52 protein-coding genes and 2 pseudogenes (1 of these 54 running past the window's edge) are annotated in these 57,671 nt (G+C 61.8%); 27 read left to right on the forward strand and 27 right to left on the reverse strand.

Annotation, left to right across the window (positions count from 1 at the left end):
* Together CT676_RS44845 and CT676_RS09410 are read left to right on the forward strand one after the other, a co-directional pair.
* Positions 1–188 (forward strand): hypothetical protein (locus tag CT676_RS44845; RefSeq protein ID WP_205124594.1); only part of this gene is annotated, 188 nt, incomplete at its 5' end.
* A 63-nt stretch (positions 189–251) separates the two neighbouring features.
* Positions 252–518, forward strand: coding sequence for a right-handed parallel beta-helix repeat-containing protein (locus tag CT676_RS09410; RefSeq protein ID WP_135214434.1), 267 nt, complete (start codon positions 252–254; stop codon positions 516–518).
* Positions 519–615: 97 nt separating this feature from the next.
* Here the strand turns inward: CT676_RS09410 and CT676_RS09415 are convergent.
* The 3 genes and pseudogenes from CT676_RS09415 to CT676_RS09425 all read right to left on the reverse strand — a co-directional run.
* A pseudogene (locus CT676_RS09415) lies at positions 616–804 on the reverse strand (CoA transferase); the annotation flags it as partial.
* A 186-nt stretch (positions 805–990) separates the two neighbouring features.
* Positions 991–1,992, reverse strand: coding sequence for a class I SAM-dependent methyltransferase (locus CT676_RS09420; protein WP_135214435.1), 1,002 nt, complete (start codon positions 1,990–1,992; stop codon positions 991–993).
* Entirely contained in the window at positions 1,989–2,960 is a 972-nt protein-coding gene (locus CT676_RS09425; RefSeq protein WP_135214436.1) for a fatty acid desaturase, read from the reverse strand. The genes CT676_RS09420 and CT676_RS09425 overlap by 4 nt, the downstream gene beginning before the upstream one ends.
* 239 nt (positions 2,961–3,199) lie before the next feature.
* Here CT676_RS09425 and CT676_RS09430 point away from each other — a divergent pair, with 239 nt between their 5' ends.
* Both CT676_RS09430 and CT676_RS09435 read left to right on the forward strand, forming a co-directional pair.
* Complete coding sequence (locus CT676_RS09430; RefSeq protein ID WP_135214437.1) at positions 3,200–3,379, forward strand: hypothetical protein; 180 nt, start codon at positions 3,200–3,202, stop codon at positions 3,377–3,379.
* Between the two features lie 150 nt (positions 3,380–3,529).
* Complete coding sequence (locus tag CT676_RS09435) at positions 3,530–3,781, forward strand: hypothetical protein (RefSeq protein WP_135214438.1); 252 nt, start codon at positions 3,530–3,532, stop codon at positions 3,779–3,781.
* A 7-nt stretch (positions 3,782–3,788) separates the two neighbouring features.
* On the opposite strand, the gene CT676_RS09440 is transcribed toward CT676_RS09435, so the two are convergent.
* Positions 3,789–4,472, reverse strand: a complete 684-nt coding sequence (locus tag CT676_RS09440) for a class I SAM-dependent methyltransferase (protein ID WP_135214439.1) — start codon at positions 4,470–4,472, stop codon at positions 3,789–3,791.
* Positions 4,473–4,481: 9 nt separating this feature from the next.
* A complete protein-coding gene (locus CT676_RS09445) occupies positions 4,482–5,480 on the reverse strand; it encodes a glycosyltransferase family 2 protein (protein WP_135214440.1) in 999 nt (332 codons plus the stop codon).
* 243 nt (positions 5,481–5,723) lie between these two features.
* Here CT676_RS09445 and CT676_RS09450 point away from each other — a divergent pair.
* Positions 5,724–5,918 (forward strand): annotated as a pseudogene (locus tag CT676_RS09450) (tripartite tricarboxylate transporter permease); the annotation flags it as partial.
* A gap of 46 nt (positions 5,919–5,964) precedes the next feature.
* On the opposite strand, the gene CT676_RS09455 reads toward CT676_RS09450, so the two are convergent.
* The 3 genes from CT676_RS09455 to CT676_RS09465 all read right to left on the reverse strand — a co-directional run bounded on the left by CT676_RS09455 (position 5,965) and on the right by CT676_RS09465 (position 9,736).
* The gene (locus tag CT676_RS09455) at positions 5,965–7,779 is read right to left on the reverse strand and encodes a chloride channel protein (protein ID WP_135214441.1); all 1,815 of its coding nucleotides are present in this window, start codon (positions 7,777–7,779) and stop codon (positions 5,965–5,967) included.
* Positions 7,780–8,172: 393 nt separating this feature from the next.
* On the reverse strand, positions 8,173–9,366 hold the full coding sequence (locus CT676_RS09460) for a CoA transferase (RefSeq protein ID WP_135214442.1): 1,194 nt from the start codon (positions 9,364–9,366) through the stop codon (positions 8,173–8,175).
* A gap of 145 nt (positions 9,367–9,511) precedes the next feature.
* Positions 9,512–9,736 carry a hypothetical protein gene (locus tag CT676_RS09465; protein ID WP_244623144.1) on the reverse strand — a complete coding sequence of 75 codons (225 nt, stop codon included), beginning with the start codon at positions 9,734–9,736 and terminating at the stop codon, positions 9,512–9,514.
* Positions 9,737–10,017: 281 nt separating this feature from the next.
* Here CT676_RS09465 and CT676_RS09470 point away from each other — a divergent pair, with 281 nt between their 5' ends.
* Both CT676_RS09470 and CT676_RS09475 read left to right on the forward strand, forming a co-directional pair.
* Entirely contained in the window at positions 10,018–12,624 is a 2,607-nt protein-coding gene (locus tag CT676_RS09470) for a M10 family metallopeptidase C-terminal domain-containing protein (protein WP_244623124.1), read from the forward strand.
* A 136-nt stretch (positions 12,625–12,760) separates the two neighbouring features.
* Positions 12,761–14,290 carry a hypothetical protein gene (locus CT676_RS09475; RefSeq protein WP_135214443.1) on the forward strand — a complete coding sequence of 510 codons (1,530 nt, stop codon included), beginning with the start codon at positions 12,761–12,763 and terminating at the stop codon, positions 14,288–14,290.
* A 45-nt stretch (positions 14,291–14,335) separates the two neighbouring features.
* Here CT676_RS09475 and CT676_RS09480 read toward each other — a convergent pair whose 3' ends face one another.
* The 6 genes from CT676_RS09480 to CT676_RS09505 all read right to left on the reverse strand — a co-directional run bounded on the left by CT676_RS09480 (position 14,336) and on the right by CT676_RS09505 (position 20,501).
* On the reverse strand, positions 14,336–15,547 hold the full coding sequence (locus tag CT676_RS09480; protein WP_135214444.1) for a glycosyltransferase: 1,212 nt from the start codon (positions 15,545–15,547) through the stop codon (positions 14,336–14,338).
* Positions 15,544–16,311: a class I SAM-dependent methyltransferase gene (locus CT676_RS09485; protein WP_135214445.1), complete on the reverse strand. Its 768-nt coding sequence runs from the start codon at positions 16,309–16,311 to the stop codon at positions 15,544–15,546. The genes CT676_RS09480 and CT676_RS09485 overlap by 4 nt, the downstream gene beginning before the upstream one ends.
* Complete coding sequence (locus tag CT676_RS09490) at positions 16,308–17,429, reverse strand: DegT/DnrJ/EryC1/StrS family aminotransferase (protein WP_135214446.1); 1,122 nt, start codon at positions 17,427–17,429, stop codon at positions 16,308–16,310. Before CT676_RS09490 ends, CT676_RS09485 begins: the two co-directional genes overlap by 4 nt.
* Positions 17,426–17,872: a hypothetical protein gene (locus CT676_RS09495; protein ID WP_135214447.1), complete on the reverse strand. Its 447-nt coding sequence runs from the start codon at positions 17,870–17,872 to the stop codon at positions 17,426–17,428. Before CT676_RS09495 ends, CT676_RS09490 begins: the two co-directional genes overlap by 4 nt.
* Positions 17,873–17,982: 110 nt before the next feature.
* A complete protein-coding gene (locus CT676_RS09500; protein ID WP_135214656.1) occupies positions 17,983–19,167 on the reverse strand; it encodes a glycosyltransferase in 1,185 nt (394 codons plus the stop codon).
* Between the two features lie 5 nt (positions 19,168–19,172).
* On the reverse strand, positions 19,173–20,501 hold the full coding sequence (locus CT676_RS09505; protein WP_244623125.1) for a hypothetical protein: 1,329 nt from the start codon (positions 20,499–20,501) through the stop codon (positions 19,173–19,175).
* Between the two features lie 348 nt (positions 20,502–20,849).
* On the opposite strand from CT676_RS09505, the gene CT676_RS46055 reads away from it, so the two are divergent.
* The 7 genes from CT676_RS46055 (at position 20,850) to CT676_RS09535 (ending at position 28,069) form a co-directional block, all read left to right on the forward strand.
* Positions 20,850–20,972: a hypothetical protein gene (locus tag CT676_RS46055; RefSeq protein ID WP_275552105.1), complete on the forward strand. Its 123-nt coding sequence runs from the start codon at positions 20,850–20,852 to the stop codon at positions 20,970–20,972.
* 41 nt (positions 20,973–21,013) lie between these two features.
* A complete protein-coding gene (locus tag CT676_RS45175; protein ID WP_244623126.1) occupies positions 21,014–21,289 on the forward strand; it encodes a DegT/DnrJ/EryC1/StrS family aminotransferase in 276 nt (91 codons plus the stop codon).
* Positions 21,290–21,496: 207 nt separating this feature from the next.
* Positions 21,497–22,495 (forward strand): NAD-dependent 4,6-dehydratase LegB, encoded by a 999-nt coding sequence (locus CT676_RS09515; RefSeq protein WP_193560875.1) that lies wholly within the window; start codon positions 21,497–21,499, stop codon positions 22,493–22,495.
* An 11-nt stretch (positions 22,496–22,506) separates the two neighbouring features.
* Positions 22,507–23,730 carry a LegC family aminotransferase gene (locus tag CT676_RS09520; RefSeq protein ID WP_135214449.1) on the forward strand — a complete coding sequence of 408 codons (1,224 nt, stop codon included), beginning with the start codon at positions 22,507–22,509 and terminating at the stop codon, positions 23,728–23,730.
* Positions 23,730–25,118, forward strand: a complete 1,389-nt coding sequence (locus CT676_RS09525; protein WP_135214450.1) for a hypothetical protein — start codon at positions 23,730–23,732, stop codon at positions 25,116–25,118. Before CT676_RS09520 ends, CT676_RS09525 begins: the two co-directional genes overlap by 1 nt.
* A gap of 59 nt (positions 25,119–25,177) precedes the next feature.
* Complete coding sequence (locus CT676_RS09530) at positions 25,178–26,503, forward strand: polysaccharide biosynthesis C-terminal domain-containing protein (protein ID WP_135214451.1); 1,326 nt, start codon at positions 25,178–25,180, stop codon at positions 26,501–26,503.
* 60 nt (positions 26,504–26,563) lie between these two features.
* Entirely contained in the window at positions 26,564–28,069 is a 1,506-nt protein-coding gene (locus tag CT676_RS09535; RefSeq protein ID WP_135214452.1) for a hypothetical protein, read from the forward strand.
* Between the two features lie 2 nt (positions 28,070–28,071).
* Here the strand turns inward: CT676_RS09535 and CT676_RS09540 are convergent, their stop codons facing one another.
* The 3 genes from CT676_RS09540 to CT676_RS09550 all read right to left on the reverse strand — a co-directional run bounded on the left by CT676_RS09540 (position 28,072) and on the right by CT676_RS09550 (position 31,508).
* Positions 28,072–29,031 carry an NAD(P)-dependent oxidoreductase gene (locus tag CT676_RS09540; protein ID WP_135214453.1) on the reverse strand — a complete coding sequence of 320 codons (960 nt, stop codon included), beginning with the start codon at positions 29,029–29,031 and terminating at the stop codon, positions 28,072–28,074.
* Positions 29,032–29,577: 546 nt separating this feature from the next.
* Positions 29,578–30,768 (reverse strand): UDP-N-acetylglucosamine 2-epimerase, encoded by a 1,191-nt coding sequence (neuC, locus tag CT676_RS09545; RefSeq protein WP_135214454.1) that lies wholly within the window; start codon positions 30,766–30,768, stop codon positions 29,578–29,580.
* Entirely contained in the window at positions 30,765–31,508 is a 744-nt protein-coding gene (locus tag CT676_RS09550; protein ID WP_135214455.1) for an acylneuraminate cytidylyltransferase family protein, read from the reverse strand. Before CT676_RS09550 ends, neuC begins: the two co-directional genes overlap by 4 nt.
* 186 nt (positions 31,509–31,694) lie before the next feature.
* On the opposite strand from CT676_RS09550, the gene neuB reads away from it, so the two are divergent.
* The 8 genes from neuB to CT676_RS09590 are packed head-to-tail and all read left to right on the forward strand — an operon-like array spanning position 31,695 to position 38,622.
* Positions 31,695–32,777, forward strand: coding sequence for an N-acetylneuraminate synthase (gene neuB, locus CT676_RS09555; protein WP_135214456.1), 1,083 nt, complete (start codon positions 31,695–31,697; stop codon positions 32,775–32,777).
* Positions 32,774–33,400 (forward strand): NeuD/PglB/VioB family sugar acetyltransferase, encoded by a 627-nt coding sequence (locus tag CT676_RS09560; RefSeq protein ID WP_135214457.1) that lies wholly within the window; start codon positions 32,774–32,776, stop codon positions 33,398–33,400. Before neuB ends, CT676_RS09560 begins: the two co-directional genes overlap by 4 nt.
* A 12-nt stretch (positions 33,401–33,412) precedes the next feature.
* Positions 33,413–34,453: a nucleotidyltransferase family protein gene (locus tag CT676_RS09565; RefSeq protein ID WP_135214458.1), complete on the forward strand. Its 1,041-nt coding sequence runs from the start codon at positions 33,413–33,415 to the stop codon at positions 34,451–34,453.
* Positions 34,450–35,262: an SDR family oxidoreductase gene (locus CT676_RS09570; RefSeq protein ID WP_135214459.1), complete on the forward strand. Its 813-nt coding sequence runs from the start codon at positions 34,450–34,452 to the stop codon at positions 35,260–35,262. Before CT676_RS09565 ends, CT676_RS09570 begins: the two co-directional genes overlap by 4 nt.
* 37 nt (positions 35,263–35,299) lie before the next feature.
* Positions 35,300–36,481: an N-acetyl sugar amidotransferase gene (locus tag CT676_RS09575; protein WP_135214460.1), complete on the forward strand. Its 1,182-nt coding sequence runs from the start codon at positions 35,300–35,302 to the stop codon at positions 36,479–36,481.
* A 45-nt stretch (positions 36,482–36,526) separates the two neighbouring features.
* Complete coding sequence (hisH, locus tag CT676_RS09580) at positions 36,527–37,165, forward strand: imidazole glycerol phosphate synthase subunit HisH (RefSeq protein WP_135214461.1); 639 nt, start codon at positions 36,527–36,529, stop codon at positions 37,163–37,165.
* A gap of 10 nt (positions 37,166–37,175) precedes the next feature.
* Positions 37,176–37,952, forward strand: a complete 777-nt coding sequence (locus CT676_RS09585) for an imidazole glycerol phosphate synthase cyclase subunit (RefSeq protein WP_135214462.1) — start codon at positions 37,176–37,178, stop codon at positions 37,950–37,952.
* A 4-nt stretch (positions 37,953–37,956) separates the two neighbouring features.
* Positions 37,957–38,622, forward strand: a complete 666-nt coding sequence (locus CT676_RS09590; RefSeq protein WP_135214463.1) for a serine acetyltransferase — start codon at positions 37,957–37,959, stop codon at positions 38,620–38,622.
* Here CT676_RS09590 and CT676_RS09595 read toward each other — a convergent pair whose 3' ends face one another.
* Complete coding sequence (locus CT676_RS09595) at positions 38,623–39,936, reverse strand: aminotransferase class III-fold pyridoxal phosphate-dependent enzyme (protein ID WP_135214464.1); 1,314 nt, start codon at positions 39,934–39,936, stop codon at positions 38,623–38,625.
* A gap of 198 nt (positions 39,937–40,134) precedes the next feature.
* Between CT676_RS09595 and CT676_RS09600 the strand changes: the two genes are divergently transcribed.
* From CT676_RS09600 to CT676_RS09615, 4 genes are all read left to right on the forward strand, one after another.
* Positions 40,135–41,139 (forward strand): glycosyltransferase family 2 protein, encoded by a 1,005-nt coding sequence (locus CT676_RS09600; RefSeq protein ID WP_244623128.1) that lies wholly within the window; start codon positions 40,135–40,137, stop codon positions 41,137–41,139.
* Position 41,140: 1 nt separating this feature from the next.
* Complete coding sequence (asnB, locus tag CT676_RS09605; protein ID WP_135214465.1) at positions 41,141–43,033, forward strand: asparagine synthase (glutamine-hydrolyzing); 1,893 nt, start codon at positions 41,141–41,143, stop codon at positions 43,031–43,033.
* Entirely contained in the window at positions 43,030–43,737 is a 708-nt protein-coding gene (locus tag CT676_RS09610; RefSeq protein ID WP_135214466.1) for a class I SAM-dependent methyltransferase, read from the forward strand. Before asnB (CT676_RS09605) ends, CT676_RS09610 begins: the two co-directional genes overlap by 4 nt.
* 201 nt (positions 43,738–43,938) lie before the next feature.
* Positions 43,939–45,747, forward strand: coding sequence for a hypothetical protein (locus CT676_RS09615; protein ID WP_135214467.1), 1,809 nt, complete (start codon positions 43,939–43,941; stop codon positions 45,745–45,747).
* On the opposite strand, the gene CT676_RS09620 is transcribed toward CT676_RS09615, so the two are convergent.
* The 6 genes from CT676_RS09620 to CT676_RS09645 all read right to left on the reverse strand — a co-directional run bounded on the left by CT676_RS09620 (position 45,729) and on the right by CT676_RS09645 (position 53,620).
* Positions 45,729–46,742 (reverse strand): lysylphosphatidylglycerol synthase transmembrane domain-containing protein, encoded by a 1,014-nt coding sequence (locus CT676_RS09620; protein WP_135214468.1) that lies wholly within the window; start codon positions 46,740–46,742, stop codon positions 45,729–45,731. The two genes, CT676_RS09615 and CT676_RS09620, sit on opposite strands and share 19 nt — an antisense overlap.
* Positions 46,739–47,659, reverse strand: coding sequence for a class I SAM-dependent methyltransferase (locus CT676_RS09625; RefSeq protein ID WP_135214469.1), 921 nt, complete (start codon positions 47,657–47,659; stop codon positions 46,739–46,741). The genes CT676_RS09620 and CT676_RS09625 overlap by 4 nt, the downstream gene beginning before the upstream one ends.
* Entirely contained in the window at positions 47,649–49,613 is a 1,965-nt protein-coding gene (gene asnB, locus CT676_RS09630) for an asparagine synthase (glutamine-hydrolyzing) (RefSeq protein WP_135214470.1), read from the reverse strand. Before asnB (CT676_RS09630) ends, CT676_RS09625 begins: the two co-directional genes overlap by 11 nt.
* Positions 49,568–50,722, reverse strand: a complete 1,155-nt coding sequence (locus tag CT676_RS09635; protein WP_167768001.1) for a polysaccharide pyruvyl transferase family protein — start codon at positions 50,720–50,722, stop codon at positions 49,568–49,570. Before CT676_RS09635 ends, asnB (CT676_RS09630) begins: the two co-directional genes overlap by 46 nt.
* 101 nt (positions 50,723–50,823) lie before the next feature.
* Positions 50,824–51,972 (reverse strand): glycosyltransferase family 4 protein, encoded by a 1,149-nt coding sequence (locus CT676_RS09640; protein WP_167768002.1) that lies wholly within the window; start codon positions 51,970–51,972, stop codon positions 50,824–50,826.
* 4 nt (positions 51,973–51,976) lie between these two features.
* On the reverse strand, positions 51,977–53,620 hold the full coding sequence (locus tag CT676_RS09645; RefSeq protein ID WP_167768003.1) for a glycosyltransferase family 39 protein: 1,644 nt from the start codon (positions 53,618–53,620) through the stop codon (positions 51,977–51,979).
* A 329-nt stretch (positions 53,621–53,949) separates the two neighbouring features.
* On the opposite strand from CT676_RS09645, the gene CT676_RS09650 reads away from it, so the two are divergent.
* On the forward strand, positions 53,950–54,909 hold the full coding sequence (locus tag CT676_RS09650) for a class I SAM-dependent methyltransferase (protein WP_135214474.1): 960 nt from the start codon (positions 53,950–53,952) through the stop codon (positions 54,907–54,909).
* 21 nt (positions 54,910–54,930) lie between these two features.
* On the opposite strand, the gene CT676_RS09655 is transcribed toward CT676_RS09650, so the two are convergent.
* The 3 genes in view from CT676_RS09655 to gmd are tightly spaced (at most 22 nt apart) and all read right to left on the reverse strand, a layout consistent with a single transcriptional unit that may run on beyond the window.
* Positions 54,931–56,133 carry a glycosyltransferase family 4 protein gene (locus tag CT676_RS09655; protein ID WP_135214475.1) on the reverse strand — a complete coding sequence of 401 codons (1,203 nt, stop codon included), beginning with the start codon at positions 56,131–56,133 and terminating at the stop codon, positions 54,931–54,933.
* A 22-nt stretch (positions 56,134–56,155) separates the two neighbouring features.
* The gene (locus CT676_RS09660) at positions 56,156–57,127 is read right to left on the reverse strand and encodes a GDP-L-fucose synthase (protein WP_135214476.1); all 972 of its coding nucleotides are present in this window, start codon (positions 57,125–57,127) and stop codon (positions 56,156–56,158) included.
* Positions 57,108–57,671: the 3' portion of a GDP-mannose 4,6-dehydratase gene (gene gmd, locus CT676_RS09665; RefSeq protein ID WP_135214477.1), read on the reverse strand. It continues 522 nt past the right edge of the window; 564 of the gene's 1,086 nt are visible here — the last part of the coding sequence; its start codon lies off the right edge, out of view — the gene reads right to left on this strand; its stop codon occupies positions 57,108–57,110. The genes CT676_RS09660 and gmd overlap by 20 nt, the downstream gene beginning before the upstream one ends.

Genomic DNA, 57,671 nt, shown 5'->3' on the forward strand with positions numbered 1-57,671 from the left:
CCGCGCGTATCGTGGCCCACGACGTGGAACGAGTTTTTGCCGATATCGATGCCGATCACGGCGATCGCGGTACTGGGTGTCTGGGACATGGCGTGCTCCCTGTCTTGGCGCCCCTGGCCAGCTTATCGCTGGCGGGGCAGGAGCACGGCCGGACCATCCCATTAGCGGATTGGAAACTGGAGCGCTGAACGTCGTGAACGCCACGGGATATGGGAGGCAGCGGCTTTACGATTGCTAGCGCGGCTGCGGGCTTGATCAAGGCGACGCTCAGCAACGTCAAGGTGATCTACGCGGCCAGCGGTATCGGCGTGGGCGCCGGCGCCGCCGTTCACCTCAGCAATTCGGTCGTGTCAAGCAACTCGGTTGCCGGCATTGCCATCTCGGGCGGCGGCATCAACATTGACGCCACAACGATCTCCTTCAACACGATCGGCGTCAAGCAAGTCGGCGGGTCGGTCGACCTGTCCAACAACGACCTTTCTCCGCTATGTCGGCTCGCGTTTCGACGGTTTGCGTAAGATCTAGATGGTTGCCTAAGCCGTCAATGCGCGGCCGATGGTGATCACCGCGGCGGCCCGGATCCGAAAGGCCGGCTGTCGCGACGCGGCCGTTCTTTCACACCACCTTGGCGTTCCGGAGCGTCGCGATCTCGTCTGCACTGAGGCCGAACTCCTTCAAGATCTCGTCGGTCTGCTCGCCGAATTCCGGCGGCCGCGCCACCATGTTGCTCGGCGTGCGCGACAGCGTGACGGGTTGGCCGACCAGTCGAATGTGGCGGTCCTCGTCGTTCGGCACGTCCTGAGCGCAGGTCTTTGCGTGGGGTAATGGCTGAGAGAGGTCGGAGAATTCTCGCCAAACGGATGATCTTGCACGCAGATCTCGCAGCTCTTCTAGGGAGCGTCGGGAGTCTTTTCAGCCATGGCATTCATATGGAGCCGGGATTCAGATTGCCGTCCGGCCCGCGCGCTGATTCCTATTGGAGCGACGTGATCACGCACCGCCAGAAATCCTGCTTGACCCCAACTTCGCCCTCGAAATCGGTGTTGCCGATGATGTCTCAGAAGTGGATGATTGGGCCGTGAGGATGCAATTCATCTGCGACGTCTTAGAGAAAGGCATCCTGACAAAATCGAACGCCGCAAAAAGCAGATGAAAAAAGGGAGTAAGGCTGTTCTGCAGCGATGGCCGTGCAGCTGACACCTCCGCGAGGCCAACGCGCTTTAATTCGTTAATGGCGCTTACGGTCCAGAACGGGGCACCTTGCGTATACGAGCAATTCAAAACATGAAGGCCCGCGGATTCACAGTGACGAATGAAGCTAGGTTTGGTGAAGAGAACAAAATGTCGAGGCGTGTGATATCCTCCCCAGGAACGATATCTAAAAATACGAGCGTCTAGCGAGTCGTAGTTGGGCGTTTTAATCCAAATGAGACCACCGGGAGAAAGCAGGCTCTTTGCCTTTTTCAGTATCTGGATCGGATCCGGAACGTGCTCGATCAGGTTTAGCATCAAGATCAAGTCAAACGTTTTTTCAGTCTCGAAGCCTTCAATAGGCGTGAGGTGAAAGTTGTGACCTTTGGCGCGGGCGACATCGGCCGCTCCAGCATCAATGTCTACGACGGTTGTATCAGCAATTCTGGAATCGGCTCTCTTCAGCCCGTCGAGGAGCCAACCGATTCCGCCTCCAATGTCTAATGCAGACAGGCGTTCTCCATTGAGTTGTTTGGTGATTGCTTGGAAAGCCCTGTCGTCAAGACGCTTCTTGAAGCGTAGTGCCAAGGTATCTGCTGCATTGGCGTGAAACGAATAATAGTTGGATGGATAGATTTCATTCAGCCGATCCAACAGCATCGGGTAAATGAACAGAATATCGCAGCTGTCACAGCGGTAGAAATCGAAGAGCCTGCCGGATGTAAAATACTCAACGTCGTTGGCTTTCGCGAAATGACGCACAGAACCATCGGCACAAATCGGGCACGTTATTTTGGTCATGTGAACCTGAAGAGACTGAGGAACGTTTTCAAATATGTGGAGCGACGCTGCTCGATAACCGATGCTAACTCTGTCTTGAGGAGATATGCCTCCATTTCATGCAAGTTGGTATAGGAAACCTGCGGCTCCCAGTGGTGCAGTAGGTGGCGATTGAATCCCGCGGCTCCGAATACCGAAGCGAATATGCCGGGTCCAAACACCCTCGTATAGGCGCCATGATCATGCTCATTGTAATCGACACATGAATCCGCAGAGGGGCCTCTATGTTCCAGCAACTGGCGAAGAGCGCCGAAGAGGGGGAAAAACATCACGGTCCCCAGGACCCACGCGACGCAAAAAAGTAGCTCGCGAGAAAAGAAGGAAATCGTGACGATTGCAATGTGCGCAAGGAGACCCATGGGCCTGACCCATGTGCCTCGATCGACCCTCTTGGCTTTAGCTTCAAGTTTTGTGCGCGACCGCAGCACTTCCATCACTCGGACGCCAAACAGAGCCTTGATCAGAAATGCCAGATTAAGCGAGGAGAAATAAGTCGATTCGCTGTCGTCGATTTTGCCGAGCGCGCGATGATGCTGAAAATGGGTGATGCGGTACTGCTGAACAGATGTGCCTATCATCCAAGCAACCAGAATGTTGCATAGAAAATCACTCTGTCCTCTATCAGGGGCGAAATTGAAGTGAGCGCCTTCATGAAGGAACAGTTGCAGGTAGGCGATCCAGAAGCCAATAGAGATTGCACCAGCAAACACAGTAAATAGCAGTCCATAGTCCATTTCCACGGGCACGGCGCGGACAAACGCAAAAGTAACAATCAGCGCAAAGTAGCCGAGCGCAATGTCCAGATAGAGCCTCGTATAGTTGGGCGTCAGCGTCTTGATGAAGTCCGCGTATCTGAGACCTTCGTCATTTACGAGAGATGGCCTTAGTTCCTGAAACCTTCGCGAATAGTCATCATTACCATCGATCATTTGCCGTCACCCCGGAGATGGTTCGGCGCCTGAGCGTGCGCCGGAGCGTCATTGGTTTCGCCCCCGTCTGGCTCAAGTTGAAGAGTTCAGGTTAATATTTCCATTCCCGGTCCATCCTCCGATAGACGTGTTGAGCGAGAACGGACAGCGAACGGCAACCGGGCGCAACAAACCGATGGATCATTAGATTCCCCCAGCGGGGCGACAATCTCAATTTGCAACCTATAATCGAGCAACTCATGACCGACCCTTCGCCGATACCAAGTTGCGCACCGTCTCACTTCTACAATTCGCCTGGTGGCGCTACGGCTGTCGCGCAGTTGCCGACTACCGGCGCGAGCGGTGGCGTTAACGGCGGGCTCGGCGACTCCGAGGCGCGGCCGCGCAATATCGCGCTGCTTGCGTGGATCAAATACTGAGAACTCGCTATGAAAATCTGGAACTACCGCTCAGAAGCCATTGAGGTCCTTACTGAGAGCGCCGCCGATCCCTGTCCCGTGCAGGAAGACGTTTGGTTAATCCCGGCTTTCGCGACGAATATCCTACTCGCGGACGGAGCTTGATTCGTCATGCTGGAAGCCGTTCTTCTGCTACTAGGAATTGGAGCGCTGGCTCTTGTATTGATTGCCTTCTGGGGCGCGTCTATTTGGCCCCATCAGGCGCGGCGCGATTTTCTCAAGCTGCTCGACGAATACAAGCTTGATGAGATACTGCTTGAGCTGGACACGCCGGGGGTGACGCTGCTCCACTGCCCGCCGAACTGGCAATGCATCTTCAGCGACAATGTGGCGGTCGCCCATCGGCGGTTGGATGTGTTGTAGAAATAGTTCAGGCGGTACCAAAGGCGGCGTATTGGGCGCCGAGCGGAATACGCCTCAAGGCGCCCTCGACGCGGCGTGCCGGCTCTGCCTCCCAGGGCAACAGTAGGAAATGATGCGCGCCGATCTTCTGCAAGCCGCTAGCCGCCATCAATCTCCGTGCCTTGCGAGCGCTGAGCAACACGGCGTCGCGATCGAATTCGCAGCGCGCAACGGCAAGGCGGGTAAGCGGATTGAGGGGATTGTGCTCGATGATGCAGATAAGGCCCCCCGGGCGCGCCACGCGCCGCATCTCATTGATGAAGTTGGTCCATTGGGCAGGCGCGACGTGGTGCAGCACGCAAATCGCAGTCACGATATCGAAACTGTCGTCGTCGAAGGGAAAGCTCCTGCCGTCGAAGGCGCGGTACTCGCCGCCGGGATTGTCGGCGCGCGCCTGCTCGATACTCTCCGATGAAACATCGATGCCGGTCAGGCTGCCGACCATGTCGCGCAGCAACGGATGAAAGCTACCGACGCCGCAACCGACGTCGAGCATCGCGGGTCTTGCCGATCCGAGACGCCGCGCGGTCAGGTCGCGCAGGAGGTCGGCTTTGGAGCGCATGAAGAAGCTGTGGGGCAGGCCCGAGAAGTCGATCGATGATTGGACGACGTCCCGGTAATTGCTGCGGTACTGGTCGAAGAGCTCGCTCATGTGGGCTCACTATTCGTGCATGGCGTGAGCTGCGGCGCTCGCCGGCGCAGCCTGGGCGCGATCGAAGCCCAACCGCTTCTGCACGACGTAGAGTGGACGGTGTTTCACCTCGGCATGAATGCGGCCGATGTAGAGCCCGACGATGCCCGTCATGAGCATGTTAAGTCCGCATAGGAGCGATATCACGACCATGGTCGAGGACCAGCCGGCAACCAGGTGGCTGTCCTTGCTCATCCACAGCACAAGCACCCAGCCGCCGTAGAGGAGGGCCAGGCTCGACACCACGAGCCCACACCAGATTGCCAGGCGTAAGGGCACATCGGAAAAGCCGAGCGCTGCAGCCAACGCAAGACGGGTCATCTTGAGCAGAGGATATTTTGTTTCGCCGGCCGCGCGCTCAAGGCGATGGAAGGTCACTTCAGTCTGCCGGAAGCCGAGCCAGGCGATCATGCCGCGCACGAAGCGGTCCCGCTCCGGCATCTGGCGCAGCGCGTCGAGCACCTTGCGATCGATCAGGCGGAAGTCACCGACGTCGGCCGGAATCCGAACCGAGGTCATGCGCCCGAGTATCCGGTAGAACAGATGGGCCGTCGAGCGCTTAAACCGGCTTTCGCCAGCGCGCGACAGGCGCCGCGCATAGACGACTTCGTAACCTTCTTCCCATTTGGCGATAAGTTGCTCCACGACCTCAGGGGGGTCCTGCAGATCGGCATCCATAACCACTATCGCTTGGCCCTGCGCCGCGTCCATGCCGGCGGTAATAGCGACTTGGTGGCCGAAATTGCGCGACAGGCCGATCAAGCGATAGCGCGGATCGCGTTTGACGAGTGCTTCCAGCACGATGGAGCCGGAATCGCTGCTGCCATCGTCGACGATAATGACCTCCGCCGCGCCGTTGAGCCGGGTCAGCAACAGGTCGAGCCGGCGTAGCAATATAGGGAGAACGGCCTCCTCATTGAAGACCGGGACAATGATGCTGTAGCTAACCGTCCGGGAATCGATCGCCATTGGGGTTCATTCCGCTTTGAATGAGCTGAAATCTAGAGCACCTGTGGTTAAAGCGGTCTTGCCTTAACAACGAGGAACGGCTCGAACGGAGGCTGTTTTTTCGTGAAAATCGGGATGGAGGCTCAATCCGGCTTATCCGGTCGGGTCGGGCGGCCCGAACGGGCAGGCATCCAACGTTTTACCCAATGCGAGACTGCCCCTATCGTGAGCGGACTCAGACGACGCCGGCCTCCCCTAGTCTTCGTGCTCGGCAACCGCGCCAAGGATGTCTTCCACCTGTCGATGATCGGGTCCGGCGGCAACCTCAAAGTGTTCTGGTTGAGCGGTCTGGTCGACCCGATCACGACGCAGGCCATCCTGTTGCTATTTTGGCCGGTGATCGACGGTCTTCTTGGGCGCGCCGGATGGACGGGGCGGGCGAAACCCGCGTCGAACTAGCAACGAGGGTCGTAGGCGCAGATCGTCGGCGAGGCGAATCCGCTGTCTAAAGCCGCGCGTCGTCAAGGGCGGTCACCTGTTCTGACGGGCTCCGGCGGCCAAGGCCGAAGAAGGCCGAGCGCTGCTTCTCGACGGATCTTGCGGTGGCGCGAATGCGCAGGAGATCCTTGCGGGCAACCAGGCCGACGAGATGCCCGCTCGCGCGTTCGACGATCGGCACGCGCCCGACGTCGGCCAGAACCATCCGATCCGCAAGATGTGACACCGGTTCGTCGGGATAGCCGAGTGTGAGCGAGCGGTCCGAGGCGCAGTCGAACAGGGTGTCGCGACCGTCAGCGCTTTCCGCTCGCCAGCGCAGGACGTCCGAGCGGCCGACGAGACCCGAGACCTGACCGTCCGCATCGATCAGCGGATAGCACTTGTGACGCCGCCCGTTCCCGGAGAAGAACGTCACCGCTTCGCCGACCGTCATCGTTGCCGGCAGCGTATCGACGTCCGTCACCATCACTTCGTTGACGCGGAGCAGTTCGAAGGGATCGATGCCGTATTCGCGCACCACGTGCTGGCCGCGCCTCGCGATTTTCTCCGTGAGGATCGAGCGCTTGAGCAGCAATACGGTGAGCGCATAGGAGGCGCTCGTGGCAATCAGAAGCGATCCGAGCAGCGGAAAGTCGCCGGTCAGTTCGACGGCGAACAGGATACCGGTCAGCGGCGAGCGCATGGTGCCACCCATCATCGCGGCCATGCCGACGAGCGCCCAGGCCCCATGAGACCCCGGCAGCAATTGTCCTTCGAGCCAGCCGACGCAGCCGCCGAAAATGAGAAGCGGCGCGAGGACGCCCCCGGATGTGCCCGACGCGAGAGCGACGATCCAGATCGCGGACTTTACCAGCAGGATTAGCACCGCGACTGATACTACAACGTTGTCGTTGAGCAGGTCGCCGATGATGTCGTAGCCGACACCGAGTGCCCGCGGTTCGATCAAGCCGCCGGCGCCGACGAACAGTCCGCCGATCGCCGGCCACCACATCCAGTGGATCGGCAGGTGATTGAAAAAATCCTCGGCCTTGTACAGCAGCGTGGTCAGCAATCCCGATTGCAATCCCGCGACCACGCCGACGCCGACGCAGGCAAGCGGCCCCCACCAAGGCAGATCGAGCTGGCCGGCGAACGGAAACAGTGCGCCGCTGCCGATCAGCCAGGGCCGCAGCGACGACGAGACCACGCAGGCGGCGATCACGGGAATCAGGCTGCGTGGCTTCAGCTCGAACAGGAGAAGCTCGACGGCGAGCATGACGGCCGCGATCGGTGTTCCGAAGATGGCCGTCATGCCTGCCGCGGCACCGGCCACCAGCAACGCCTTGCGTTCGGCCGCGCTGAGGTGGAAGCATTGCGCGAAGAGAGAGCCGACAGCACCGCCGGTCATGATGATCGGGCCCTCGGCGCCGAACGGGCCGCCAGTACCGATCGAGATGGCCGACGACAGCGGTTTGAGAACGGCGACTTTCGGCTGGAGACGGCTGCCGCCGATGAGGATGGCCTCGATCGCCTCGGGAATACCGTGGCCGCGAATTTTTTCGGAACCGAAGCGCGCCATCAGGCCGATGACGAGGCCGCCAAAGGCCGGGGCCGCAACCATCCAGGCGTCGGGTTTCAGATTGGCTGTCGAGAGGGTCTGCGTGCTCAACGTGTGCAGCCACACGGCATTGGTAACGAGCGCGATGGCACGCAGCAACAGCCACGCCGTACCGGCGCCACCCGCGCCGACGAAGATCGCCATGGCGACCAGCATGAGAACGCGGCGGTCTGTCGTGAAGTCGCCGAGGCGCGGCAGGGAATTGGCGGGGATGGGGCGGGGCATCTTGGTCCGATCGGGATAACGCGATTGTGAGGATGACGAAGTGGCGCCGATCACATCGGCCGGCGCCGGAAATATATCGTAGAACGATACAAATCAACGGATCATTGCTGGCTGGAAAGCCGGTTCGCAGACAGGGGGAGAAGGCAGCCTAGCGGGGCAGCTCGAGAATTCGGGTGAGGCGGGCATGGGCCGGCACCGCGTCAGATGCGCGCCTGAGAAAATCGCGAGGCAGGATTTGAGCAGGACGGCGACGATGACGCGCGGTTCTGCGCCCTGGAGCATGATATTCGTCGGTCCGAAATCGCCGTGGCAGATCGGTTCGGGCGGGCCGCGAGAGGATCCCCGAGCCATGCGCAGGCCCCAGCAGGCCGCGCGCGTTGGCGCTGGGCGGCGTCAAACGACCTTCGCTCGTCTCAGTTCGGCAATTTCGTCAGGGGCGAAGCCGAACTCGGCGAGCACTTCGCTCGTCTGCTCGCCGAATTCCGGCGGTCGCGCCACCATCTTGCTCGGCGTGCGCGACAGCGTGACGGGTTGGCCGACCAGTCGAATGTGGCGATCCTCGTCGTTCGGCACGTCCTGCGCGATGCCGAGATGTTTGACCTGCGCGTCTTCGAACATCTGGTCGATGCCGTAGATCGGTCCGCAGGGCACGCCGGCGTTGTTGAACTCGCGGACCCAGGTCTCGGTCGACTTCGTCACCGTGCGCTTTTCGATTTCGGCGTTGAGCGCGTCGCGGTTCTTGGAGCGGGCCGGGGCGGTCGCATAATCGGGATGGCTGTAGAGCTCCGGCGCACCGATCGCCTGCGCGCAACGCTCCCAGATCCGCCCGCCGGTGGTGGCGATGTTGATGTAGCCGTCCGAGGTCTTGAACACGCCGGTCGGGATGCTGGTCGGGTGGTTGTTGCCGGCCTGTTTGGCGACTTCCTTCTCCATCAGCCAGCGCGCGGCCTGGAAGTCGAGCATGAAAATCTGCGCTTGCAGCAGCGAGGTCTGCACCCACTGGCCCTTGCCCGACACCTCGCGCTCGAGCAGCGCGGTGAGGATGCCCATGGCACAGAACAGGCCGGCTGTGAGGTCGGCGACGGGAATGCCGACCCGCATCGGCCCTTCGCCCGGCGCGCCGGTAATCGACATCAGTCCGCCCATGCCCTGCGCGATCTGATCGAAGCCCGGCCGCTTGTGATAGGGGCCGTCCTGTCCGAAGCCGGAGATGCTGCCATAGACGATGCGCGGATTGATCTCGCGCAGGCTCTCATAGTCGATGCCGAGCTTCTTCTTCACGTCGGGACGGAAATTCTCGACCACGACGTCGGCCCTGGCTGCTATGCGCTTGAACACGGCGAGCCCGCGCTCGTCCTTCAGGTTCAGCGTCATCGCCCGCTTGTTGCGATGCAAATTCTGGAAATCGGACCCCCGTCGCGGCCCGCCCGGCTGCTCCCCCCCGGCATCCTCGGTCAGCGCGTCGATCTTGACGACATTGGCGCCCCAGTCCGCGAGTTGGCGCACGCAGGTGGGGCCAGACCGGACGCGGGTCAGATCAAGTACAGTGAAGCGCGACAGGGCTTCCGAGGCATGCGGGAGGGGCATCGTGATAGGCTCCGGGACAGATTGCGGCCTACCATAGTGCCGAAAGATCATGCGGCAAGTCTGGGCCGGCGCGGAGGCCGCCTGTCGAAATGCGGTGCCTGACGGGGTCTGCCCTGACGCGGTTTGCTGCGCTGCGTGAAAGGGATCAGCGCGACAAGCGCTTCAACTCGGCGCGCGCCTGCTCGGCCAGTGGGGCGTCGCCGTGGCGCGCAATGAAGAGCTCGAACGCCTCCCGCGTTCCCTTCCGGCGGGCGGCTTCGAACTCCTCCGCCACCGCGGCGGAAGGATCGCGGGCCATTGGCATCGAGGGGGCGCGTCCCGCCTTGCCGCTTTCCTTGCCGCTGTCGTCCGCATTGGCTTTCCCGACCATGGCGAGCTGTTCTCCGATGGACAGACGATCCGCCCCCGCGAGCACCGCAAGGAGGCTGATCAAACCTATTGAAAATGGGCCTGATTTCATGCTTCCCTTACCATACCTGCAAGCAGAACCTGCGGCCGGCCCCTGGCCCGTATAAATACAGAATTTGATGGCTAGCACGGCGTTTTGGAAGAGGGGCGTGCACGTCGGCCAAATTTAAACGAAACGTATAACTCTCAAGCTAGAATCACGTGCCCACGAATCGCGCGCGATGCGTTGCTCCGGAGAGTCCATTGGCTACCTCTGTTTACGTCAGTGCCACCAACAACGCCGACATCGACGGCCTGCTGTCCGGCTATAAATGGACCGGCACGATCGCGTATAGTTTCCCCGACTCGTCCAGCAACTACACCTACCCCTACAGCGGCGGCGGCAGCGAGCCGACCAGCTCGGGCTTTGCCTCGGCGCCAAGCCAGATGCAGGCGGCGATCAACTATGCGATCGGATTGATCCGCAGCTACACCAACGCTGATCTTCAGTACGCGGGCACGAACGGCGCCGATATCATGATCGCGCAGTCGCCGTCGGCCAATCCGACCTCCTACGCCTACTACCCCGGTAACTATGCGGCGGGCGGCGACGTGTGGTTCGGGTCCCAATACAATTACTCGCTGGCCAAGCTCGGCAATTATTATTTCACGACGGCGCTGCACGAACTCGGCCACGCCCTCGGGCTCAAACACAGCCAGGAGACTGGCGGACCCGCCAACGTCGCGGTGCCGAGCGTGCATGACGACAGCGAATATACCGTAATGAGCTATCGCAGCTATGTCGGCGCTTCGACCACGAGCGGCTACACCAACGAGGCGTATGGTTATCCGCAGACCTATATGGCGAACGATATTCTCGCGCTGCAAACGATGTACGGCGCGAACTACACGTCCCAGAGCGGCAGTACTATTTACACCTGGAATCCGACCACGGGGCAGGAGTTCATCAACGGCGTCGGACAGCTCGCGCCCGGCGGCGGCGGCGGCGGCTCGGCCAACCGCATCTACGAGACGGTCTGGGACGGCGGCGGCGCCGATACCTACGACCTGTCGAACTACACGACGAACCTGAACATCAATCTAAGTCCAGGCGCGTCGTCACTGTTCTCGTCGGCGCAACTGGCTAATCTCGGCAACGGCCATTACGCCTCAGGCAATGTCTACAACGCCTATCTCTACAATGGTGATGCGCGCTCCTACATCGATGATGCCATCGGTGGGGCCGGCAACGACACGATCGTGGGTAACGCCATTGCGAACGTGTTGAGCGGCGGCGCCGGCAACGATACGATCACCGGCGGCGGCGGCAACGATACCATTATCGGCGGCGCGGGCACCGATACGGCAGTGAATTCGGGCAATAGGGCGAACTACGCCGTTTCCTACAATTCGGCGACGCAGACCTTCACGATTGCCGATCAGCGATCCGGTTCACCGGACGGGACCGATACGGTCACGAACGTTGAGTATTTCCAGTTTGCCGACGGCATGGTTGCGAGTTCGACCTACAGCTCAGCGCCCACCATCATTGAATCATTCGGCGCAACCGAACTGGTGCAGTCTGTCAACAACTATGTTTTGGAGCTGATTTCCAGTGGCAACGGGCCAACTCTGAAGTCCGGCGGTGTGGCTATTGTGCTGGGACAATGTGGGCCTTATGTGCCGATCAGCGCCGAGCAGACCTCGTCCGGCTATGATGTGGTGTGGAAGAATGGCAATGCCGACCAGTACGTGGTGTGGAGCACCGACAGCAATGGCAACTACGTCTCCAGCCTGACACCGGTGGTCTCGGGCACGAGCGCGACGCTGGAGTCCTATGAGAACATTCTCCATCAAGACCTCAACGGGGATGGAACGATCGGTCCGGTCGGCCCTGTCACGCCTGTCGCCACCACGACGGTGATCGAATCCGCGGGATCTACGACGCTCGCTCAAGTCGACTCGAATTACTATCTCTACACCAATGGGACCGGTCCTTCGCTGAAGTCCGGCGGTGTGGCTATTGTGCTGGGACAATGTGGATCGTATGTGCCGATCGGCGCCGAGCAGATCTCGTCCGGCTATGACGTGGTGTGGAAGAATGGCAATGCCGACCAGTACGTAGTGTGGAGCACCGACAGCAATGGCAACTACGTCTCCAGCCTGACACCGGTGGTCTCGGGCACGAGCGCGACGCTGGAGTCCTATGAGAACATTCTCCATCAAGACCTCAACGGGGATGGAACGATCGGTCCGGTCGGCCCTGTCACGCCTGTCGCCACCACGACGGTGATCGAATCCGCGGGATCTACGACGCTCGCTCAAGTCGACTCGAATTACTATCTCTACACCAATGGGACCGGTCCTTCGCTGAAGTCCGGCGGTGTGGCTATTGTGCTGGGACAATGTGGATCGTATGTGCCGATCGGCGCCGAGCAGATCTCGTCCGGGTATGACGTGGTGTGGAAGAGTGGCAATGCCGACCAGTACGTAATGTGGAGCACCGACAGCAATGGCAACTACGTCTCCAGCCTGACACCGGTGGTCTCGGGCGCGAGCGCGACACTGAAATCATATGAGAGCATCCTCCATCAGGATCTGAATGGGGACGGGACGATTAGCGCAGCAAGCCAGGTAATGGCGTCAAACGACTCCTTCGTGTTTCGCCCGGTGGCACCTCACGGCAGAGCGCCCCTCAGCAGTGTTGAGTCAGCGCTCGGGAATGCCGCACCTGCATTCGACGGCGTGCACGGTTCGGCCGTCAACGATGCTCTGCAGCATGTCGTGAGCCTTGTCAGCAGCGTCGAAACCGCACATGGCGGCGCTCTAGACCACCTTATCTATGGCGTGGGACATTTCATTCTCGACTGAAACCAATGGATGGCCTTAAGGTGGGCCAGGGCGAGCGGAATTACGTCCATTTCGTCTCGGTGGGGTCAATTGGCTTCGTCTGGGTTAGGCGGTTGAGCCGTGCTCCTCATCACAGACATTGCAGCGTAGGAACCTCATGAATGGGACTGGCCGTCTACGCCGGCTGATTCACGGCTGGTCGGCAAATCTGGTTCAGATGTTGCTCGCCCTGACCCAGCAGATTCTCTTGATTCCGGCGTTCCTGCATTTCTGGACCGGTGAGACCCTGGCGGCCTGGCTCGCCATCTACGCGGCTGGCAACCTTGTCCTCGTCGCCGACGCGGGGCTGCAGCTTCGCGCGATCAACCGGTTTTTCGCCTTCAAGTCGTGCGTCGATTGCGACGGCCGCACTGCGAGCTTCTTCGCTGGCATAATGCACCTCTACATTCGAATCGTTGTGGTGCTGGGCCTAATGCTGGTTCTGAGCGTACAGCTTTTCCCGCCGGCCGCGGTGCTCGGGTTCCAGGGGACGCCGACCTTCGACTCCGCTATGCTGGTGATCACCCTCGGCACGCTCGTCGCGTTGCCCGCCAACCTGGTTTCGGGCCTCTATCGTGTGCACGGGAAATACGGTCGCGCCGTTTGGGCGCAGAATATAGCCATAGTGTTCGGCCAGATCGCGCAGTTGGTCGCGATCGCCTCAGTTGGCAATCTCCTCGCCGTCGCGTCAGCCTATGTGTTTGCGCAAATCCTGTCTGCCCTCTTTATGCTCGCCTACGACGCTCCGCGCCAGTTTCCGCTCCTGCGGCGCGAGCGAGTTCTCCGATCCCGGATCCAGTCATGGCGGTGGAGCTTGGGGCAATTCGTTCGCGCATCTCCCTTTGCCTTGGCCAATGTCACTGAGCTTGCGCTCGTCAACGCGCCCGTGCTGCTGGTCAGCGTGCTCGTTGCCGATCGTGTGGCTGTGGCACAATGGGGGCTGACCCGCGTGATCGCTAGCCTCGTGAGAGCGCTCTGTATTCAGGTGGCACTGCCGCTGGCGCCCGAACTTGGCCATGACTACGCGATCGGTGACAAGGAACGGCTGCGCCGGCTCTATGCCCATGGATCGGTGTTTGTGACGGCGCTCGCCTGCCTGATCGTGGCCGGCTTGCTGCCGTTCTGGCCGGACTTCTTCGTGCTGTGGACTCACGGCAGCATCCCCTACGATGCACCTCTGGCCGTCACGCTACTACTTGGCTCCGCTCTCGTTGCCCCTTCGCTACTTGCGCTCGTGTTCGCCAACCACAGCAATCGCCGCAATCTTCTGGTCCGGACCAAGGGTTTGCAACTGATGGCCTTCCTGATCCTGTCGGCCTTGCTGATCCCCCGGCTCGGGCCGCTTGGCGCCGCCATCGCGATCGTTGCGAGCGACGTCCTAACCCAGTTCGGAATCTTGACCCTCGTCATCGTTCGTCAGACGCTTGCGCACCCGGTTCGTCACATGCTGGTCCTGACCGCCGTCATGGTTACGATCGTGCTGGGCGGATGGGGGCTCGGACTCGCGATCCGCGCCCTTGTGCCGGGGGCGGGGCTGCTCCGCTTCCTGGCGGAATGCGCGATCTGGGTTGTCGTCGTTGCCGCCGCGGCGAGCCCGCTGCTGTCGGAGCGCGTGCGTAGGCGGGTGTTGGCGGCGGTGCCGAACTAGCCCATTCGGCCCGCGGCCGCTCCGGCCCCGGGGGTGCTGCGGATGTCAGTAGATCTGAGGGTAGCGGCGATATCGCAGTCGCATCAGGTGCCGCGCGAGTTGCCGATGCCCTTCGTCGATCCGTTCGGCGAAATAGGCGAGCCTTTGCTTGCCCGCGATGGCCAGTCGGGCACGCTCCTCAGTAGAGCCAATCTTGACGATGGCCTTGGCGAGCGATGCGGGATCGTCGTAGTCGAACAGGACAGCGGCGTCGCCCGCTTGAGCCTTGAAGGCTTCCGGATAGATCACCGCCGTGCCGACCGCCCACGCCTCCAACGGCGGCAGATTGGTGGGGCCGAAATAGGTGGCCATGACAAGCGCGTTGGCGCCGCGATAGAGGGCGCCGAGCTCAGCGGAGGGAACGAAGCCGAGCATGCGCACGGAATCGCCGAGGCCGTGCTGCGCGACCAGCGCCTCGAATGCCACGCGCGCGCCGGGATCGGAGCCGCACAGCACCAGCGTGTGCCGCTCGCCCTGGTTCCTGAGCAGGCGCATCGCGAGCAGGATGGTCGCGTGGTTCTTGTGCGACCAGAATTGCGCAGGATAGAACAGATAGCCGCGCTCGATGCCGTACTTTTTGAGGATCGCGGCGTCCTCGGCCTCGCCGGTGGCGCCTGACCGTGCCACGTAAAGCGACGGCGAGAACGGGATGCAGACGGCGTGGTCGCGCTCTATGGCGTAGCGCCGGCACAGCATGTCGATCAGCTCGTCCGCGTTGGTGATGACCACCGCGGCCTTGGTAACGGCGCTGCGCCATACGATGTCGCGCCGCTCGAACTGGGCGAATTCGCGCACCTCGTCGAACTCAGGGCTGTCGCGGAAGCATCCGTCGAAAATCGTGATAATGAACGGCAGCTTGTAGAGCACAAGGTTCCAATTCGACGTGGTGGTGAAGTAGACGATGTCGACGCCGGCCCTGCTCAGCTTTTTCTCGAACGGCGCGCAGACGCGCATCGCGTATTGCAGCAGGTCGAACGGTCCCAGATATTTGAGGAACAGGAACAGCCGGTCGAGCCAACCGAGCTTCAGATACACGCTGTTGATGCTGAGATCGGCAAGGATCGCGACGTTGTCGGGCAGCGTGGTGAACACGGTGACATCGATATCGACGGTCTTGGCCCAGTCGCGCATCCACACGATGTCGGTGAGCGACTGCTGGAAACCGCCGCCGACGTCGAGCGGCAGCTCGAGGAAAATGCCGACGTGATAGCGTTTCACGGCTGAGCAGCCTTTCTCGCGATCGAATAGGCGGCCCAGTCTTTCGTGTTAGGCGCAGCGTCGGACAGCCAGGCATGACTGCCCACCTGCTCAAACCCGCTGTTCCTGAGCGAGGCCTCAACCTCGAACGGGAACCAGTAGCGCATGCGATGGGTCTCGTCGACGCGCCGGATCGTTGAGCGCTCCGTGTCTTCACAGAACAGGGTGTAGTTCACGAGCACCGTTGCCTGCTGCTCGTCATGCTCCGATTGCGCGATCCGGGTCAGGCGTAATGGGGTCTGTTCGATGATCTTGACACGTGTCTCAACGCCCTGAGCCAGTACGGCACCGCCGTACCAGTAGTCGAAGAAGAACACACCCCCGGGCCTCAACGCCGCGTGGGCGGTGTGGAAAAGCGCTTCCAGCCGGTCGTGATCGTTCTGATAGCTCGCGACGTGAAACAGCGACACCACGGCGTCACAGTCGTGCTCCGGGCCGGCCTCGCAGGCATCACCCTGCCGGAAGGGAATCCTGAGCCCGGCCTGCGCGGCGCGCGCGTTCGCTCTGGCAATCATATCCGCGCTGAGATCGACGCCGGCGACGTTCCAGCCGCGGCGCGCGAATTCGATCGCATGCACGCCCGTACCGCAGCCGAGATCCAGGAGCTTGCCGGAGGGGATGCCGTGGTCGCACAGCCGCGCCTCGACGAAGGCGACCTCCGCGGCGTAATCCTTGTCCCGGTACAGAAGGTCGTACCAGGGCGCGTAGTCCGCAAACACGCTCACGTCAAAATCTCCTTCAGCGCCTGCGCGGACCGCGCGATCTCGTCATCGGTCAGCGCCAGCCCGCTCGGCAGATAGAAGCCGCGCCGCGCAATGCGCTCCGCGTTCGGATGCCGCTCGTTCAGCATGAAGCCCATGCGCCGCAGCACCGGCTGCTGGTGCATGCACCAGAAGAACGGTCGGGTGCCGATGCCCTTCTCCGCCAGGCGCCGCATCGCCTCTTTGGCATCGAACGGCACGTCGTCGTTCAATACGACGCCGTAAACCCAATAGATGTTGTCGGCATAGTTGGTGCGGGGGACGGGGCGGCGGATGCGTTCGACGTTCTCGAGATGGCCGTCGTAGAATCGGCCGATCCGGCGCTTGGTCTCGACGGTCTGCGGCAGGCGCTCGACCTGGGCAACGCCGAGCGCAGCCTGAAGGTTGGTCATGCGCGCGTTCCAGCCGAGCTCTTCATGGATGAAGCGCTGCTGCGGCTGAAAGCAGAGGTTGCGCAGGCTGGCGAGGCGATCGGCAAGCGCATCGTCGTCGGTGAGGATCATGCCGCCTTCGCCGGTCGTGACGTGCTTGTTGGGATAGAAGCTGAAGGTCGAGACGTCGCCGAAGCTTCCGCAGGGGGCGCCGCGATAGGTCTGGCCGTGCATCTCGGCGGCGTCTTCGATCACCCTGAAGTCGCGCTTGCGGGCGAGCTCGAGGATCGGGTTAAGATCGACTGGGAGGCCGTAGATGTGGACCAGCATGATGGCGCGTGTCCGCGGCGTGATCGCCGCCTCGACGCCTTCGATCGTCATATTCCATGTTGCTGGATCGCAATCCACTGCAACGGGAACGAGCCCCGCCCGCACGACGGCGGCCGCGCAACTGATGATGGTGAAGGTCGGAATAATGACTTCGTCACCCCGCTCGAGACCCAGCGCGTGGACGGCAATGTCGAGCGCGACGGAGCCATTGGTGACGGCAACGCCGTGCCGCCGTCCGGCGGCGCTCGCCATTGCCTCCTCGAAGCGCTTGATGAACGGGCCTTCCGACGAGATCCATCCGGTGCGGATGCACTCAGCAAGGTATTCGGCCTCATTGCCATCGAGGAGCGGCGTGTTGACGGGAACGAAGGCACCAGTCACAGCGAAGGACCCTTGACCCGTACCTCGGACGCCGGCACCTCGGGAAAGCGCGTCTTGTCGTTCTCGCCGGCATAGGGGCCTTGCTTGATCTCGAACATCTCGATCGGCTCGATGACGTGGAAGCCGTGCGCGCCACTGCAGAGCAGGATGATGTCGCCGGCGCCGAGCATGCGGCTCTCCAGATACTCCTCGGCCTCGGTGTAGAAATCGACCTGCAGCTTGCCCTTCTGGATGAGCAGGACTTCCTGCGTAAAATGCACCTCCCGCGTCACCTTGTTATGACGATGGGGTGCGATGCTCTTGCCTTGCGGATGGTTCATGAAGGCGAGCTGTTGCGAGAGTTCGGGCGAGGAGAAGAAAGTGATGCCCGGCTCGCGGAACGAGGCGCGAACGATGATCGCGTAGAGCTGCTCGCCGAATCTGACATGTTCGACGTGTTCCATCCGGGGCCTCAAAAAAACGCTGGAATTATAGTGACATAGCGTCGCTATCTACGGCACTTTGGCTATTTTGCCCCGCACCGTCAAGGGCGCAAGGGGCCCGCTGCGATGCTCTAGTTTCGGCCGATGAAGCCGAGAATGTCGTCGATCCGCTGCCTGAAAGTGTGGGTCGAAAGCGTTCGCGCCTGCCCTGCGGCGGCAATCGCGCCGCGCTCGCCTTCATTTCTGAGATAGCGATCGATCATCGCGAGGCAGTCGTCGGCCGAGCGCCAGGCCGCGACCTCGCTGCCATCGTCGAACAGCGTATGGAGATTGTCCTTGAAATCAGTCAGGAGGAACGTGCCGACGCCGGTTGCCTCGAACAAGCGTGCGTTGCCGGCCTCGCGCCCCGCCATGTCGATATGCGAATTGAGCGTGAGGCGGGACGCGCGGAGCGCCTGATACATCTCCACGCCCCACACCTCGCCTTGATAGCAGCGGTGCAGCGGCGAAGAGGCGGGGAGGGTGTGCAAGCCGCTGCCGTAAAGCTTCAGATCGTATTTCCGAGCCACCGCTTCGAGTTGTGCCACCCGCTGCTGGTGATCTGCCGACACGGCACCAACGAAGGAGATGTCGATGCTGCGCTCGGGCGCAGGCGGTAGAACGTCAAGGATATTAGGCTCGAAGGCCAGATGAACAACCTCGGATCTGACACCGGTGTTGCGGAAGGATTGAACGACCCGGAGAAGCTGCGAGATCATCAGGTCATAGGCCGACCAGTCCTCGCCGCGCGAGGGCACGATGCCGACCTGGCCGATCAGGATCGGACGGCCGATACCCTTGATCTGCCGCGCGAGGCGCGCGTCGACGTGAAAGACGTCCTGGTTGAGGACGAGGTCCGGCTTGAACTCTTCGATCTGCGCGAGCAGGATCTTTTCCGCCTGCGCATCGAGTCGAGGACTCAGACCCACCTTGCGTGCCAATGGCCTGAGGACGGGCTTGAATGGCGCAATTACGCGCTGAAGCCAGCCGGGGATTGTTTGTCGTTGCACCTCGTCGGCCGGCTCCGGCGACGGTGTAACGGCGAGCCCATGCCCGCGAGCCCATGCCGCCCGCATCCAGGGATTGTTGACGTGAATGTCGGCGGCGACGTGCCCCGCCGCGGCGAAGTTGCGTGAGTAGAAATCGGCAACGCCGAACAGGCTGGCATTGCGCGCCACCATCTGCATTGCGTAAGGCGCGCCTGCCAGATCGGGCACGCGGCGGTACAGCCACGTCAGGAAGCGCGGATAGTCGGCGTTGAGGATGAGGACGCGCACTGTCTTCAGCGCCGCTGTTCGGGGATGCCGCGCGGCATCACGTACCACAGGAGAAACAGCAGCGCCGCCCCGTGCGTCAGCATCGCCGTCGTGAAGGGAACGTTCAGCAAGGTCTGCGGCAGCAGCGCCCCAGATACCAGAATGGTGCGCTGGGACACCCCGGCGGACATCCCGTTGGCGATCGCGATGACGATGCCGCACACGAGAGCCGAAGCCGGGGCAAACAGAGGGCCAACCGAAGCCACGCCCTCGGTAGCGAAGAGCGACGCGTTCATATAACCGCCGATGCCAAACCAGTTGTAGATGACCACCGCCATCGGCTCCTGATACGCGCAAGACATCAAAGGCTTCAAGAAGCTGATCTGACAGAAATGGGTAAGATCGTGCGTGAAGAAGAACTCGTTGTAGTAGTCCATCGCAAGCGAGGGGATGGCCACCATTCGGAGGTTCACCAGTTGGAAGACGGGCATCGCGAACCGCTCCGGAAATAGGCCGTACCGGTAAAGGCCAAATAGAATCACGCCCGCTGCGGTCGGGACCAGTAGGGACAAGATGACGGTGATCCGCAAGCTCATGAACCTTGTGGCCACCAGCATGAGGACGAGCCACGCGGGGGCAAAGAAAGTCTGCTTGCTCAACGTGACCGGATAGAACAGCAGCAGCACGATGACGATGGCGCCGGCCCGCCAGAGGCTTCCACGGAGCGCGTAGCATGCGAATGCGAATGGCAAGAGCGCCGTCGTCGTGATCCCGACCAGGTAGTTCACCAATGTCGGCGCGGTCAGAGTCTCGCGATAGGCGTAAATGTCTCCAAGCGAGACCAGCCTAAAATTGTAATATGCCCCGATCGCCGCGGCGGCGACCCCGAGCAGCACGATGCAGCCCAATAGCCGTTCGAAGGCTTGCGGGGACAATGTCAGCAATCGCGGTAGGGGCGGCCGGTAGAGCGCAGGCAGCAGGAATGCCGCCGCGGAGGCCGTCGCCGATAGGCTGCTCAGGCGATGGTTGTAACCGAACTCGGAGAAGCTATTCAGCCAGAGATAGCCCGCAATCATGACGAAGAGGTAGTAGCCGACGAAATAGCCGAAGCTGAAACGGGCGCAAGCGAACAGGACGAGCAATACGGCGAGCACAGCAACCGTGGCAACTGCGGCGGGCAGCATCTCCTTGCGGAAGAAAATATGATAATGGGGATAGATTAGCGCGACGCAAATCAGCGAGATGCAGCCCAGGGTCAGATGAGCCAGGATAAGCAGCGCCACGCCGCGATCGTTGCCGCGCAAGCGGATCCCGCCTGCGGGCTGATGCTCCTCGATATCGACAGGAAGATCCATTGAGCGCTTCAGATAGCTCATTAAAGTCGGAGGCACAACGTCGTGCCTGGCTTGTGTTCGGCCATGGATTCTTGAGCATCGGGCCCAGCTCTGCGAAGTCACGAGAGCCGGCCACTGCAATTGCATCCCGCCGTCTAGTATGAGTTTTTTTGAGCGTTGCTCAGGCAAGCTGCGCATGTGTAGGAATGGGAACTGGAGACTAGGCGCATCGCGTTAGAAATGGGGGCGCCGATGCTGACCGATGCCGAGTGGGACATCTTCTTCGGTCGTTGTATCGGGGCGCCGTCGCTTTCGGCAAGATGATTGCCGCAAATACCGCGGCGCAGTCGATCGTGCGAATGAGAGCTGATGCGAACACCGCATCAGTTCGAGATCGAGGGCGTCAACAGCGGGCTCGACGGCATGCAGGCGGCGATCCTCACCGCGAAACTCCTGGACCGAGGCACGGCAGCGCGCGGCTGCGATCTATGATGCAGGCCTCGATCAGATTGAGGGTGTGAGTGTGCCGCAGGTTGCCAGGTCGGGATCACGTCTATCACCTCTACACCATCAGGCATCCGCGCCTTGACGTACTGGCGGCGCACCTCAATGCCAACGGGGTGCAGACCGCGATCCATTATTCGACCGCTCTGCTGCTGCTTCAGGCCTATGCGCGATTCGGTCACACTGCCGACCAATTTCCCCACGCCTACCGGGACCAGACCGGCATCCTATCGCTGCCGATCTTCGACGAAATCACGTCTGCGCAGCAGGACAGCGTGATCCGGCTCGTGCGCGAATTTGCATAGCGCCGCGCAGGCGGTCTTGCCCATGCGAGATTTGTTGATCATTCTCAAAGGCTTGAGGGATCCACGCGGTTGCATTTCGTGCTGAGGGTTCCTCAGCCGATTGTGGGTAGTAGCTCATTCAAAACTGGCCTCCAGCGGCCGGAGTGTTTAGAAGCGGCCATATCAAGAATGGCATGTCGGGTGGCCCGGCCAGAGGGGAACCAAACTTTGCGAAAAGTACTTTTGACGGGGGCGGGCGGCTTCATCGGATCGCACCTTGCGGAAGAACTGGTCCGGCGCAATGTCGCTTTGCGCGCCTTCGTGCACTACAACAGCATGGGCTCGCACGGCTGGCTCGATGCCTCGCCGCCCGAAATCCGCAAGGAGTTCGACGTCTTCGCCGGCAATGTGTGCGACCCCAACGGCGTGCGCACCGCGATGAAGGGTTGCGATGCCGTTCTGCATCTTGCCGCGCTGATCGCGATTCCCTATTCCTATCATTCGCCAGACACTTATGTCGAAGCCAACATCCGCGGCACGCTCAACGTGCTCCAGGCGGCGCGCGATCTCGGCGTCGAGAAGGTGATCCACACCTCGACCAGTGAGGTCTATGGTACGGCGCAATTCGTTCCGATCACCGAGGAGCATCCGCTCCAGGGCCAGTCGCCTTATTCTGCGACCAAGATCGGCGCCGACCAGCTCGCGCTGTCGTTTGAGCGCTCTTTCGGCACACCGGTGACCGTGGTGCGCCCCTTCAACACCTACGGGCCGCGGCAATCGGCCCGCGCGGTGATCCCGACCGTCATCACCCAGATCGCGGCAGGCGCGCGCAAGATCAAGCTGGGCAGCATCCATCCGACGCGCGACTTCAACTACGTGGCCGACACGGTCAGCGGCTTCCTGGCGGCGCTCGACTCCAAGACCGGTATCGGCGAGGTCATCAACATCGGTAGCGCCTTCGAGATATCGATCGGCGACACCGCGCGGCTGATTGCCGACCTGATGGAAGCGGAGATCGAGATCGAGCATGACGACGTTCGCGTGCGCCCCGAGCGTAGCGAGGTCGAGCGCCTCTGGGCCTCCAACGCCAAGGCGCAAAAGCTGCTCGGCTGGTCGCCGCGCTTTGGCGGCGTGGACGGCCTGCGCAAGGGTCTCGAAAAGACCATCGCCTGGTTCACCCAAAAGGAGAACCTGGCCCGCTATCGCGTCAATGCCTACACGTTGTGAGCAAGATGAGCATGTCCTCCGCGCAAGCGAGCCACAACCGTCCCGCCGTGTTTGACCTCAAGCCGGTGCTCGACGCCGTCGATGCCGCGCTCGGGTCGGTGCCGCGACCGGTCGAGCTGCACGAGCCGCGCTTCGGAGATCGCGAGCGCGAACTGGTGCTCGACTGCATCGACACCAACTGGGTGTCGTCGGCCGGAAAATACGTCACCCGTTTTGAGGAGATGGTGGCGGCTGCGACCGGCTCGCGCCACGCGGTTGCGATCGTCAACGGCACCGCCGCGCTGCATGCGGCCCTGGTGCTGGAGGGCGTCGAGGTCAACGACGAAGTGCTGTTGCCCTCGATCACCTTCGTCGCCACCGCCAACGCCGTAAGCCATGCCGGCGCCGTGCCGCATTTCGTCGATTCGACCTGGGACACGCTGGGGCTCGATCCGCGCGCGCTCGAGGCGCACCTCGACGCAATCGCTGTGCGGCAGAACGGTACCTGGGTGAACAAGCACACCGGCCGCCGGCTTCGCGCCGTGGTTCCGGTGCACATCTTCGGGCATCCCGTCGACATGGCCGCGCTCGGCGCGGTTGCCGCGCGATATGATCTGGTGATCGTGGAGGACGCGACCGAATCGCTCGGCTCGACCCTGAACGGCAAGGGTTGCGGCACCTTCGGGCACTCCGCGGTGCTGAGCTTCAACGGCAACAAGATCGTCACGACCGGCGGCGGCGGCATGATCGTGACGGACGACGAGGGCCATGCCCTCCACGCCCGCCACTTCACCTCGACGGCGAAGAAGGCGCATGCCTGGGCGTTCGAGCACGACGAGGTCGCCTACAACTACCGCCTGCCCAACATCAACGCGGCGCTCGGCTGCGCCCAGATGGAGCGGCTGGCCGGCATGGTCGCGGCCAAGCGCGTGCTCGCAAAACGCTATCTCGATGCGTTCAGCGATTTTCCGTGGGCGCGCATCTATCGCGAGCCGATGGGTTCTGAGAGCAATTACTGGCTCAACACGCTGGTGCTCGACCGCGAATACGCCTCCGAGCGCGACCGCCTGCTCGAAGCCCTGCACGGCCATGGCATTCGCGCCCGCCCGCTGTGGACGCCGATGCACCTGTTGCCGATGTATCGCGACTGCCCGCGCGCTTCGCTGCCCGTCGCCGAAGACATGAACACGCGCTGCATCAACCTGCCCAGCAGTCCCTTCCTCGCCGGAACCGCCCAAGGCGCGAACCAGAGCTGATGCCCCGGATCGTCTTCTTCACCATTCACAGCACGACGGTCTGGTGGAAATACCTGGCCTCGCGCATGGAGTTCGCCGACGCGGTCGTGCTCAGCGACCTGCGCGACGACGGCGACTACTCGTTGGTTGACGATTTCTACCGCTTCGCCGACAGGGGTGATGCTGCCGCGGCAGCACTCGACCGGTTCGGCGCGGATGGATGCGCCGACATCATCCTGCGCTGCCGGGTGCTCAGGAGCATCGATCGCAATCTCGCGCTCAAAATGATCGGCGGCATGACGCAGGCGATCGAGCAGGCCTTTGACAAGCTTGGTCCCGCTCTCGTCATGACCTTCACCATCGACCGCTATGTCATGGACGTGATGGAGCGCATCGCGCGGCGTCGCGGCATCGACTTCCTGGAGATGACGACCTCGATCATCCCTGATCAGGTCATGCTGATGCGCCGCGGAAAACCGGTCTGGTTGCGCGAGCCTTCCAAAGAGGACATCGAAACGGCGGTCGGCCAGCTCTGTCGGGAAGACTTTGCGCCGGTCTATGTCCGCGACGCCAAGCGCTTCTCGCTGGCCAAGTTCTGGCGGATCTTTGGCTATTACGCGCTGCGCGGCGCCTTCTTCAATGTCTGGCGCTTCCTCAAGCGTGACCGCTACAACTGCCACTATCTCGACGCGCTCAAGCGGCTGAAGCATAAGGTGCGTATGCGGGACGTGGCCGTGCTCGGGCTGCTCGATCAGGGCTGGGACAAGCGGCTCGCCGAAGTACCGCGCGAGCGACGGGTGTTCCTCGGGCTTCAGCTCTTCCCGGAAGCCTCGATGGACTACTGGCTCGAGCAGCAAGGCATGCTCGCGCATGACGACGTGGTGGTGCGCTATTGCGAGGTGCTCGGACGCGCCGGCTATCGCATCTTCGTCAAGGATCATCCGTTGCAGTTCGGTTTCCGCCAGCGCGAGCTGTTCGAGCGCCTGGCGAAGCTGCCGTCCGTGGTGCTGGTGCCCTATGACGTGCCGGCGAATCTGCTAATCGGGAAGTGCGCGGTGTCGGTGACGTTCACCGGCACCATCGGCTTCCAGGCGGCGCTGGCCGGGCTGTGCTCGGTCGCGACCGAGCCGTACTACGCAACCGCGCAGCACTTCCTGCACGTCCGCGACACCAGCCAGGTCGACGGCCTCGCCGAGCGGCTGACGCGATGGCAATCCCCCGACGACCTCGACACGACCCGCCGCGCGATCATGAGGCACCTGGCGTCGATCAGCGTCGAGGGCGACTATTTCGGCTGGCGCAAGTTCGATCCCGAGAACGAAGCTTTGCGTACCTCGGTCGAGCCGCTGGCGCGTTCGCTGAACGCGCACCTGCCGCGATTCCTGAAGTCCTGCAGAACTGCCGCCTGACGATCCCATGACGCGCGCCTGCAACCGATATCGACGGCCGGCGGTGATGGAACAGCGCTATGCGACTTCGTCTTCTTGATCTCGTAGCACGGCCGGCGATCGTTACCGCCGTCGCGGTCCTCGTCCTGCGTGGTTTGACGCTTGCCAGCCGCTTTCTGTTGTCTTTGCTGCTGGCACGGATGCTCTCGCCGGACGAGATGGGCAAATACGGACTCGTCACAGCAGTGCTGGCATTCGCGCTGCTTGGCCTGGGGCTCGAATTTTATTCCTATATGTTTCGCGAGATGGTGCCGGCGACGCCGGAAAGACGCGTGCAGATTATCGCAGATGAGGCGGCATTGGGGGGGCTCACGTTTCTCGCCGCGGCAGTTCTCTCGGTTCTGGCGGTTTTCGCGGGCTTGTTTCCGGCGCGCCTCGCTCCCTGGTTTCTCCTGATTTTGTTGACCGAGCATCTCTCGCTCGAGGCCACACGCTTCCTCGTCATCATGTCGCGACCGATTTGCGCCTATGTTGTTGTTTTCCTTCGCGGTGCCATATGGGTCTACGCGATTGCGATTCTAATGTTCACCGTGCCGTCGTCGCGCTCGTTGGAGGCGGTGTTGATTTGGTGGGGGCTCGGGGGAGCCAGTTCGATCTTGTTCACGGCAATCTCCCTGCGTGATCTGCCGTGGCGCGAACTCCAGAAAAGGCGACCGGATTGGATCTGGATTGGCCACGGTTTGCGCACCGCTCGTCCCTTCATGCTAACGGCGGCTGGAGCGCTGATCATTTCCTATGTCGATCGCTTCGTCATCGACGCGTTCATCGGACGTGATGCACTCGGCATCTACACGTTCTATTCGACGATCCTGATCGGCCTGTTGTCGCTGGGCAGCTCGGTGTCGCATCAATTCCTGCCGAAGGTCATTGCCGGCTACGCTGCGGGCGCGGATTTCTATCGCACAGCGCTCCGCTCGTTCTTCTGGTCGATGCTGGCGCTGGTCTGCGCGACGACCGCTTTGTCGGCCGTTGCCATGGGTCCCATGCTCGCGCTGCTCGGGTTGTCCACCTACGCGGCGAGCATCGGAGTGTTCTATGCCATGCTGCCGGGAATCTTCCTGCGCATGCTGGCGGATGTTCCGTCCTATGCACTCTACGCGGCGCGGTCGGACAAGCATCTTTTGATCTGCAATCTCGGTTCGGCCGCGGTGGCGACGCTGTTGAACGTGGTATTGGTTCCTGTGTTCGGGCTCTATGGGGCCGCGTTCGCTGGCGGAATCGCCAGTGCCGCGCTGCTCTTTTCCCTGGTGGGGTTCGCCGTCCATAGGATGCGCGAAAACTTCAGGGAACCCGGCGCGACCGAGCCCGTCGGTCTTCCCACCGATCCCGACATGCTCTATCCGTGAAGGACTGGTTCATGAGCTGACGTCGGGGTAATCTCACCTCGAAACTCGAGGGGGCGCTTCTTGGACGGCGGCATGCAGCAGCGATTGGTTCAGTTGGTTGGCGCTCTCGCGTCGCCCGCGATTCTGATGACCGTAATCTGGCTCGGAACGCCCCTCGCCGTCGCCGTCGGACCGATCGACTATCCCGGACAGCCGTCCGCTGCGGTGCTGAGGTTGGTCGCGCTGGGGCTGGCGATCTTTCTGCTGTCCTATCAGGGCGGCAAGCTCGTCTTCGATCGCTGGTTTGTGCCCCGGGCGTGCTCGCCGCGACGTTCCGCGCGGGTGCTCAACAACGTCACCATGGCCGCATCACTGTTTGGCATCGTCGGCATCGCGCTGGTGGTACTCGATCGTACCATCCTCAGCGGCGTGAGCAATAGCAGCTATGCCGAGTTGCTGCGCTGTGCTCCTGGACTCGTCGACACGATCGCGATCGAGCGCACGCCGCTACTCTACTTCGGTTACGCGATGTTCTCCTTCGGCTTCGTTTCTGTGGTGTTGTTCCTGCTCAAGGGAGAGGAAATCCGCGGATGGACGGCGGTGCTGGCGCAACTGTCCATTGTCTCTCCGGTTGGCTATGCACTACTCTATTCGGGGCGGATGCCGATCCTGTTCGTTATCAGCCTGGTCGCGATGGCGATGATGGTGCGCCTCGCGCAGGGGCGGACGCTGATGCCGCGCGGGCATTATCTCGTGCTCAAGGTCGTCATCGCCGTGGCCTTGTTTGCGGTCTACTCCAACGCGATCTGGACCAACAGAAATAACTTCTGTATCCAGATATTGCCTCTGATCGCTCAGTTGCAGGAAAAGGACCAGCGCGACACGATCATCACCGCAACGGAGCTCAGCAAGCGGCTAGCCGAGGTGCTGGCGGTCCCGCCATCAGCGCCCGACGCAAGCTCGACGGATGTTTCTCTGGCGATGAAGCTGAAGGATTGGGGTGTCATGCCGCGCAGCTATGTCGCCTCGGTGATCGAATCCAGCCGCGCGTCGGCGCGCGGGGCCATGATCGTTCTCAGCACCTATTTCTACCTGACTCATGGTGTGCGGACGGTAGATATCGTCTGGAAGGCGCGCGGCGAGTTCACGCCCCAATGGGGCGTGTACGAAATCGGTGTACTGTCGCCTCTGCTACGGATTTTATTCCCGGAGAGCAATCAGGTGGCAATCATGAAGGCCGAGCAGCAGGCGGCGCTGATCTACGGCTTCTACCCGAGCGCCTGGGCTGCGGCCTTTATCGATTTCGGCTTTGTGGGCGCCATCGTCTACGTTGCGATCTGGGGAGGAGTGGCCGGCTGGAGTGCGGCCGGAAGCCGGCATTCCCGTCTGATGACGCCGCCTCTGCTGCTCGTGTTCGCGCTCGCCAGCGTCCTGCTCAGCCCGGTTCAGGGGCCTCTTGGTATCGCCAACTCGGCGCTGGTGTTGGTGTCGATGCTGGTGACCGGGCTGGTGTTTGATTTTGCCACACTGCGCGCGAGGGAGCCGCAGGACACAGGCAAACTCAGGACCAACAAGCCTGCGATCTGATATCAGCGGGCGAGGAGATTTCGCATCCACGCGACGGTCGCCTCTACGCCTTGCTCTATGTCGCAGGGAAGCGGGCCACAGACCGCCGCGGTCGGCGCCAGATCGAATTGATACTGCGTGAGCACGTTATTGAGGCGGAAGGAATTGAATGGAAACCGCTTCAAGCCGATCGCGTTCATCGCATCGCCGCAGAGCGCCAGCGAGCGGGCGACACCGGTCGGCAGATGCGGAATCGGGCGCGAGCCGAAATTGCGCTGAAACGCATCGCACCACGCGATGAGATCGATCGGCGTGTAGTCGGCGAGATAGAAGGTCCGGCGATGAATCTGTTCCGCCGGCACGCTCAAAAGGCGCCAATACTGAAAGGCGATGTTCTCGATATAGCTGTAGGATTTCCAAAGCGGGCCGTGCCCGACGTGGAAATAATGGCCGTGCTCGATCATGCGCAAGAAACGCTGGTAATGCGCGCTCATGCCTGGGCCCCAGACGGTCGTGGGGCGCGCCAGGCACCATTCGCGCCCAGCGCCGTCGGCGCTGCGGACGATCTCTTCGGTGCGCACCTTGCTCTTTCCGTACAGCGTGTCGGCCTGGTAGTCGGTGTCGCTGGTCGGCACATAGCCGACGCGGCAGACGAGTTGCGATGAGGTCCAGATCGTGCGCCGCACAGAAGGCGTCCGCCGCACGGCCTCGACAAGGTTTTCGACGCCCTCGATATTGGCGGTGTAGCCTGAAAGATTGGTCTTCTCGTCCAGATCAATGCGTGCGGCGAGATGGACAACCGCATCCGGTGCGGCGCCGGTCACGGCTTTTGCCAGGCCATCGGCGTCCAGGATATCGCACACGACGTCGGTCGCGTCGGCCGGAACCTTGTCGAGCCCCACGACCGTGCAATGCTCGGTGCGCAGCCGTCGCACCAGTGCTTGGCCGATGAAGCCGGAGCTTCCGGTCACGAGAACTTTCATGCTGATGTCGCTGTCTTTGCCGACGGGGCGGTCGCTTTACCGGCTTGCCGGGCTGATCTACCAAACCAACCGGTCGATTGCAAACTGTGGCAAATGCATCGTGCGTAGAGGCATTTTGCGATCAGTACCCGTTACCTCGGCTTCAGCCCAACCGGCGTTCGCTTTATGAAGGCGTTCGTCTCTGCCGCGTTCCAGGCCATCGATCGCTTCCTGAAGCCCATCGGCTTTCGCTTGATGCGCACCAACGTGCCGGTCAGGAATTTGGCCTGTTCTTCAAGCGTCTGAAGTCGCTGGGTTTCGACGTGAAGACTGTGGTTGCCTTCGGCACGTCGCTGACTCTACGACACCTCGCGCGCGCCAAATATTTTCCTGGTCGAACCGGTTGCGGAATTCCGCCCGATCCTGGAGCAGCTCAAGCAGCGGCTCGATGCCGAGTATTTCCTAGTCGCGGCCGGTGCCGCGAACGGCGAGATCGCGTTCAACGTCCACGACGACATCTCGGGCTCCAGCATCTTTGCGCAGATGTCGAGGGTAACGCGCTCGACATTACCCCGTCGTTCCGGGCGATTCCGGGGCCGGTAAATCATAGAAATGCTTGGGGAAAGCGCGCTTGAGATCAACCTTTCGAAGGGTTCCTGCAATGGCTTCGGATGCACCCCCGCGGCCGTAGGGCGGCGGAAGCTCCGGATCGGGCCGGAACCGGCCCTCGAAGATGCGCCTGAGGCTTGCGAGGATTAGGAGCGAATCGGCGGGGCAATCGATGATCGAGGTAGCGCGCAGCCGGCCCTTCTGGCGGTCGCCGATATTGATCGAGGGCACGCCGACGGCGGGCGCCTCCAAAATGCCGCTGGAGGAGTTGCCGACCACGGCATCCGCAAGCCGCAACGCGGCCCAGTAACGCTCGCTGCCGAGCGAGGTGAAGTGATGGGCGCGATCGGGGCGTGTCGCGACGAACGCCTTGATGGCGTCGTCGATGGCGCGATAGCCGGGATCGGCGTTAACGCCGGTGAAGATGACGCTGCGGTCTTCGACCTCGGCAAGCGCGCCAAGGAGTGCCGCGACGTTGGCGGCGTCGGCTTCGGGCTGCGCCGTGGTCGGATGCAGTGTCGCCAGCAGGAAGCGCTCGGGGCCGCTGATGCCGAGCTTTGCGAGCAGCTCGGCGCGGGTCAGCGGCGGCGCGGCATCGGCCAGATCGAGACCGGGCGCGCCGACATTGAAGACGAGATCGGGCTGCTCGCCCATCCGGATCACGCGCTGGCGATAGGGCTCGGCGGCGACGAAATGCAGGCAGGCCATCTTGGTGATGGCGTGACGGATCGCATCGTCGAAGGCGCCCGCGGTGATCTCGCCGCCATGGATATGCGCGATCGGGATGTTCAGGAGCGTCGCGGCGACGGCTGCAGCCAGCACCTCGTAGCGGTCCCCGAGCACGACGATGATATCGGGCGCGAATTTCGGCAGCGCCTCGGCAAAGCCTGTCACCCCCATGCCAGTGCCGCGCGCAATCGTCTCGGCGCGGTCGTCGTCCAGCGCGAGATCGACCTTCGCCGCGATCGGAAAGCCGTCGGCCTCGATGATCTTCCAGGTCTCGCCGAAGCGCTGTAACAGATGCATGCCGCAGGCGATCACGCTCAGCGTGACGTCGTCGGCCGCCTTGAGCTGCGTCAGGATGCCCCGCAGCAGGCCGTAGTCGGCGCGCGAGCCGGTGACGACGGTGATGCGGCGGCGTGCGCTCATGCTTGCCGCCACGGCGAGGCATCGAGCATGCCGTGCTCGATGACGTAGGATGCGTAGGCGAGGTCGGCTGCGCTCTCGATCTCGATCGAATGCATGCGGTCCATCACGATGCCGTAGCTCGCGGTGGGCTCGGCGTAGATCTTGCGATGCTTGCGCATCGCGTTCCAGCCGACGAGATAGAGCGCGCCGTTCATGGTGACTTCGATCACCTGATCCTGCCGCCGCTGCGCGGTGGTCGTCTGCATCTTCTCGACGATGCCGTCGATCGAGCCGTCCTTGCCGAGCGTGCCGACGAAGATCGAGGAGACCTCGGTCTCGCGCATGCCGACGACGAGGCTCGCCTTACGCGCAGCGAACAGCTCGACGGCCTCGTCGAAATGCGCTGGCGTTGCGAAGGGCGATGAGGGTTCCAGCAGCATGATGGCATCGTAACGCCGCTTCTCAAACGTCTCGATCCAGTCCATGGCGTGCAGCACCACGTCGTTGGAGGAGGCGGTGTCGCTCGCAAGCTCGGCCGGCCGCTCGAACAGCACCTCGGCGCCATGGCGCTTCGCCTCGTTCCGGATCTCGGCGCTGTCGCTGGAGACGATCAGGCGCGAACAGTAACGGGATCGTTTTGCGGCGATCGCCTTGTAGCCGGTCAGGCTAAGGCCGCCGATTTCGCGCAGATTCTTGCCGGGCAAGCCCTTCGATCCACCGCGGCCGACCAGCAGGAACAATATCTCGGGCGAGTTCGTCATTGGCTCCAGACAATCCTGCGTTCAGGCCGATGGCGAATCGGCGCGATTCGTTACCCGGCGGGGGCTGTTTCGGCGCCCTTTGGGGACCGCCGCGAGCTGCCCGCTTGCGTTGCTTTTACCAGCGTGCTCGACTAAGACAACCACTTGATTGGCGGGCGATTTCGCTTCGCCCAGCGACGAAACCCGATGCATCGCAAAACCTTGATCATTGCTGAGGCGGGCGTCAACCACAACGGTGACCGCGCACGCGCGCTGGCGCTGGTGGAGGCGGCCGCAAAGGCAGGGGCCGACGTCGTCAAGTTTCAGTCGTTCCGCGCCGACAACCTCGCCACAGCCGGGGCCGCGAAGGCGAGCTACCAGCAGGCGACCACCGGCAACGCGCAGTCGCAGCTCGATATGCTGCGCGCGCTCGAGCTCAGCACCGATGACGAGGTGCAGATCGCGGCCGCCTGCGCCGCGTCGAACATCACCTACATGTCGACGCCGTTCGATGCCGACAGCGCCACGCATCTGGTCCGCCGCGTCGGCGTTTCCACGCTGAAGGTCGGCTCGGGCGATCTCACCAACGCGCCGCTGTTACTGCATCTGGCGCGGTTCCGCCTGCCGATCATTCTCTCGACCGGCATGGGGACGCTCGCCGAGGTGGAGCAGGCGCTCGGTGTCATCGCGTTCGGTTATCTCGGCGACGCGGCCGCGCGCCCGTCGCCTGCCGACTTCGCAAAACTGCTGCTGGACCGCGCGACCTGGACGGAACTGCGCGTAAAAGTCGCGCTGCTGCATTGCACGACCGAATATCCGGCGGATCCGCGGTCGATCAACCTGCGCGCGATGGCGACGCTGCGCGATGCATTTGGCTTGCCTGTCGGCTTCTCCGACCACAGTCGCGGTATCCACATCGCTGCGGCAGCGGTGGCGCTCGGCGCCGCCGTGATCGAAAAACACCTGACGCTCGACCGCGATCTGCCGGGCCCCGATCACCGCGCCTCGATCGAGCCAGACGAGATGACGGCGATGATCGCGGCGATCCGCGACGTCGAGGCCGCACTTGGCGACGGGCGCAAGGTGCCGGCGCCGGAAGAGATTCCCAACCGCGCTGTGGCACGGCGCAGTCTAGTTGCGCTTCGCGCGTTGCGCGCCGGCGAGCGCTTTACGGAAGACAATCTCGGCGTCAAGCGGCCGGGCAATGGCGTGCCGCCGATCGACTATTGGAACTATCTCGGCAAGACCGCACAGCGCGACTATGCGGCCAATGAGGCGATCGAGCCATGAGCCTGATCGTGCTTAGCGCCGGCGGTCATGCCCGCGTTGTCATCGAGGCGTTGCTGAGCCGCGGCATACGTCCCGCAGCCGTCGCCGACCGCGACGCCGCGCTTATCGGCGAGGCCATCGGCGGCGTTCCGATTACGGAATCTGACGACCATGTCCTGAAGATGGCCGCCGACAAGATCGAGCTTGCCAATGGCCTCGGTAACCGCGCCTCGCGCAGCGATTCCGGGTTGTCGGGCCGGCGCACTTTGTTCGAGCGGTTTGCCGCGCAGGGCTACAAATTTCCGGTGATCGCTCATGCTTCCGCCGTGATCGCCTCCGATGCACAACTCGGCGACGGCGCGCAGGTGATGGCCGGCGCCGTGATCCAGCCGGCGGCGCGGATCGGGCGGAATGTCCTGATAAACACGCGCGCGGTGGTGGAGCACGATTGCATCGTCGGCGATCACGCGCATATCGCGCCGGGAGCGGTGCTGTGCGGGGGCGTGTCGATCGGCGAGAGCGTCCATGTCGGCGCCGGTGCCGTAGTGTTGGTCGGCGTCAAAGTGGGCGCCGGAGCCGTCGTTGCCGCGGGCGCGGTGGTTACAAAGGATGTCGCGGCCGGCGGGTTCGCCGGCAACGAATAGGATTGGTTTGTCATGAAGGGCGCGTTCGTCGTCAATGAAGATACACCTCTGATCGAGACGCTGCGGCGGATCGATCAGGGCACGGTGCAACTCGCCATCGTCGAGCGCGACGGCCAAATCGTCGGCACCGTCACCGACGGCGACGTGCGGCGTGCGCTGCTCGGCGGCACCGGCCTCGACGCCTCCGTCAGCCGGGTGATGAACCGCACGCCGATCACCGCACCCGTCGGCATCTCGAATCCGGCCGCGCTCAATCTGATGCGCAAGCATTCGATCCACCAGCTTCCGCTTGTCGATGCGGAGGGGCGGGTGATCGAGGTCCGGCTGATCGACGAGCTTGCGCTCGCCCAGCAGTCCGATCATTGGGTGGTGCTGATGGCCGGCGGCCTCGGCTCGCGGCTGAAGCCGCTTACCGACGACATCCCGAAGCCACTGATCCGCGTCGGCGACAAGCCAATTCTGGAGACCGTGCTCGGCGGCTTCGTGAAGGCCGGCTTCGGCAAGTTCTTCATTTCGGTGAACTACAAGGCCGAGATGATCCAGGACTATTTTGGCGATGGCTCGGCCTGGGGCGTCGAGATCAACTATCTCCAGGAGAACGCCCGGCTCGGCACGGCCGGCGCGCTGTCGCTATTGCCGGAGCGGCCGGCGCAGCCGTTCTTCGTCATGAACGGCGACCTGTTGACCACGGTGAATTTCGAGCAGATGCTGAAATATCATCGCGAGCACCAGGCCTTCTCCACCGTCTGCGTGCGCGAGCATTCCGTGACCGTGCCGTTCGGCGTGATTGATTTCGACGATCATCGCCTGCTCGGCATCCGCGAGAAGCCGACGCAAAAGTTCTTCGTCAATGCCGGCGTCTATCTGCTCGATCCCGGCGTGCTCGCCCATCTCGACGCCAATGAAGCCGTGGACATGCCGACATTGATCGAGCGCACCATCGCCAAGGGCAAGCCGTCGGTCGTCTTCCCGTTACGGGAATACTGGATCGACGTCGGCCGGCTCGACGATCTCCAGCGTGCCTCCGACGAATTCCAGAGGATCTTTGGATGAGCACCGAACGTTCGCTCCGCGAGATGATGTCGCTCGACGGCCGGGTTGCCGTTGTCACCGGCGGTGCCGGCCATATCGGCCGCGCGGTCGCGAATGGCCTTGCCGAGCTCGGCGCTGATATCGCGCTGGTCGACATCGCAGCATCTGCCGGCAAGGAAGCCGCCTCGAAGCTGACGGCGGACCATTCGGTCAAGACCGCCATGTTCGATTGCGATTTCGAGCAGGGCGATGCGGTGAAGGATCTGCCGCGGCGGGTGCGCGAGGCCTTTGGCGGCATCGATATCATCGTCAATTGCGCGGCCTTCGTCGGCACCAGCGGGCTCGAGGGCTGGGCGGTTCCGTTCGCGCAGCAGTCGGATGCGACCTGGCGACGGGCAATCGAGGTCAATCTCACCGCGCCCTTCGTCCTGATCCAGGCCGCGAACGAGGACCTGGCTAAATCGGGCCATGGCAGTGTGATCAATATTTCCTCGATCTACGGCCTGGCCGGGCCCGATTGGCGGCTTTATGAGGGAACCCCGCTCGGGAATCCGGCCGCCTATGCCGCGAGCAAGGGCGGCCTGATCCAGCTGACGCGGTGGCTCGCCACCACCATGGCGCCAAAAGTGCGTGTCAATGCGGTGGCACCGGGCGGCGTCTTCCGGGCCACGCCGGAGCCGTTTTTGAGCCGCTATGTGGCCCGGACGCCGCTTGCACGCATGGCCAGCGAGGACGATATGAAGGGCGCCGTGGCCTATCTCGCGAGCGACCTGTCGGCCTATGTGACAGGACAATGCATTGCGGTCGACGGGGGGTGGACGGCGTGGTAAGCCGACAGCAAATCATGCAATCGCGAGAATCTTCGAAATGTTGAGCTGTAGCAAATGCTTATTGCCGGAAACGGCTGAGGCCACTTCATTCGACGAAGCCGGTTCGTGCAGCGTCTGCGCTCAGATCGAGGTGCGCGATACCCAGATCAACTGGGAGGAGCGCCACAGGCAGATGATGGAACTGGTCGCGCAGTACCGCGACAAGGGGTTATACGACTGCATTGTGCCCTATTCGGGCGGCAAGGATAGCGTCTTCCAGCTCTGGTACGTGGTCAAGAAACTCGGCCTGAAGCCGTTGGTGGTGCGCTTCGACCACTGGTTCTACCGTCCACTGATCGAAGAGAACAACACGAGCGTGTTCAAACAGCTCGGCGTCGATGTGCTGAACTTCACGCCGAACTGGCATGTGGTGCGTGAGCTGATGCTGGAATCGCTGAAGCGCCGTGGCGACTTCTGCTGGCACTGTCATACCGGCATCTACGCGCACACCATGCAGATCGCGATCCGCTACGAGACGCCGTTGCTGTTCTGGGGCGAGAGCCTAGCGGAATACCAGTCGTTCTATTCCTACGACGAGATGGAAGAGGTCGACGAGAAGCGCTTCAATCGCGCGATGAATCTCGGCATCACCGCCGACGACATGTACGAATTCCTCGGCGGCCGCGTCGCCAAGCGCGACCTCTATCCCTTCGTATATCCGCCGCGCAAGGACCTGATGCGGATCAAGTGCCGCTCGATCTGCCTCGGCAGCTACATCAAGTGGGACACCAAGAAGCACGTCGAGATCATCAAGCGCGAGCTCGGCTGGAAGGGCCAGGAGGTCGAGGGCATTCCGCCGGAATACGACTACGAGAAGATCGAGTGCTTCTTCCAGGGCGTGCGCGACTACCTCAAATACATCAAGCGCGGCATGGGCCGGACCAACCATCTCGCCAATATCGACATCCGTAACAAGCGCATGACCCGCGAGCAGGGCGAAGCGCTGGTGCGCGAGTTCGACGGCAAACGGCCGCCGAGCCTTGATCTGTTCCTCGACTATCTCCAGCTCACCGAGGAGCAGTTCTTGGGCATCGCGATCAAGCACGAGGTCAGCCCGTGGCAGTTCTCGCCGAATACGGTCGAGCCGGGCCGCCGCATGCCCGACATGGACAAGTGGAACAACACGCAGGTGCCGTGGCCGAACCATCCTGGCGTCGAAATCGGCGGCGGCAAGGGATAGTCGAGGGTTGACGGGCGGCGCGTCGAAGCGCCGGGGGAGCAGGCGATGTCTGGCGTAGCGATCGTCGATTACGGCATCAACAATGTGCGCTCGGTGAAGAACGCCGTCGAGTATTGCGGCTTCGATCCGGTCGTGACCCACGACGCCGACGCGGTCGCGGATGCTTCCCACGTCATCCTCCCCGGCGTCGGTGCGTTCGGTGATGCGATGAGCAACATCCGCGCCCGCGGCATCGACGAGATGCTGGAGCGCCACGTCCGCGAGAACGGCAAACCCTTCCTCGCGGTGTGTCTGGGGATGCAACTGCTCGCCAATACGTCCGAGGAGCACGCCGACGACGGCGGGGCACATCGCGGGCTCGGCTGGTTCGACGCCGACGTCCTGCGGCTGATGCCGAACGACCCTGCGCTGAAGATCCCGCATATGGGTTGGAACATGGTGGCGAAGGAGCGCAACCATCCGATCCTCGCCAATATCCGCGAGAGCAATCTTGCATTCTATTTCGTGCACTCCTTCGCCATGCGCTGCAGGGACGGGGGCGACGTTGTCGGCTTCGCTCAGTACGGCCAGCCGGTGACCGCGATCATCGCACGGGACAACATCGCCGCCACGCAGTTCCATCCCGAGAAGAGCCAGGACACCGGGATTGAGCTGATGAGCAATTTCCTGCGCTGGAATCCCTGAAGTCGTCGTGATGCTGAAGAAGCGCCTGATCCCAAAGTTCCTGCTGCGCGATGGCAGGCTCGTCAAATACACCCGCTTCTTCGACAACGAGCGCGTCGCCGGAAATCCCGTGACGACCGCGAAGGTCTACAACGACTACGGTGTTGACGAGCTGATCGTCCTTGACATCGTGCCGAGCGCGGCTTCGCGTGGCCGCGTCGTCGACATTATCGAGCGGATGTCGGAAGAGATCTTCATGCCCTTTACCGTCGGCGGCGGAGTCAAGACGCTCGACGACGTCAACACGCTGCTCCGCGCCGGCGCCGACAAGGTGTCGGTGAATTCGGAGGCCGTCCGGCGTCCGGAGTTCTTGCGGGAGGCGGCACGCACCTTCGGTGATCAGTGCATGACGGTGTCGATTGACTACAAGAGAATCGGCCCAGGCCATGCCAGTGTGTTCATCGAAGGCGGTCGCGAGCACGTCGCGCTCGATCCGATCGAATGGGCGCAACGTTGTGAGGACCTCCACTGCGGCGAAGTGTTGCTTGGCTCGATCGATCGTGACGGTACCATGAGTGGTTACGACCTCGAACTGATCCACAAGGCGGCAAATGTGTTGAGTGTACCGCTGATCGTTTCCGGCGGCTGCGGCTCGCTGCAGCATGCAATCGACGCGCTGGAAGCCGGCGCCTCGGCGGTCGCGATCTCCTCGATGTTCCTGTTCACCGATCACAGCCCGATCAAACTGCGCAGCCATCTGTTCTCGCGCGGCCTTGATGTGCGCGCCAGCTTCTCAAGCAGGAATTAGCACAGTGCAGCTCTCGCTTGCCCGCAACGATCTCGCCCTTTACGTACGCAAGCAGTTCGAAAACCTGTTTCCTGATGGCGTCGACGTCGGCGACCTCCCGAAATTCGTCGACCTTGCACTCGGCCGGATCGATCATTGCTTCTCGCGGGTGCGGCTGAAAGGGTTCTTTGCGAATGGCGAGGCTCGGTTCTCGCACTGGCACTCCGACCAGTATGTGATCTTTCTCTATTACCTCGCCAATTCAGCCTTTCGTGAGCGGCCCGGCCACCCCATCGCAGATAAGGCCTACGCGTTGAACAAGGCGCTACACGCGATTGATGCGTTTTATGAGGTGGAACTGCCCGATGTGTTCGCGGTCCAGCATCCCGTTGGCTCCGTGCTCGGCCGCGCCAGCTATTCCGACTATTTCATCTGCTACCACAACTGCACGGTGGGAGCGAACCTCGACAATGACTATCCATCGTTCGGCCGCGGCATCGTGATGTATGGCGGTAGCCGCGTGATCGGAAAGACCGCGGTGGGCGACAACAGTTTCGTGTCGACTGGTGCGATCGTCATCGACGGCGGCGCGCTTGCTGCGGACAGCATCCTGCACGGCATCTATCCGAACGCCGCGCGGTCTCCGACATCGCGCAACGTCGTGCATGATATCTTCGGGGTGGCGACCTGATCAGGTCAGGCGCTTGAATCCGGAATGCGCAACCGGGCCGCGCAGCAACTGTTTGACGGCCTTCTGGTCGATCGCGGTGCGCAGCTCGCGGAATACTTCGTTCACCGTCTCCAGATAGCGGTCGACATGGGCGTCGGTGTGCGACCACATCGCGTAGAACGAGCCTGTGGCGAGAATGCCGCGGTCGAGCATCATCTGCGTGAACAGCGTGCGCACCTCCTGCGCGTCGGGCAGGTCGAAAGCGAAATGCCCGAGCGGCGAGATGCCGGAGACGTGCAGCGGAAGGCCGGTGGTCTGCGATGCCTCCGTCCAACCCTTCTGGATCCGGGTACCGATCCGCATCAGGTGGCGAGCGACGTTCTGCTCGCGATGCTTGCGCAAGGTGGCAAGGGCTGCGACCGGGCCGACGCGCTCGGTCCAGGCCGTCGAACTGACGAAGGTTTCCTGTGCCGCGTCCATCACCGAAGCGCGGCCCACGATCGCGGCCATCGGGAAGCCGTTGGCGATGGCCTTGGCGAACACGGCCATATCGGGATCGACGCCGTAAGCGAGATGCGCGCCGCCGGAATTGATGCGGAAGCCTGACGTGACCTCGTCGAAGATTAGCGCCGCGCCGCAGCGGTCGGCGAGTGCGCGGATGCCCTTGATGAAGGCCGGCTCGGGCTCGCTGGAGCGCACCGGTTCCATCACGATTGCGGCGAGCCGCTCGCCATGGGCGGCGACGATAGCCTCGATCTCGTCGAGCTTGTTGAAGTGGAAAGGATGCATCAGGCCGGCGAGGCCACGCGGCACGCCTTTGGTATCTAGGCCTGGCAGCAGATGGCCGTCGAGCGCGGTGGTCTCGCCGAGATTGGCGCTGAGATACCAGTCGTGCCAGCCATGATAGCCGCAGAACGCCACCATGTCGCGGCCGGTCGCCGCGCGGGCGATGCGGACCGCGATCGCCATGGCCTCGCCGCCGGCGCGGCCGAAGCGCACCATGTCGGCCCAGGGATGCAGCTCGACCAGGAGCTCCGCAAGCTCGACATCCTCGGCGCAGTTCAAGGTCGACATCGAGCCCATGTCGATCGCGGACTTCACCGCGGCATCGACGTCGGGATCGGCAAAGCCCAAGATGGTGGCGCCGATGCCGCAATAGCTCATGTCGAGATAGGTCTTGCCGTCGAGGTCGACGACCTCGGCGCCCTTTGCCGATTTGAAATAGGTGGGCCATTGTTCCGGCAGGAACATTTCCGGCCGCTTTGAGAGCAGCTGCGTTCCGCCGGGCATTACCTTGCGCGCGCGTTGGTAGAGGCTCTGACCAGTTCCTGACATCGTCGTCCGTATCGGCAGTGATTGATATCTGGCTATCCGAAAAGCTCTGCCCAGGCAAGCGGCCGGCACCCGGAGCGCATTGAGAAATGGACCGCAGAACCACCAGTTGACGATGCCTTTGCGTTCGAAGTACCACATCAAAGGGTGGGTGCGGGCGGCCCTATCGTCCGGCCTGGGGGATCTATCTGGAAGGCTGTCATGACCGACGTTGTACCGACCTCGGGGCTGGAAATGCTGCGTCGGGCCGTGAGACTATCGATCGTCATTCCCATATTCAACGAAGAGGGCAACATTGAGCCGCTTCGTGCGGCGCTAGTGAAGACCATATCGACGCTCGGGCCGGAGGTTGAGGTCATCCTGGTCAATGACGGGTCGACCGACGGCTCGGCGCTCCAACTTGAGCGCTTGGCCGCGTCGGATGCCCGATTCAAAGTGATCACTTTCGCCAGGAACTGCGGCCAGACCGCCGCCATGATGGCCGGTTTTGATGCGGCGCGGGGCGACGTCATCGTGCCTATGGACGGTGATCTGCAGAACGATCCCGCCGACATTCCGCGACTCCTCGCCAAGATGGACGAAGGGTTCGACGTCGTGTCGGGCTGGCGCCGGGACCGGCAGGACAACGCGCTCGTGCGGAATTTGCCGTCGCGGCTTGCCAACCGGCTCATCTCCTGGCTGTCGGGATTGTCGCTTCACGACTATGGCTGCACGCTCAAGGCGTACAAGGCCGACCTCCTGCGCGGTTTCCGGCTGTATGGCGAGATGCACAGATTCATCCCAATCTACGCCGCCTGGCAGGGAGGGCGCGTAGTCGAAATTCCGGTCGCGCACCACCCGCGTCGCGCCGGCAAGTCAAAATACGGACTGGAGCGCGTCTTCAAGGTCGTGCTCGATCTGCTGCTGGTCAAGTTCCTCACCGAATACGAAACGAAACCCATCTACGTCTTCGGCGGAGCCGCCGTTGTCTTCTTCGCTCTTGGGTTCTTCGCCGGCCTATATTCCCTTTGGCTGAAATATTTTGATGGCATCACCTTCATCCAGACGCCGCTGCCGCTTCTCGTGTCGCTGTGCGTGATCTCCGGCACGATGTGTATCCTGATGGGGCTGCTCGCGGAGCTGATGGTCCGGATCTATTTCGAGTCGCAGAGCAAGCGCATTTACGATGTGAAGAATCGGATTAATTTCGAGGTCGAAAGCGACTGACATGTGCGGAATCGCGGGCTTCGTCGGCGCCGAGAATCCCACCGCCCTGAGGGCGATGGCGCGCGAGCTTGCGCATCGGGGGCCCGACGGAGAAGGCTTTCTGTCGGATGCGAAGAGGCGCATTCACCTCGCGCACCGGCGTCTCGCCATTCTGGACATCGGGGGCGGCGCTCAGCCGATGTCTCTTCCGGACGGTCGTGTGACTGTCGTGTTCAATGGCGAGATCTACAATCACCGAAATCTTCGGTCGGAACTGGAGGCACGCGGGCATCGCTTCGCGACATCCCACAGCGACACCGAAGTGCTGCTTCACGGCTGGGTCGAATGGGGCGAGGGGCTGCTGCCCAGGCTCAACGGCATGTTCGCTTTCGCACTGCTCGATCGCGCTGGCGAGCGGTTGGTTATCGCGCGGGATCGGTTCGGTGAAAAGCCCCTGTTCTGGACCGTAAAGAACGGGGAGTTTGTCTTTGCGTCCGAGCTCGGCGCGCTGACCAAGCATCCTTCGTTGAAGGGGACGGGCATCGACCGTCTAGCGATACAGAAGCTCTTTGCATACAGCTTTATCCCAGGAACCAGGACGCCGCTCGCCGGCGTTCAGCGGTTGCGGCCGGGCAGCTGGCTCGAGATCGACGTGTCCCAGATCGACCATGCTCCGCTGCTCGCACCGGTCGAGCGATCCTATTGGCGCTTCTCAATTCTGCCCGACGCTGCGCCCGCCGGGACGAAAGACGATTGGGCTGAGGAGCTCGACCATCTTCTCGGAAAGTCCGTCTCCGCACGGCTCGAAAGCGACGTGCCGCTGGGCCTTTTTCTGTCCGGCGGCGTGGATTCGTCGGCGATCCTGGCGCACGCGGCGGACACACGCGACCCGAAGACCATCGACGCCTTCTCGATTGGGTTCACCGAGCCCAGCTTCGATGAGTCTCGGTACGCCGAGCGGGTCGCCAAGCTCATCGGATGCAATTGGCATGTCAAAATCTGTGATCTCGATGCTGTGCGCTCGGAGCTCGTCGCCTTGCTCGGGCGTATCGATGAGCCCATGGGAGACAGTTCCGTCGTCCCGACGTCAGTGCTGTGCAGGTACGCGGCGGCGAACGTTAAAGTTGCACTGTCGGGTGACGGAGGCGACGAGCTCTTTGCCGGCTACGATCCCTTCAGGATCCTCGGGCTTGCTCGCATGTACGATCGGATGGTTCCGCGCAAGATCCATCAGGCGATCTCCGTTTTGGCATGCCGGTTGCCGCCCTCCGAGCGGAATATGAGTTTCGATTTCAAGATCAGGCGCGGCCTGAGGGGCCTGAGCCTGAAGCCGTCGATGTGGAATGCGGCGTGGCTCGGCGCCCTTAGCAGCCGGGAAATATCGGAGCTCTTCGAGGACGAGGTGGATCCGGAGACGCTGTACGAGGAAGCGATTACGACGTGGGAGCAATCGGAAGCGCGTGATGATGCCAACCGTACGCTGGAGTTCTTCACCAACCTCTATCTGCCCGACGACATCCTGGTGAAGTCGGATCGCAGCTCAATGCTCGAATCGCTCGAAGTCCGCGCTCCGTTTCTCGACAACGACGTCGTGGAGTTTGCACGGCGCCTGCCGATCGACGTCAAGTTGCGCAAGGGCGTGAGCAAGTGGATATTGAAGCGCTCGCTCCGCAACCGGTTGCCCGACGACATCCTCCACCGGGCGAAGAAGGGGTTCGGCGCCCCGATCGCGCGGTGGCTGCGAGAGCTTCCGATGCCGGCCTCGCCACGAACTAGCTTCCTCAATCAGCGCGTCCTGACGCAGCGCTGGGCCGACCATGTGGCAAAAAAGTGCGACGATCGGGGGGCGCTGTGGATCTGGCTTGGCCTGGACGCGCGCCTGCCCCAGCTTGCCCCATGGGATGATCGGCTATGATTGGCTGGCTGCAACGACGTTGGAACGAGGTCTGCGATCGGACGATCGGCTCCGATGAATTTTGGGACCTTGCCGTCGACCATCGCACGGCCTACGGCGCGCTGCTGCCGATGATCCATCGCCACGTGAAGGGCACGACGCTGGACCTGGGCGCCGGGAGGCTGGCTTGGCGTGCGGCGATCCGCTCCAAGGCGCACGGCTATGTTGCGACCGACGCGTTCCCTACCCATCCGGATATCGATTTCGTCTCCGATGCGCAAGGACTCCTGCCGGTCCCTGACAATACGTTCGACTCGATCTTCTGCTGCTCGGTCCTGGAGCATATGCCGCGGCCGTGGACAGCGTTTCCGGAACTGTTGCGCGTGCTCAGACCTGGCGGCGTCTTGATTCTGTCGGTGCCGTTCCTCTATTATCTTCACGGCCAGCCGCACGACTATTTCCGCTTCACCCGCTACGGGGTTGAGAAGCTCGCCCGTGACGCGGGGTTCGAAATCGTCGAACTCTCGGCCGCCGGCGGCCTCGCGCACGCGACCCTGCAAGCGGGCAGCATGCTGACGACATCGTTGTTGTATTCCTCCAGTTTTCCTCATGCGGCCCGCGCGGCAAGCTGGTTGCTCACGGCGGTCGCAAGACTATTGGACTCGGCAGATCGCGGCCAGGTGTTTGCCCAGTCCATCAATGCCGTATTGCGTCGGCCAATTTAGCTCTTTCAAGAGATGAACCCGCTCATTCCAATGTCAAGCTTGCTGCCTGCTAACGCAGTCGAGCTCTGCGCCGGATTGCTCGTCTGGTTGGTAATCGTAGTCTGCCTCTGTCAAAGGGCGAAGAGCTTGATCATTGGGCTTGTGGTCGCAATGCCTCTATTGGTCCCAATCGCTGCTTCCGTCGAGCGCGATACTCAGTTTATGACGATCGACGAGACTTCAATCACGGATCATTTGTTGGATCCGGAAGACCGTGCGCACGGGCAGATGGTTTTAGGCGCGTTGCGAACGACGTTGCCTCTTGCACTACACGAGGCGCGGCTCATGCAAGCGTTCGGCGTTCCCGAAGACCAGATCCGAATGGCTTTGAAGATTGGTCACTGGTTGGTTGGGGCTTCCCTACTCTTGGTTATCTATTTCTTGATCGCCCGGCTGAGCGGTTTCGACGCATTTAGTCCTCCAGTTCTGCTCTTTTCGATTGCAGCGTTGTTCACGTTTCCGATGAGCAACATTACGATCAAAACCTTCAATTATGATCTGGTCTCTTCCTTGGGGGCGACCATATCATTGCTTCTAATCCTTCTTGCGTTTTCGAAGCGAGTTGAGAACGGTCTGGCCGTGAGCCTTGTTGCCCTCGTTGTGGCGACTCTTTCCGCACAGGAGAAACTCTCCGGCTCTCCGATCCTCGTCATAGCTTTGACGGCGTCGGCGCTGATGGTTGCGCGAAGGCGGCCTGCTCGGCCTAACGTTGCCGCTGTGCGCGGAATGGTCGTAGCGATCCTGATCTCGGTTTCCGTGTCGGCGATCTTCACAATCCTGTACGCAGTAGCGCTGCCATGGGATTTGTGGAGGAGCGTCTGGAAAGGGGTTACCGACGGGATTGCTTCGTGGGTATGGGTTCCGATGCAGATCGTCTCTGGAAGAGGAGGCGGAGAGCTTCCTAATCGTTTTGGCGCGGCGTTGATTGCAATTGTGTGCCTGGTCGGAATGGCCACCGCAATCGGGAGCGCGAGCGGACGGCTGAGCCAGGCACAGCGAACACTGGCCCTTCGGAATATTCTGCGGGTGGTTGCGGGGTGCGTGCTTGTTGCGCTCGTGACAGGAGTGGTTTCAATAGCTTGGCTCCAGCCATATTGGGCGCCGTACCATCCAAGTCTGAGGCCTCCGGCCTTTGCAATGAACGGCGCATGGCTCCATTTCGGTCTTGATAGCCCGGCGATGACTAAATTTGCGTTTGTCGCCTACGCTTTCCAAGTACTCGTTGTCGCAATGCCGACCCCAGTCTTCGTCCTGGTATTGGTGGCAAACCTGCTGCTGATCATCGGGAGGAGGGACTACGATCCGGCGGCAGCATTCCTGTTTGCGATTGCCTTGATACTGACACTGATCGGCGCGGTATTACAGGTCCCGTTGGCTCACCGTTATCTAAACATTCCCTTGTTTCTGCTTCTTGCAGGGTCACTCACGGTGGTGATGGGCAGAGTGCAAGAGTATCTTGTGAAGCGTCGGACGCGCCTTGCCGCCGCTTCGGTGTTTGCTGTCACGGCATCATTGTTTCTGATCCTGGAGACAGCTCCTTTCCGTCCGCTCTATGCTGCTTTTCGTCCATTCTGGCTAGAGTATGCAGATGCCAAGTTCGTGGAGACCGGCCGCATCAATCCGTCCTGGATGGGTTGGGGCGAGGAACGCGCTCTCCTGGGGGCGAAGTTCGAGGAGCTTTGCGAGAGATCGCCGAATGTCTGTCAAGACGGGCGAATATTTCATTTCTATTCGGGGCGCTGGTTGCCCGAGCGGCCGCGGTCATTTCAGATATTCGATGCCGCAAGTGTCGCAGGAAAAGAGCCCTTGGGCGATCACGATTATCATCTGTTCAACCGGAGCCGCATTGTTCAGGGCCTTCCGCAACCGAAATCACGGCCTATCCTGACCCTCGATTATCGCGGCTACGAAATGGCTTGGCTCTACCGCGGCTCGGATCTCGCCGCTGAGAATTACGGGTTCGGACGGTGAGTCTGGCTGGGTGTGGGCTGGCTCGAGAGCATGAGCAGGATGCCGCCGATAACGCTAGTTCCAAGGATCAGGGCTCTGCTGAAAGCAGCAAAGGCGATGGCTGGCTCCTGCGCAACGTCCACGAGTTGAAATAGCGCGACAAGGCCAGCCTCTTGAAGCCCGATGCCGTTGAGGGAGACGGGCATCAGGGCTGCCAGCGTCACGAGGCCGACGACGGCGGTGAGCTGCATGAGGTCAACGCCCATTCCGAGCGTTTCCGCGATCATGAACTGGGCAAGAATCGAGGCGACGGCACTCAGGCCGGAGAATAGGACCGCCCACGCAAGGGCGCGCGGCATGCTGACGAAGCGGAATGCGCGTTTTGCAGCCGCTGCTAGTTTCTGGCTCAGTCTCACGACGGACGGCCGGAATGATGGACTGCGGCTCGCCAAGACACCCAGCCCGGCCAGGATGGCAAGAACAGCCGCGATCCAGATTGCGAGCGATGTGAGGGAGGTTCCGGTCACGGCAGGTCGCATGTTCCAGAAGTCGGTGAAGGGCAGTGCGGCTGCCGTCATCAGCACGATGACGATCAGGTTCAGGAACCGATCGGCGACCAGGGTCAAGATTGCGAGTTTCAGATCGTGGCCCTCGCGCGTCAGCGCCACGGCCCTGTAGACGTCGCCCCCTACTGTGCTGGGAAGGAAGTTGTTCGCGAAGAATCCGATGAAGGTCAGGCGCATCAGGTGGAGAGGCTGAAAATTCGCCTCCTGGCCGCGCAACAACACCCATAGCCGAAGAGCACCGAAGACCTGGCTGGATGCAAAGACGACGAGCGCGATTGCGAGAGTAGCGGGAGGAAAGCCGACGATCGCAGCTACAGTCCGGGAGTCGGCTTTTGACAGCAGCCACGCGAGGAGTGACAAGGATATCAGCAACTGACAAACACGCATTGCCAGCCGGCGAACCTTCGAAGCGCTCGTCCTTTGCCAAAGCAAGGCAGTGCGGAGCGTCATGATGTCTTGACGAAGGTCAGCACGATGGGAGTCTCCCAACGGAATATCCGTGCAAGACCAAGCAGGAAACTGATAACTCCCAAGCGGTGGCAAACACGTAGCAGATCTTTCGCGAGGCCGAGAGTCGAGTACTCCTCGAAATTCAGCGACCTTACACGGTCTTCAAATAGCGCCTGACCCCAACCCCTGACCTCGATCTTTTCGCTGAATGGTTCGATCCAGTGCTTCATCTTGCCCGGCGTAATGAGTTGCAGTGTGTCGACATAACTCGGGTTTCGCCCTGCGAGGCGCACACGAAGCCGGCCGAGCCAATGCGGGCTGTGCGGCAGCCACAGCAGGCCGTAATGGCCTTCCCACCAGCTACCGAAGTTCGGAATGACCATGTGGCAAACGCCGCCGGGTCGGAGCACCCGGAAGCACTCCTTCATCACGGCCGCGGGATCGGCGACGTGCTCGAGCACGTTGGACGATATGACCGCGTCGAAGCTTTGATCGGGGAAGGGGATCTGCTCTCCAACTCCGTTGACGAGCAGCCGAGGATCGAGCCCGCAGCCTTCCAGGAGCTGCTGCCCGAGCTCGTAGGTGCCACTGAACTCTTCGCCACCCGGTTCGAGGCCGTAGGCCTCGGCGCCGAAGTGCAGTCTGGCCGTAGCGATGGTGAGGCCGAGCCCCGCGCCGACCTCAAGCAGCTTCAGACCCCTCGGGCTACGGCCGCTTTCCTTCTCGAAGAGTGACAACTGGGCGATCGAACGCTTCACGTCCAGGCTGTCGTCCGTCATTCGATCGAGGTGGTGTTGTGAACCAGCGATCGGGCCAAAGGAGCTGACGTAGATCGGATAGAGCTGCGCTCGCAGCTTGCTGAACAGCGCGGGATCCAGACGATCGAATGAGGGCGTGGTGGCGGAGTCAGAGGACATTTGGGCTATGGCGGACGCTGGAAGGTTCGGGAATCTGTCTGGTCTCAACCGGAGAAGTCCGGCGATCGACGTCGAGGTAGAGGCGGCACCACTGCTCGATAGCGGCGAGGGCAAGCGCAAATTTGGCGCGCCGGCGGCTCTCGATCGGGTGGTGGCGAACGGCGGCCGAACTCATACCATCGATCCAGTCGCGCGTCGCCTTCGGATCGAACCAGCCTCTCGCCGCGATCGTTTTTTTATCGACCAGGTGATGCAAGGGCCCGCCCCGTGCCAATAGTCCATTGATCATGGGAAGCAGGGCCTGCGTGCCCTTCTTACCGGACTTGGGACGATAAAGGACGTCCGCCGGCAAGCGGGACTGCATGGCCTTGCGGAAAATTGCTTTCGCCACGCCGTTCTCAGTCTTCAGACCGAAGGGAAGCGCATTGGCGTATTCGACGAATGTCTTGTCCAGGAATGGCACCCGCGCCTCGACCGAATGCGCCATGGTCAGCTTGTCGACGCGCATAAGCTGATTCTGGACGAGCGCGGTCTCCGCCTCGAACCGCAGCATGTCGTCGGCGTCATCGTCGCCGCCGAACCAGGGCTGGATCCTGCGTTCGACGGTTTCGAGGGCATCCCGCTCATAGGAACCCGGCATCATCAATCGCGCGAGCGTGTGGCTGCCTGGCATCAGACACATGACATCAAGCGCGTATTTGCGCACCAGTCGACCCGGCAGCAGCGAGAAGGGCCGCTTGAACAGCCGGTAGTGCGGATAGCCGGCGAAGAGTTCGTCGGATCCTTCGCCGAGCAGGGCAACTTTCACATTCTGCCGGACGAACTTTGCTGCCTGCCAGGTCGTCTGCATGACCGGATGGGCGATTGGCTCTTCCAGGCTCTCGATGCAGTCGGTGAATCCCGATGAGAACACGGAGGGATCGACGAGCCGCTCCTTCGAGCTGATCCCGCAATGGCTCGCGGCCGACCTCGCAAAGGGAATTTCGTCGTCGGGAAGGCCAAATCCGATCGTGAATGCCTGAATCGATGATGGGTCCATCAGCCTCGCCATCGAGGCCGCCACGGCGGACGAATCCAGCCCACCGGATAACAGCACGCCCACCTCGACGTCCGCCACGAGATGCGAGGACACCGCATTGTCAAACAGTGTGCGCAGCGTGTCGGCGACCTCATCGGCCGATGTGAGAGATACCGCGGTGCCCGGTCGCTGTAGGCGCCAGTACCGCTCGATGCGCGCCGAGGCGGCTCCCTTTGCGGGATCAAACTGCATGAAGCAGCCCGGCTGAAGCTGTTGAATGCCAGCAAAGAAGGTCGTTTCCTGTGCCGACCAGCCCCTGAGGAGATACTCATAGAGTGCAGACCTGTCGATCGCCGCCGCGCGGTCCGCGGCGCGCAGCAGCGGCCGGATCTCGGAGGTAAACATGATCTGGCCCGCGCGGGGAATAGAATAGTAGAGCGGCTTGATGCCGTGCCGGTCGCGCGCCAGGAACAGGCTTCGTGTTCGCGTGTCCCACAGGGCAAATGCAAACATTCCCTCCAGACGCTCGACGACGCGCGACCCCCAGGCCCGCCAGCCCTGAAGGATGACCTCGGTGTCTGAATGCGTCGAGAAGCGGTGGCCGCAGGCCTCGAGCTCCTTGCGAAGTTGCCGGAAGTTGTAGATCTCGCCGTTGAAGACGAGGCCTGCCGTATGGTCCGCGTCCCACATCGGCTGCGCGCCGCCTGAGACGTCGATGATCGACAGGCGGCGATGTCCCAGCCCGACCGCGGATCCAGGCAAGCCGATCGCGCTTCCCGGCGGCAGGAAGTCGACGCCGCGTCCGTCTGGTCCGCGATGCGCGAGCGCATCCGTCAGATCGTCGAGGCGAGCTGCGTTCCACTCGCCGATGAAGCCGGCAATCCCGCACATCAGGATGAACGCGGATTGTTGAGTGACACGGGCTTTCCGCTGCAAGCCTCGTCCAGCGCCAGGCAAAGCGTCTGCAGGTTTTCGGCTATGGCGTTCTCCGTGATGTCGGAAATCCGTGCCGGCAGATCCTCCCTGTCAATAGTCGCGCGCGCAAGCTCGAAGACCTGGTCTGGCGCTTCGATGAATCCGTTCAGATCGAACGCGTACTCCGCCAGCCCGAGGCTGTCGAAGATGTCCTTGCCCTTGAGTGTGTAGGAAAGATGGATCGCTCTCACGCCTTGCCTCAGCGCGGTCAGGGTCGAATGCAACCGCGTTCCGATGATCAGGTCGAATCCCTTCGTCAGGGTATTGAATTCCGGGACCGACAGGTCATCTTCGCACAATATGACTGCCGGGTCATTGGCAAAACTGGCTTTCAGCCGGCTCAGCCACGTCGCGTCGTCTTCCCATTCCTCGATGCCCGGCTCGTACATTGAAACCAGCACCACGCGCGCATCCATTTCGGTGCGGAGCCGGCCGATCAGCCTGACAAAGGCATCGACGAAGGCCGACATCCGTTCGTCGGCGCGCTCGCGGAACGATGTCTTCGCGAATTGGTACGGCAGAAATCCTCCCGTGAAGTGGAACCACAGGCGCATGTTGATCGCGATGACAGGCCCGCGGTGCTCTTCCGACACTTTCGCAAGGTCGGCGAACACCTTCGAGGTAGGATGTTCAACCGGCTCAAATCCGGGCAGGAAGATGCCGTCGTGGGAGCGGATAAGCTTCGCGCGCGAGCGAAGGGAAGAGACGAGATCGAAGGTGCCCTTGTCGCGCGCCATGAAGACGGCGACTTGGTTGAGCACGGCGCGCGCAAGAAAACGCCCGATTGGTGTGTCGAGCGGACCGGCGCCCTGGCAGACGCAAACGATCTTGAGGCCGAGCAGGCGATAGATGAAAAAGACGAGCCACGTATGGCAGAGCTTGGCGAGCGAGGAATCGTCCTGCAGATCGAGGCCGCCGGTCCACAACGCAATATCGGCCTGCAGGAGGGATCGCCAGCCGCGTAGCGGAGGAAATAGATTGTAGACCGGGCCATAGGGGACCGACGTGGCGGGAATTGGTGGCAAATGGCTCTGCCTCGAGCAGAAGACGTCGATCGGCTGCTCGGTCATGGTCGCGACCGCGCTCAGAATGCCCCACCGGCTGAGCAGGTCGCCACGGTTGCCGCGAATGACGCGCGGGCTTACGAACTTCTGCTGATGCGCCGGCATTGTTACTTGCGCCCTTTGCTCAACTTAGAGGCCGCCGATTGCAGCACCTGCTCGTAGCGGGCCGCGATCGCCCTGCGATCGAATGAGGCCGCCTTAGCCCTGCTGGCGAGCTTCATCCGCAACAGTTGATCCCTGTCGTCCAGGAGACGCCCGAGGGCCCGTTCGAACCCCGCGGCATCGTCGAGCGGTGCCGACACGCCGTTCTCGTTCTCGACGAGCACGTCGGCAAAGCCTTCGATGCGTGAGCAGGCGAGCGCGAGCCCGTGCGCCAGAGCGTTGATTGCGACGAGAGAAAGTCCCTCGCTCAGCGAGGGCATGAACAGCACGTCGGACGTTGACATCGCCAGATCGACGTCGTCCGGCGTAACCCAGCCATGGAAGGTAACGCGATCGGAAAGGCCGAGGGCTGCACAATGCCGTTCGAGCGCCGCTCTGCTCGGGCCGTCGCCGCACAGGTCGAGCGTCCAGTTCCGGTCCTTGACCGCGGCGAGCCGCTCCAATCCCCATGTTAGATTTTTTTGAGCTACCATGCGGCCGGCGAAGATCAGCTTGATGGTCTCTCGGGGCGCGCGCGGGATCGCCGGTGACTTTTCGACATCCACGCCGTTCGGAATGACGATGGCCTCAAGCCCGTAGGCGTCCCGCGCGAGGCGGGCGACGAACGAACTGACCGCCGTGATGGCGGCGGCGTGATGCCAGATCGGCCTCGTAAGCGGTTTTATGACACGGAAGAACCTGTCGGTCTGCTCCGGCGTGCCGCCGGGAACGTCGCCGAGATGCGCCGTCAAGACGTATGGCGTTCTAGAGAGCGTCGCAACCAGCCACGCCGCAAAACCGGTCGGCACTGCGAAATGAGCGTGGATTGCGTCGGGACGAAACTTGCAGACCGATCGCAGCCCCGCTGGAACGGCCATCAAGATATAGCCGATCATCTCCCAGACGGAGCAGCGGTCGCGTTGCCTACGAAATGCAAAAATCCGCTCGACCTCGAATCCGGCGCAGGTTTCAAGTCGCGGTAGATTGCCCTGTCGCGCGGTCAGTACGCGGATCGAATGGCCGAGTTTCGAAAGTTCCGCCGCCAGGTCTTCGGTGGCCTTGCCACCACCCCCACCCACGGGTGGAAACTCATAATTCATTTCGAGAATGCGCATGAGCTTACTTCGGCAGCCATACGGAGACGGTGGTGTTGCTCCCGGATGCCACGCCCGCTTTGCTGTAGCGCTCGTGAAGCGTGCTTTCGACCTGCTCGGCATTGGGCTTGCCAAGATACTGCGCGAGCATGTCACCTAGGGGAGGCCCTTCCTGTAGGACGACAGCAGCCGTCGGCCGCTTCAAATCCTCGACCAGGGCGATCGTGTCGCGAAATCCGCGCATTTGCAAAGCGTGGCGCGCCTTTGCCAGCGTTTTGGGATCGAGACCATCCAGAGGCTCGCGCAGATTGGGAAACAGACTGACGCTATAAGGCTCGACGAACCGGCCTGCGATCCAGACCGCTTGCACTGGCTGGTACTTGCTCGAGAGGACGAGGATGCGGCCGTCGGGCAGTAGCGGCTTGAGCGATTGCGCGAGCGACTGCACGTTGACGATCGGGTTCGACCACCAGTTTGGAACCAGCATTCCGAGCCTGCTCTTCGAGGCGACGTAGGCGTTTGCGGCCAGGACGAACAGGATCAGTCCTGTTCTCGCCGTCGAGGCAGGAATCCTTGCGCCGACCGTCATGAGAAAGAGAGAGGCGGGAATAGCCGCAAACGGCAGGAAGTAGTTCGCGTAGGCCATCAGACAAGGCGGGCAATAGCTTTGAGAGCCGAAGAGGTGCACGAGCGTCATGACGCCGAAATACACTGCGCAGAAGCAGGCAAGCGGCAGGCGGCGGAAGTACGCCACGCTGAGCAATCCGCCTGGAAGGGCGGGCAGAAGCAGCGCAGGATAAAGTTGCAGGAAGTGGTGGTTCACAACTTCACGAACGGCAGTCCAACTGAACTGCAGGTCCGTCGGAGAACGCGTGAGCGTGAGCACGTCGTGCATCTCGGTGCCGACGTCGGTCAAGCGCCACAGAATCTGAGAGAGGCCGGGTAGGAACGTGAGCGTTTCGAGCAGTCCGTGCCCAAAAATTGCGATGCTGAAGGCAAGGCACGCGCCCATGAGCAGCCCGGCTTCGGCCAGCGTGGCGAGGGCACGTTTCGGCGCGTCACCTCTGACCAGCAGATGTAGCGCCGCAAACATCGGAAGCGTGATCACCAGATTGAGTCTGATCAGGACAAGCGCGGCGGCAAGCACGCCCATCATTGCCGTCTGCAGCAGCGGGTGGAGCGGCTTGGTTTCCGTGGCGACCAGAAACGATGCCAACGTCAACAGCGTGACGATCGCGTAAGGGGTTGCAGTCGACATATACGCGACAATCATCGGATTGGCGGCGTAGAGAAGCACCGCGAGCGAGCCGGCTAGCCTGTCGCGCAGGCAGCGGTCAGCCGCTCTGCGAAGAAGAAATAGAGTGCACAAGGACAAGAAAACCGACAGCAAACGTCCGGTCAGGTGGCTTTGACCGAAGAGCGATTGAGCTGCTCCAAGCACATAGAAATATAGTGGAGGATAAGAGGTCGCGTCGTCGGGCGAGTAGGGTTGGACTTGACCGCTGAAATAAGCGGCTGACTTGATCAGATAGAGACCTTCGTCCAGCCAGCTATCGACATGCCAAACCATATAGGCGGCCTGGATCAACCAGACGGCCACTGCGGCCATGAACAGGCGATCGGCCGGATCCGCAATCGAAAGGCGCATCCCCGCGGAGCGCTCGGCCATCGTCGCTGCGCTAGTGGATGACATTGCGCTCGCGCGTGTTGTTCATTCGACCGGTGACGTCACTGTTCATCGGATTGCTCACGCCGCAGCTGGCGCGCGTCGGTTGCAGGCTTGCCGCATGTTTCGAATTTAGCTTTAGTTGTCAAGCCTTAAGGCTGGATATGCCGGTCATGAGGCAGTCGATGCGTGCCTGTCGATGTTGGCCGTGGAACCTGAGTCATAGGGCGTGGGCATCCGAAATAAGAGGCTTGCTTCACTAAGACGGAGAAGTCTAAGCTTCGCCCGCCTTACGGATTTTCCCGAAATTCTCTGCTTTTTTCCGAGATACGATGGTGTCCCTCGTTCCCAAATATCTTAGCTTTCTCCGAGATCCCGTTGATCTCGGCCCCCTGAGCATTGAGGAAGACCACTTGCGCGGCGTGACGTCCGGATTGCGCTACGGCTTCGTGGGCAACGTTGCGGATTTGCGTCCGGATGCAGGAACGACGGCCGTTATTCCGGACAGTATCCACAACCGCGTCCGAGACCATTACGACGAGGCGCCCTGCAACAACTACATGGAGCTTGACAACCTTCCGTTGGGACGCTGGCTTCGGGACTCCAAATACGACTACCTGTTCGAAGGGGCCGACACGGTCATCGAAGTTGGCTGTGGAAAGGGGGCCATCGTCCAGGCGTTCAAGGAGCACCGCGGCATAACGCCGTTTGGGATTGACCTTGCCTTTGGTTCGATACGGCAGATCCAGCGGCCGCCGCTCAACGCGGACGGCGTTCTCGGGTCGAACCTGAGACTTCCTGTCGCGGACGGGGTCGCCGACATCGTCATCTCGCATGGGGTGACGCATCACACGCCCGATCCGATGCGCTGTTTCATGGAGCTTGTCCGCATTCTCAAGCCGGGCGGCAAGATGCTCTATGCGGTCTACAACTGGGACAATCTCTATCGCTCCCTGTATTTTGCTCTGAGCCCGCCTCTGAAAGGAGTTCAGCATCTGTTCGGAAAGAAGGTGGGGGACAGGCTTCTGAAGTTCACTATTTTTCCGCCCTACCACCTCGCGCTCTGGGCCACATTGGGCTGTGTGCAGGGTAAATGGAAGTTTCCGGCGATAGAACCGTCATGGGAGCAGTTCGGCGACTTCTTCTTGACCCCGATCGCTCGCTTCTATCACGCGAACGAATTGCAGACGCTGGCCGACCTGTTCGATCTCAATATCCTTGAGCAGGACACGGGCGGATGGCCGAAGAATGGCTTCTCGCATTTCGTCTGGTATGAGAAGCCGCTAAAGTAGTTTCTCATCGCGATGGTCGCCTCAACCCCGCGGTCGCCCCAAGACGTTGTGAACGACCTCGCGGTAACGCGTGAGCGCGCCCTCTTCGCCGTACTTCTCGGCGAGGCTCGCTGCACGGTGCCCTTTCTGGAGCGTCTCGCCGCGATCCCGTGCCGCCCGGAGGATCGTCTCTGCCAATTGTGCAGGGGCCTCCGGCGGGACGACCCAACCGACATCTTCCTCCTGCGCGAGGAGCGCGGCTTCCGAATCCGGTTCGGCGGCCACGATCGCAGGACGTCCGACGGCAAGGAGGTTGTAAAACCGGCTCGGTACCGACACGCCCGTGGTATTGCGACGATAGGGGATGATCCAAAGATCGGCGGCCTCAAGAAAATCGACGAGTTCGCTTTGCGGTACCGGCTCGATGAGCCTCACGTTGGCAAGGCCTTCCGACCGTTGCAACTCGACGAGCTGGTTCCAGCCCACGCCCCAGCCGGACAGGACGAAGTGAATGCTCGTCTCGTCCCGCAACAGGCGGGCCGCTTCGAAAACGGTTACGGGATCGTGAGTGAAGCCGAGATTGCCGGATAGCCCCACGATGAATTGCAACGATTCTGGCGCGCGGAAGCGGGTGTTGGTCCTACGGTATCCGATAGGGATCAGCGCCCAGTTCGGAATGAAGTGAAGCTTCTCCGGCGCGACGCCGGGATATTTCTCGACAAGCGGCGCCACATCGCGTCCGATTACGATGATCGCGTCCAACCTCCGAAACAGAAGCGCGTTAGCAAACCGGATCAGATGTACCGCAAGCGAGTTAGAGCGGGCTATGCCGGCGGCCTCGAGCGCTTCCGGATAGAGGTCGTAGATCAGGAGCATGGTCTTTGCGCCTCGCAATCTGGCTGCGAGAAGCACGGTGTAGGGCAGGGTGAACGGTGTCGTGACACAGAACACGATGTCGTCCGGCCTCGCCCGCCGCAGAACAGACAGGAACATCCGGGCCGCAAGCAGGCAGATGGCTGCCGCGCGTTGGATGATCGCCGACTTGCGTGGATTCCAGCTCTTGAGCTCGACAACCTCGGGCTTGCCGGGTTGACCGGCCGCGCCCGAGCCTAGTGTAGCGGAAATCACGACGACCTGGCGATCCTGGGCGAGGCTGTCGGCGATCTTACTGACATAGACCGCCGTCGTGGTTGTGTCGGGCGGATAGAACTGGGCCGCTATGATCAGCTTTGCGGGAGTATCCATGTGCGAGCGCGATCCTCGCCGGTCAGGCTTGGGGCTGGGAAAGCTCTTTGGCGTGGCTCTCCGCCAGATAGGCTGCGTGGGCGGACCGGATGCCGTCTTCCAGCGAGGTCCTGGCGCGCCAGCCGAGTTCGCCGAGCCGGCTGATGTCCAGCAGCTTGCGTGGCGTGCCGTCCGGGCGCGACGTGTCGAAACGGATCTGGCCGCTATAGCCGACGACTTCGGCCACGACACGCGCGAATTCGGCAATGGCGATGTCCTCCCCGGTCCCGATGTTGATCAGCTCGGCGCTTGAATAGGTCTTCATGAGGTGCACGCAGGCGTCCGCCATGTCGTCGACATAGAGAAACTCGCGCCGCGGCGTGCCAGTGCCCCAGACTGCGACGTCTCGGGCGTCGGAGAGCTTTGCCTCGTGAAAACGCCGGATCAGCGCAGCGACGACATGGCTGTATTCGGGATGATAGTTGTCGCCGGGTCCGTAGAGATTGGTCGGCATCACGCTGATGAAGTCGCTGCCATATTGGCTCCGATAGGCCTCTGCCATCTTGATGCCGGCGATCTTGGCAATCGCATAGGGCTCGTTGGTCGGCTCGAGGGGCCCCGTCAGGATCGAATCCTCGCGAAGCGGCTGGGCCGCGAGTTTGGGATAGATGCAGGACGAGCCCAAGAACATCAGCTTTTCAGCGCTGTTCTGGTGCGCGGCATGGATCACGTTCGCGGCGATTGCGATGTTATCGTAGATGAACTCGGCGCGCAGCGTATTGTTGGCGACAATGCCGCCGACCTTGGCAGCGGCCAAAAAGATCACCTGCGGTCGCGTCTTTGCGAACCAGTTGAACACTGCGGCCTGGTTGCAGAGATCGACCTCGCTGCGGCTTGTCGTGATCAGCTTCACGTCTTCCTGCGCCAGGCGACGCACGAGCGCGCTGCCGACCATGCCGCGATGGCCGGCGACGTAAACGGTCTTGCCCTTCAGCTCAAACCGAGTGCTTGCCATGGGCGATTTCCCGCTTGGCCTCGGCCAGATCGCTCGCCATCATCTCCTGTACCAGCTGGGTAAATGTCCGCTTCGGCTTCCAGCCAAGCTGGTTGCGCGCCTTGCTGGCGTCGCCGATAAGAAGATCGACCTCGGTGGGGCGGAAATAGGTCGGATCGATGCGTACCACAGTCTTTCCGCTCTTGCGGTCGATGCCGGTCTCCTCGACGCTCTTGCCGCGCCAGTCGATCTGGCGGCCCACTTCGGCAAAGGACAGCTCGACCATCTCGCGGACCGAGCGGCTCTCGCCGGTCGCGAGCACGAAGTCGTCGGGCTTATCGGCCTGCAGGATCATATGCATGCCCTCGACGTAGTCCTTGGCATGTCCCCAGTCGCGCTTGGCCTCGAGATTGCCGAGATACAGCGTATCCTCGATGCCAACCTCGATGCGGGCGACGCCACGGGTGATCTTGCGGGTCACGAAGGTCTCGCCGCGGATCGGGCTCTCGTGATTGAACAGGATGCCGTTCGAGGCAAACATGCCGTAGGCTTCGCGGTAGTTCAC

The organism is Bradyrhizobium sp. MOS001 (assembly GCF_004634465.1).
Lineage (GTDB): Bacteria > Pseudomonadota > Alphaproteobacteria > Rhizobiales > Xanthobacteraceae > Bradyrhizobium > Bradyrhizobium barranii.

Coding starts and splice junctions, on each gene's coding strand:
- CT676_RS09430 (WP_135214437.1), top strand. CDS start 3,200: ATGACCGACCCTTCGCCGATACCAAGTTGCGCACCGTCTCACTTCTAC.
- CT676_RS09625 (WP_135214469.1), bottom strand. CDS start 47,659: ATGTCCTCTGACTCCGCCACCACGCCCTCATTCGATCGTCTGGATCCC.
- CT676_RS09550 (WP_135214455.1), bottom strand. CDS start 31,508: ATGACGAACTCGCCCGAGATATTGTTCCTGCTGGTCGGCCGCGGTGGA.
- CT676_RS09465 (WP_244623144.1), bottom strand. CDS start 9,736: ATGGTCGGGAAAGCCAATGCGGACGACAGCGGCAAGGAAAGCGGCAAG.
- CT676_RS09425 (WP_135214436.1), bottom strand. CDS start 2,960: ATGATCGATGGTAATGATGACTATTCGCGAAGGTTTCAGGAACTAAGG.
- CT676_RS09505 (WP_244623125.1), bottom strand. CDS start 20,501: ATGGATCTTCCTGTCGATATCGAGGAGCATCAGCCCGCAGGCGGGATC.
- CT676_RS09600 (WP_244623128.1), top strand. CDS start 40,135: ATGACCGACGTTGTACCGACCTCGGGGCTGGAAATGCTGCGTCGGGCC.
- CT676_RS09440 (WP_135214439.1), bottom strand. CDS start 4,472: ATGAGCGAGCTCTTCGACCAGTACCGCAGCAATTACCGGGACGTCGTC.
- CT676_RS46055 (WP_275552105.1), top strand. CDS start 20,850: ATGCGAACACCGCATCAGTTCGAGATCGAGGGCGTCAACAGCGGGCTC.
- CT676_RS09540 (WP_135214453.1), bottom strand. CDS start 29,031: ATGAAAGTTCTCGTGACCGGAAGCTCCGGCTTCATCGGCCAAGCACTG.
- neuB (WP_135214456.1), top strand. CDS start 31,695: ATGCATCGCAAAACCTTGATCATTGCTGAGGCGGGCGTCAACCACAAC.
- neuC (WP_135214454.1), bottom strand. CDS start 30,768: ATGAGCGCACGCCGCCGCATCACCGTCGTCACCGGCTCGCGCGCCGAC.
- CT676_RS09560 (WP_135214457.1), top strand. CDS start 32,774: ATGAGCCTGATCGTGCTTAGCGCCGGCGGTCATGCCCGCGTTGTCATC.
- CT676_RS09660 (WP_135214476.1), bottom strand. CDS start 57,127: ATGGCAAGCACTCGGTTTGAGCTGAAGGGCAAGACCGTTTACGTCGCC.
- CT676_RS09610 (WP_135214466.1), top strand. CDS start 43,030: ATGATTGGCTGGCTGCAACGACGTTGGAACGAGGTCTGCGATCGGACG.
- CT676_RS09445 (WP_135214440.1), bottom strand. CDS start 5,480: ATGGCGATCGATTCCCGGACGGTTAGCTACAGCATCATTGTCCCGGTC.
- CT676_RS09575 (WP_135214460.1), top strand. CDS start 35,300: ATGTTGAGCTGTAGCAAATGCTTATTGCCGGAAACGGCTGAGGCCACT.
- CT676_RS09595 (WP_135214464.1), bottom strand. CDS start 39,936: ATGTCAGGAACTGGTCAGAGCCTCTACCAACGCGCGCGCAAGGTAATG.
- CT676_RS09645 (WP_167768003.1), bottom strand. CDS start 53,620: ATGGCCGAGCGCTCCGCGGGGATGCGCCTTTCGATTGCGGATCCGGCC.
- CT676_RS09530 (WP_135214451.1), top strand. CDS start 25,178: ATGCGACTTCGTCTTCTTGATCTCGTAGCACGGCCGGCGATCGTTACC.
- CT676_RS09570 (WP_135214459.1), top strand. CDS start 34,450: ATGAGCACCGAACGTTCGCTCCGCGAGATGATGTCGCTCGACGGCCGG.
- CT676_RS09635 (WP_167768001.1), bottom strand. CDS start 50,722: ATGACCGAGCAGCCGATCGACGTCTTCTGCTCGAGGCAGAGCCATTTG.
- CT676_RS09655 (WP_135214475.1), bottom strand. CDS start 56,133: ATGGATACTCCCGCAAAGCTGATCATAGCGGCCCAGTTCTATCCGCCC.
- CT676_RS09455 (WP_135214441.1), bottom strand. CDS start 7,779: ATGCCCCGCCCCATCCCCGCCAATTCCCTGCCGCGCCTCGGCGACTTC.
- hisH (WP_135214461.1), top strand. CDS start 36,527: ATGTCTGGCGTAGCGATCGTCGATTACGGCATCAACAATGTGCGCTCG.
- CT676_RS09475 (WP_135214443.1), top strand. CDS start 12,761: ATGAATGGGACTGGCCGTCTACGCCGGCTGATTCACGGCTGGTCGGCA.
- CT676_RS09650 (WP_135214474.1), top strand. CDS start 53,950: ATGGTGTCCCTCGTTCCCAAATATCTTAGCTTTCTCCGAGATCCCGTT.
- CT676_RS09615 (WP_135214467.1), top strand. CDS start 43,939: ATGACGATCGACGAGACTTCAATCACGGATCATTTGTTGGATCCGGAA.
- asnB (WP_135214465.1), top strand. CDS start 41,141: ATGTGCGGAATCGCGGGCTTCGTCGGCGCCGAGAATCCCACCGCCCTG.
- CT676_RS09420 (WP_135214435.1), bottom strand. CDS start 1,992: ATGACCAAAATAACGTGCCCGATTTGTGCCGATGGTTCTGTGCGTCAT.
- CT676_RS09460 (WP_135214442.1), bottom strand. CDS start 9,366: ATGCCCCTCCCGCATGCCTCGGAAGCCCTGTCGCGCTTCACTGTACTT.
- CT676_RS09525 (WP_135214450.1), top strand. CDS start 23,730: ATGCCCCGGATCGTCTTCTTCACCATTCACAGCACGACGGTCTGGTGG.
- CT676_RS09640 (WP_167768002.1), bottom strand. CDS start 51,972: ATGCGCATTCTCGAAATGAATTATGAGTTTCCACCCGTGGGTGGGGGT.
- CT676_RS09565 (WP_135214458.1), top strand. CDS start 33,413: ATGAAGGGCGCGTTCGTCGTCAATGAAGATACACCTCTGATCGAGACG.
- CT676_RS09585 (WP_135214462.1), top strand. CDS start 37,176: ATGCTGAAGAAGCGCCTGATCCCAAAGTTCCTGCTGCGCGATGGCAGG.
- CT676_RS09620 (WP_135214468.1), bottom strand. CDS start 46,742: ATGACGCTCCGCACTGCCTTGCTTTGGCAAAGGACGAGCGCTTCGAAG.
- CT676_RS09495 (WP_135214447.1), bottom strand. CDS start 17,872: ATGGAACACGTCGAACATGTCAGATTCGGCGAGCAGCTCTACGCGATC.
- CT676_RS09435 (WP_135214438.1), top strand. CDS start 3,530: ATGCTGGAAGCCGTTCTTCTGCTACTAGGAATTGGAGCGCTGGCTCTT.
- CT676_RS09520 (WP_135214449.1), top strand. CDS start 22,507: ATGTCCTCCGCGCAAGCGAGCCACAACCGTCCCGCCGTGTTTGACCTC.